Genomic DNA, 55813 nt, shown 5'->3' on the forward strand with positions numbered 1-55813 from the left:
GATGAAGCCGGACCAGGTGTCGAGGATCGTGGGGTCGGCCTTGAGGGCGGCCCGCCAGCCGCGGCCGTCGTCCTTGGCCTTGAAGCCGTTCTCGACGACCCACTCGACGTGCTGCATGGCCAGGTTCATCTGGCCGGGCCAGGTGTTGTCGTAGCTGCCGAGCATCCACTTGACGACACCGGCGTACCGCCCGGCCGTGTGGGTGCTGTCGATCAGGGTGACGACCTCGTTGAGGATCTCGCCGTTGGCGTCGGTGACGTCCTTGCTGCGGGGAGAGGCGAAGTACGCGTCCAGCGCGCCGCGCGCCGCGGTGTCCAGCGCCGTGCCGTAGTCGCCGACGGCGTCCGCGTTGTTGTCCTGCACGTAGTAGCCGGCGCGCAGGAACAGCACCAGCTGACCGACCGCGGCGGCGTTGTTGCCCGAGTACGTGGCCGATGCGTCGCGCAGCGCGTCGGCGACGGTCACCATCTGGGCCTCGTGGAAGGCCTTGCGGGCGTTCTCCCCGGTGAGGCCGAACAGCGGGTAGGTGCAGTTGATCCGGGGGAGGGACTTGAGCTGCTGGACCAACAGGCTGCCGGTGGCGTTGATGACGCCGGAGAGGTCGCCACACTCGTCCGCCGCGGCGGCCGGGGACTGCTTGCCGACCTTGACGGACGTGACGGTCGGGGCGGGTGCCTGGGCGGATTCCTCGGTGCTGTCCTGTGAGGAGATCCGGAAGCGGGGCCTGTCGTTCATCGCGTCGGGCGACTTGGGCACCGGGATCGACCGCGGCGGCGAGGCCGCGGGTCCCTGCGCGGTCGCACGGGCCGGCGTGGTGGCGTCGGCGGAGGCGGCTCGGCTCTGCGGGGCGAACAGGCCGAGCGCGATGAAGACGGCTGCGCCGAGTGCGGGAAGTCTGCGCGCGTTGGCTCTCGATATCCGGAACGGATGCATCTGTGGGGGCCTCCGGGGCCGTTGAAGCCACGGGTTGGGAAGCGTGGCAATGATGTGTGACATGTAAAATTGCATAGACCTCCATGCACTGGAAGGGTTTCGGCCAGATTCATCGGCCTGGGCAACGGAAACGTCGTCAACTTCGGGCGGGGGACTCGGCCGACCACCCGCGCGGCCCACGGGCCGGGGGTGCCTCGATGCCTGGATGCGCGCCGGTGCGAGCGGCCCGCAAGAGCCGCGGTGAACGGTCCCCGGAGTGCGATGACAGGCACGGCTCCGAGGGGGCCGGGACCCGCCCGACCCTCACTGGGCGGGCGCCCGGATCTCCTGCCCCCGCTGTGCTTCAGTCCGTCTCCGCCACGGGGTCCGGCGTCAAGCGGGGCCCTGAACGCCTGGCCTGCAGTGCGGCTCTCGCCGCAGCGGCCCCCTGTGCCACCCGGTCAGCAGACGTACCTTCCTGGGCCTGCAGCTCTCCTACATCAATGCCGTGGCCGACATGTGCACCGCCGCCGACGCAGACGTCGCCCAGCTCGTCGAGGCCCTGGGCATCGACCCGCGGATCGGCCACGGCGGCATGCGCCCCGGCATCGGCTACGGCGGCGGCTGCCTGCCCAAGGACGTCCTGGCCTTCACCGCGAGCGCCGGACAACTCGGCGTTGACCACGCCGAGACGCTGCTCCTGGCGGCCGAGGCCGTGACCGACCGCCGCCCCGACTACGCGGTGCAGCTCATCGACGCCGCCCTCGACCGGGATCTGTCCGGCGCCCGCGTCGCAATGCTTGGCGCCGCCTTCAGCGTCGTACCTTGCCAGAGTCAAATCACATCGAGTTGGCGACGTTCGGCTGGTGGTGGACCAGAATGCGGGAACGCTGACGGGCCTGGGACGTGTGCACCTCCCTTCCAGCCGAACGAAGACGTCACCCTCCGCAACGACTCCCCAAGATCTCGGCCAGAACCGAGAAGCGACAGCAGATGTCGGCGATGGGGAACAGCACCCTGAGCGTGGCAGTCGATGCCGATGCGAAACGGCAGCGCCGCCGTCGAAATCGTTGAGTAGCGGCGTGCGGCCGAGGGTGGGGCCGGACGGCTGATGCCGTCCGGCCCCACTCAGGACAGCCTCCACCTCGCGTTCTCGGCCTCCTGCCGAGACCCGCATACAGCGAGACAGATTTCGGTGAACGCGGCAGCCGAGGGGGCCGGTGTTGTGCCCTGCCCAACGGGCGGCAGCAACTGTGGTCACGGGAACCGTGTGAGCACGGGTCCGCTTCGCCGCCCCGTCGGCAGGCCGCGGCACGTAGGTTGCCGAAGATCCGGGCCGACTCGGTGGTGCCTGGGGTGTCGCCGTTCTGGTGGACGTACTTGATGCGGGTGCAAGTGGGCACGAGGAGACCGGCGCCGTACGGGAGAGGAACCTCCGGCGCGCTGCTCGGTAGCTGCTGGGTCTCCCCTCTGGCGTTCGTACTGCTGGGCAGCGACAGGAGAGCATGATCAAGTTAAGGTTCACCTGAATATGTCTCGAGCCGGGAGCACCGGCCTCGTCTTAGGGGGATCTCCATGAGGAACGGCATCATCCGTAGGGGACGCAGAGCTGTTGGGGTAGCGGTGGCGGGCGTTGCCATGGCCCTGTGTCTGCCGTCCTCACCCGCATCCGCAGCGATGGTGTGGACCTTCCACAACGGTTACAGCGGCAAGTGTCTTGAGGTCGCGGACTGGCGGAAGGACGACGGCGCCCCGGTCCGGCAGTGGGACTGCACCGACCAGCCCAATCAAGGCTGGTACTGGATCGACTGGAATTCCAACGACGACGCGATGCTCCAGAATCAGCACAGCGGCAAGTGTCTTGAGGTCGCGGACTGGCGGACGGACAACGGCGCCCCGGTCCGACAGTGGGACTGCACCGGCCAGCCCAATCAGGAATGGGCGTTCGTGCTCTCGGGCTACAGGCATGCGCTTATCAACAGGCACAGCGGCAAGTGTCTTGAGGTCGCGGACTGGCGGACGGACAACGGCGCCCCGGTCCGACAGTGGGACTGCACCGGCCAGCCCAATCAGCAGTGGTAGCGCGGGCACTGTTCGACATCCACCGCCACTGCCTTCGCGGCTGACAGATTCGTGAAGTTGCGTCCGTGGCCAGGAGACATAGCGCCCCTGGCCACGGACTGATCTGAGCTACGCCCAGGCCGTGTCCGATGGGTCGTGGAATCGCTTGGAAGTCAACGTGCCCGGCCGGCGTACGTCGCTCGGCCCGGGAACGGCGTCCGTGGCCCCAGCCGCCGAAGCGGCGGCTAGCTCGTCGGGCGCTGCTCGGTCATCGGCGGCTGGCCGTATGTCATCGCGCGCAACGTGCTCGTGGCGCCGCTTCCTGACTGGACGGGACCGCCTGCTGAACTCCTCCGCCGCCGCGGGCGTGATGTCCCACTCGCCGCCGTAGACGGTGTTGTTGGTGATCTCGACCCACTCGGCGGGCGGTCGAAGAAGCAGACATGGGAGATGTCTCCTCAAAAACAGTGCCCCACCAGCCGATAACAGCTGGTGAAGCGGTGCGGGTCCCGGCCCGGTGCTGGGCCGAGGATCCGAACTCTGCCGCCCCGCCGAGCCTGTTGGGACGTCGGCTGAGGCCCGTTGCCGGGTACGGACATTTCCGTCACAGTCACCTGCACTCGGCACGCATATGCCGCAGTGGCCCTGACATTCACTGACAGCTACACCCACCCGCCCAGTGATCACCGGCAAGCCCTTCCACGCTCCGGCGCACGGCCCGCAGCACCAACCGGCGCACTCCTCCAGTCGTATGACCCGGGCAGGTAACAGGTGCCCTGCACGTTCCTTCGCACAGACCAGTCCTCTTTCCGGCCTTGCGCTGCCGGTCGGGCGGTCGCCCGGCGCGTGGCGATGTCAGTGATGGCTCGTACCGTCGTGAGCACGAGGGCCGGACCTCCCGGCCCGCCGGAAGAACGGGAGCGGGTCATGGGTGAGATCACCGTCAGCGCCAAGGACATGCACCACCTCCTGGCCGACAGCACCAGCACGCACGGCGCCCCCTACCAGCAGGCCTACTCCGACCTCGCCGCCACGCACCGCAGCCGGCCGGTCGCCGAGATCGTGCCGCTCCTGCGCGCGGCCGCCGACCGCGCGCTGCTGGGATTCACCGGCACCGACCTGGCCGAGCAAGCGCAGGCGATCAGCAGCGGCGCACCGTACGAGCTCCGCGTCCGCGTCACCGGCCCCTGACACCGGAATGCCGGTGCGCCGCTTCACTCCCGCCCCGTAGGATGCCGGACATCCCTCGTCGTCCAGCGGCCAAGGACACCGGTCTCCGGTTCACCCGGAATCGGAAACCCGGGTTCGAATCCCGGCGAGGCAATCCGCCCGCGCTGCCCGCGCCGCCAGCGATCACGGGCCAGGTCTGCGTAGCCTGGGAGCTGTAGGGCCTCGCTGCTCGTGGCACAGGTGGTGCCCGTTGACCAGCGGTTCGTCCGCTGTCTCAGGTCTCTGGCACAGCCGCTCAGTCTCAGAAACGTGGCATTTCCTCGCGGTCTCGACCCCTTGGCTCTGTCCACCAGATGAGGTTCTGGCTCAACCTCTGGGGCGGCTTGTACGGGCACGCCCCCGACCCTTTGGAAGGACATCCAGAGCCGCGCACGGACGGCTCCGTATCCACCGGCGTATCCGCGGACGCGGTACGCCCTTCCTCGAGTCAGCTGCGAGGACGGAGAATTGTCCGTCCGGCCCGCCGCTGCGTCACGTCAGGCAGTGACGTCGTCGTGGCCGAGGTTGCCGCCCAGCTCGCGGGAGGCTTCGGCCTGGGCGAGGAGTTCCTTGGCCTTGCCCTTGACGCCCTCGATGGCGTCGGCGCCGGCGACGAAGCGCAGCAGCGGCTTCTCCTGGGCGGCGATGGCCAGCAGGGCTTGGGCGAGCTTGGCGGGGTCGCCGGTCTGCCGGCCGTTCATGCTCTTCCAGGCCGCGATGGTGGTGGTGGTGCGCTCGGCGTAGTCGTCGATGGTCGGCTCGGGCCAGATGGTGGAGCCGTCGACGAGCAGCTCGGTGCGGAAGAAGCCGGGCTCCACGACCGTGGTGTGGATGTTGTACGGCTCGACGTCGAAGCGCAGCGATTCCATCCAGCCCTCGACGGCGAACTTGGAGGCGGCGTAGGCGACGCAGAACTCCTGGCCGATGATGCCGGCGGAGGAAGAGAGGGTGATGATGTGGCCGGCGCGCCGCTTTCGCATGAGGGGCAGGATGGCGCGGGTGACGTTCATCGGGCCGAAGAGGTTGGTCTCGATCTGCTGGCGCATCTGGTCGGGCGTGATCTCTTCGAAGTAGCCGGCGAAGAAGTTTCCGGCGTTGTTGATCAGGACATCGATGCGGCCGAAGCGGTCGACGGCGGCCTGCGCGGCTGCCTGGGCGTCGTCCAGGCTGGTGATGTCCAGCTTGGTGACCAGGAGGTTGTCCTGCGGTCCGCCGAGGGTCTTCTCGACCTGTTCGGGGCGGCGTCCGGTGGCGACGACCTGGTGGCCGACTGCGAGGGCCTGGCGGGCGATGTCCGTGCCCAGACCGCGTCCGGCGCCGGTGACAAAGATGACCTTGCTCATGGGGGATCCGTTTCTTTCGGGCGCCGTGGGGTGGCGCCTGGGGGTGGTTGCGCGGGAGATGAGATCAGGCTTGGTCGGTGGGCATGATCCACAGTTCGCCGATGGAGGCGTGCCGGGGGCGGGTGACCATGTAGGCGACGCCGTCGGCGATGTCCTCGGGGGCCAGGACCTCGGTCTGCTCGTAGAAGGCGGCGGTCGCTTCGCGGACTTCGGGCTTGTGGTCGTTGTGCGAGGCGAGCTCGGTGTCCACGCCGCCCGGCTCCAGGACGCCGACACGTACGTGGCGCTGGGTGATCTCCTGGCGCAGGGACTCGGTGAAGCCGTTCACGCCGAACTTGGTGAGGTTGTAGACGCCGTAGCCGTTCCGGGCCACGCGTCCGGCGATCGAGCTGATGTTGACGATGTCGGCGACCTGGCGCGGCCCGTCCTCGGCGGCCTTGAGCAGGTGCGGGAGGGCGGCGTGGGTGGTGTGGAGCAGGCCCTGGACGTTGACGGCGATCATGCGTTCCCACTCCGTGGGGTCCGCGCCGACGACGGGGCCCAGGAGCATCAGGCCGGCGTTGTTGACCAGGATGTCGAGTCGTCCGAAGTGGTCGACGGTCTGCTGCACGGCCGCCTCGGCCTGGGCGCGGTCGGCGATGTCCGCCGATACCGCCAGGGCCGCCCCTCCGGCCTCGGTGATCTCAGCGGCGAGGTCGTCGAGGCGGTCCTTGCGGCGGGCCACCAGCGCCACCGAGGCGCCCTGCTCGGCGAGCAGGCGGGCGGTGGCGGCGCCGATACCGCTGCTCGCGCCCGTGACGAGCGCGACGGTGCCGGTGAGCTTCGAGGTCATGGGAGATCCGTTCTGCCAGTGTGCCGCACGTTCATCGATGCGGATACTTCGTTCATTCTTCGCTTAAGGGCTTGAAGCGGCCCGATATCCAGGCAACCACCCACGGGCCCCGCGTGGGGCGCCGTACGGGGTACCCCTCTTCCGGGGGTCTGCCGGTACCCCTTTACAGGTGACCGGCCCTGAGGTGGCCGCCGTACCGTGGACTCATGGACCACAGCACCGAGATCCGCGAGTTCCTGCGCACCCGCCGGGCCCGGATCACCCCGGAGGAGGTGGGCCTCACCCCGCACCCGGGCGCCCGCCGGGTGCCGGGGCTACGGCGCGAGGAAGTAGCCCAGCTCGCCGGGGTCAGCGTCGACTACTACGTGCGCTTGGAGCGCGGCCGCACCCAGGGCGTCTCCCGGACCGTCCTGGAAGCCGTCGCCCGCGCCCTGCGACTGGACGACGCCGAACGCTCCCACCTCTTCGACCTCGCCCACCCCACCCCCGACCGCCCCCGGCGCAAGCGAGCCCTCAGTCCCCAGCGCGTCCACCCCACCCTTTATCAGGCCCTGGACGCCATCGGCGCCCCGGCGATGGTCCTGGGGCGCCGCATGGACATCCTGGCCACCAACCGCCTCGGCGCCGCCCTCTACACCGATTTCCAGGCCCGCCCCCACGCCGAGCGCAACTTCCTGCGCTACCTCTTCCTCGACGAGGCCGCCCACGCCCTGTACGGCGACCAGTGGGACAAGGCCGCCGCCGAAACTGTCGCCACGCTGCACCTGTACGCCGGAAGCCACCCCGACGACCCTCAACTCACCGAACTCGTAGGAGAGTTGTCGCTGCGCGACCAGGACTTCCGGCGGATGTGGGCGGATCACGACGTCCGCACGCACGCCACCGGCACCAAGCACCTCCACCACCCACTCGTCGGTGACCTCGCTCTCGACTACGTGACCCTGAACGTCGCCGGCGCCCCCGACCAATCCCTCGTCATCCTCACCCCCGAGCCCACCTCCCCCTCCGCCGAGGCCCTCTCCATCCTCGCCAGCTGGACCGGCACCGCCGCCCCCGCACCGGCCACCGCCGAAGAAGCACGCGACACGGCCACCGGCTGACACCAGCCACAGGGCTCGACGCCGAGCGAGGCCGACGGGCCGGGCGCGCCTACCTGGATGTCGTTGAAGGAGCGCACGGGCGACAGTGACAAGTCATCCACCGGGCCTGGTGGACGGCTCGCCCTGCGCCACGATCCTGGGACCACTCCTGTTCCGTCTCCCGCCGCCGCAAAGCTGCGGCCTTCCACCACGTGGGCTCAGCTGTACGACTGGGGGATGGTGACCAGGGTGCGGCCGCGGCCTCCGGCGTCGACACGCTCGTGCGCCTTGGCGATCTCCGCCAGAGGGAAACGGTCGCCGATATCCACCGAGAGGGCGCCGACGGCGGCTGCGGCTGTGAGGTCGCGGGCGGCCTGCCGTCTGGCTTCGACGGGGAAGTCGTCGCTGCCGAGCAGGCGGAGGGTGACGTTGTTGAACAACAGTGGCCAGAAGGGAAGTTCAGTGCGATCAGCGCGGGTGGCGTAGGCGGCGATGACCGCGCCGTTTGCGGCGACGGCGCAGTCCAGGTCGGCGTTGTCGGACAGGGCCACCTCGACGATGCGGTCGACTCCATCGGGTGCATACGTGCGGATCCCCTCTGCCGGGTCACCGGAGTCGAGAGCGACGGCATGCGACACCACGGCAGGGTCGACGTGGTCCAGGTCCTCCTCGCGCCGGACAGTGGCGAGCACGGTGGCCCCGGCCCAGTGGGCGAGCTGGGCGGACAGGGAGCCGACCCCGCCGAGCACACCGTGCACCAGGACCAACTTTCCGTCGACCGGGCCGTCGGCGAACACGGTGCGGTGGGCGGTGATCCCGGGGATGCCCAGGCTCGCCCCGAGCTCGTCGCCAAGGTGGTCGGGCAGCACAGCGGCCAGGTCGGTGGGGACGACGGTGTACTGGGCGGCGGTGCCAGAGTGCCGGTAGGACTGGGCGCCGTACACCCACACCCGCTGCCCGATACGACGCGCGTCAACGCCCTCCCCGACGGCGTCGAGGACCCCTGCGGCGTCGCTGTGCGGGATCACGCGAGGAAAGGGCATCGTCGAGCCGAGCCAGCCGCGCCGTTTCTTGGTGTCGCCGGGGTTGACGCCCGAGACGGTGACGCGGACACGGACCTCGCCGGGACCGGGGATGGGGTCAGGGAGTTCCCCGACGTGCAGGACGTCGGCGGCCGGGCCCTGTTCGTCGTACCAGGACGCAAGCATGGGCGCTGCACCTCCGGGGCCGGTCAGCTCGCGGGTGCCTCGAGCCTACGGGGATCGCCCTCGGCGCGCGCGTCGGGCACCGGTGCGGCTCCTCCGAGGACCTCGTCACCCACGCGCCGTGCGGAGACACCCGGATGCGGGCGACCTGCGGATCTCAGATAGATGGCACAAATGCCGCCTTGGTGCCGTTGCAGATGAGACTGTGCCGCGAAATCCTGGACCCTACAACAACACACCTCCAGGGGACTTGTGAGGAGTGCGCATGCCCCGCCCTCTGTGGTCCGGAGCGATCTCGTTTGGCCTGGTCAATTCTCTGAACCAGGCCCCGTACGGAGCGATTCGGGTCTAGGTTCCGGAGGCGGGGAACAGGCGCTGGACTGGGTTCACGATGGCTTCGCGACGGGCGGCCAGGAAAGACGTGCGCTGGCCCTCGTCGCTGGGCAGCAGATCCGCCTGGCCAGCCCAGGACATGGCGAGCTGGTTGACGAACATCAGGATGTCGACGGGGCGAGGGCGAGAAGCTCTCGGCCACGCGCTGGCACCGATCCGTGACGAGGTGACGATCGCGACCAAGTTCGGCTTCGCCCCCGCTTTCGGCCCCAGCTCTCAGCCGGACCACATCCGCGAGGTGGTCGACAACAGCCTGCGCAACCTGAACACCGATGTAATTGACGTGCTCTACCAGCACGTGCCCGACCCCGGTGTCCCCATCGAAGACGTCGTCGGCGTGATGAAGGAGTTCGTCGACGCGGGAAAGGCCCAGTACCTCGGTCTGTCCAACGCCGGCAAGGACGCCATCCGCCGCGCCCACGCCGTGCACCCGATCTCGGTCCTCCAGAACGAGTACTCGCCCTTCGCACCCCACCACGCCCCCGCTCTTCCCGGTCCTTGAGGAACTCGGCATCGGCTTCGTCGCCTACTCTCCGCTCGCCCGAGGTGTCCTCAGCGGCGCGGTCAAGTCCCGCGACCACTACACCGCCGACGACTTCCGCCAGCGCCTGGCCTGGTGGAGTCCGGAGAACTTCGATGCCAACCTCGCCATCGTCGGCAAGCTAACCGAAGTCGCCGAGAGCAAGGGCACCACCCTCGCCCAGCTGGCGCTCGCGTGGCTGCTGGCCGAGAAGAACTACCTCGTTCCCATCCCCGGCTCGCGCAACCCCGACCGCGTCGCCCAGAACACCGCCGCGGCCGACCTGACCCTCACCGTCGCCGACCTCGCCCGCATCTCCGAGATTGCTCCCGACGGCGACTTCGGCGGACGTCTGAACTGACACTCGCGCCCCGCGCCCGCCCCGCATCAGAGGAGGCGGGCACCGCTGCTTCACCGGCCCGGGGATTGGTAGGCGTAGTTGATCGCGTAGTCGGTGTTCGGCTTCCCCTGCTGTGGAGGGGGAGCGGGTGTCACGGTGCGTGGTCGCGTCCGTCCCGTGGGGCGAAGGCTGCGAGGGCGTCGGCGTCGGTCGCGCGAGCGTTCAGGAAGTAGTCGGCCCACTCGGTGATGTCGGGGTAGGACGAGTCCTGGCTGAGCTGGGTGGCTGCGGCTTGGAGGTCGAAGTGCGTGGTGCGGAGTTCGATGCCCGGGCCCAGGAGGGCCCAGTGTGCTCCGGTTCGTCCATAGGGCATGCCAACGCTGCCGGGGTTGATCACGAGTCGGCCGTGGGCGAGGCGGACGAACGGCATGTGGGTGTGGCCACAGACCACGGTGCGGATGCCGGCATCGAGTCCGTTGAAGACTTCCTGCCAGCGGTCGAGGCGGGAGTCGACGAGGACGACCTCCTCGTCGTCGCGAGGGGTGGCATGGCAGAACAGCACCTTTCCCAGCCCGTTCAAGGACAGGGTGAGTGATCGTGGCAAAGATTCGAGAAGGTCGAGATGGTCCTCACGGAGCTGTGCGGCTGCCCAGGGGGCGATCGGGTCGGGGATCGTGTCGCGCTGCCCCCGGCGGTATTCGAGGAGTTCGCGGTCGGCGTTGCCGCTGATCCAGATGACGCGGTCGCCGAGGCTGGTCAGCAGGTCGAGAACTTGGGTCGGTTGCGGGCCGGCGGTGATGTCGCCGGTGAGCACGATGTGGTCGGCGGTGCTGACGTCGGGTTCGGCGAGTACTGCCTCCAGGGCCGGCAGGACTCCGTGAATGTCGGACAGGACAGCTACTCGGTTCAGCATGGTCACCACTGTGGGGTGAAGACAGCCGAGCGGGGTGATCTTTCGCCCGACGCGTAGCTCCAGGTGGCCGTTCAGCGTGTGTGGTCGCCGGGTGCGTAGTTCTTCCAGGGGGCTCCGGCCTTGGTAGCGATGCGGGTGGTGCTCTTGTCGTGGTAGCCCAGTGCCTGGGCTACCACGGGCGCCGGGGCCTGGAGGACGAGCTGGCGGATGGCCACGGGTCGGCCCTTTTCGGCCGGGACGCCGAGTTTCCGCAGCGCGTCGCGCAGGGTGCCGGGGTTCATCGGTTGGCTCGGCCGGCGGCCGGGGAAGAGCCAGGGCGAGTTCTGGTTGATGGCGGGGGTGTTGGCGGGCAGGGCCTGGAGGCAGTCGAGCAGGAGGGCGGCCACCGGTTCGGGGGCTGGGGTGGGCGGGTCGCCGAGCCGGAGTGCGACATGCTGGCCGTCGTGGACAACCTCGGCGGTGACCATGCGGACGATCCGGCTGACGGGCTGGGTTCTGTCTCTTTGGTCAGTGACGGGTCCAGATGAGGATGCCAGCGAGGTGGAGTGCGGCCTGGTAGGCGATGGCGAGTTTGTCGGTTCGTGTGGCCAGGCCGCGCCACTGCTTGAGGCGGTTGATGCAGTGTTCGACGGTGTTCCGTTGTTTGTAGGCCTCCCGGTCGAATCCGGGCGGGCGGCCTCCGTGCCGGCCTCGCCGTTGACGGTGGCCGATCTGGTCGGACGGCTGCGGGATGACCGCGCGGATTCCCCGGCGTCGCAGATGGGCCCGGATGGCGCGTGAGGAGTAGGCGCGGTCGGCCAGAACAGCGTTGGGCCTGGTCCGGGGCCTGCGCGGACCGGTGCGGGGCACGCGGATACGGTCCATCACCGTCTCGAAGGCAGGCGCGTCACCGGCCTGGCCTGCGGTGATGGTGAAGGCCAGGGGCCTGGCCCGGCCGTCGGCCGCAAGGTGGACCTTGGTGCTCAGTCCTCCGCGGGAGCGTCCGAGTGCGTGGTCGACTGGCTCCCGGCGCCCGCCGCCCCTTTTTGAGCGCTCCGGCGGCGTGCTGGTGGGCCCGAACGACGGTCGAATCGACGGAGACGGTCCAGTCGATGTCGTCGGCGGCGTCCGCTGCGGCCAGGACCGAGGCAAGGATCCGTTCCCAGGTGCCGTCGACAGCCCATCTGACCAGCCGTTTGTGAGCGGTCTGGAACGGACCGAGCTCGCCTGGCAGGTCACGCCAGGGCGAGTTGGTGCGGTACTTCCAGGCAATGGCCTCAAGGGTGCGGCGGTGGTCGGCCCACCGTCTTCCACGGACCGGATCGGCTGGCATCAGCGGCTAGATCCGGTCCCACATCGCATCAGTGATCACTAATCGGTCAGACACATCCGATCAACTGACCAACCCATCAAAGAGACACGCGCTAGTCGGAGGAAGAGGCAGTAGTTCATTCCAAGTCGGCTGGGCCAGAGTTCGGCCCAGCTCGCCAGGGTCCGTCCCATCCGGACGGACCCTGCGGCGGCATTGCTCCCGCCTCCGGGGAGGTGACCCGATGGATCGCTCCCGCACCGACAACGGATCGTCTCGAGCTCATTCAACATCTCGACGATCGCCGTCCGGCCCGGCGCGCTCCGCACCGACCTGGGGACGGGCCGTGTGTCGTACCGGCTCGTACACGCGCAGTCCCTCGGGCGCAGTTCCGTCATGTTCGGAAGCGACGCGCTGTGTCGGTCATCTGTCGGCGGTTGCCGGTTCGTTGTCGGTGGGTTGTCGGTGACGTCCGGAAACGTTCCAGGGACGGCCGGCCGGAGCTCACCGGGCGGCCCCGATTCCCAGGAGCCACCATGCACATGCCCGTTACGATCATCGGCGCCGGACTCGGCGGACTCACTCTGGCCCGCGTCCTGCACGTCCACGGAATCCCGGTCACGGTCTACGAGGCGGAGTCCTCCCCGACGATGCGCACGCAGGGCGGTTTGCTCGACATCCACGACTACAACGGACAGCTCGCACTCAAGGCGGCCGGCCTGATGGACGAGTTCCACGCCATCGTTCTCGAGGGCCGCCAGGCGATGAGGGTCCTCGACCGGGACGGGACCGTCCTGTTTGACAAGGCCGACGACGGCACGGGCGGACGCCCCGAGGTGCAGCGCGGCGAGTTACGACAGATCTTGCTCGACTCGCTCCCGGCCGGCACCGTCCGGTGGGGGCACAAGGTCGACGGCACTCGCGCCCTCGGCTCAGGACGCCACGAGGTGACGTTCGCGGCAGGCGGCACCGTCGTCACCAGCCTGCTGGTCGGCGCGGACGGCGCCTGGTCACGGGTACGGCCACTGCTCTCCACCGCCACACCCGAGTACGCCGGCACGTCGTTCGTCGAGACTTACCTGTTCCACGCCGACACCCGCCACCGGGCCGCTGCGAAGGCGGTCGGTGGCGGGATGCTGATCGCGCCCGCGCCGGGCAGGGAGATCTTCGCTCACCGGGAGAGCGGCGACACTCTGCACACCTACGTGGCGCTGACCAGGCCGCAGGACTGGTTCGCCGCCATCGACTTCACCGATGCCGCCGCGGCCACCGCGCGGATCGCGCGCGAGTTCGACGGCTGGGCCCCGGAACTCACCGCGCTGATCACCGACGGCGACACAGCGCCGGTCCTGCGCCCCCAGTACACTCTGCCGACCGGACACCGGTGGGACCGGGCGCCGGGGGTCACCCTGCTCGGCGACGCCGCCCATCTCACGCCCCCGAACGGCGAAGGCGCCAACCTGGCCATGTACGACGGCGCCGAACTCGGCAACGCCCTCGCCGCGCACCCCGACGATGTCGAGGCCGCGCTCACCGAGTACGAGCAGGCCATGTTCCCCCGCAGCGCCGAGATCGCCACTTTTGAAGGTGGAGAGGTTCCGGGGATCGACTCCGAGCACAACACGGCCCAGGGCCTGATCAACATGATCACCGAGAAGGGCCGATGAGCCGTCGGTTGGATGCCGTTCGAGGGCAGCAGCAAGGTCTTCGCGATCCACGACGTGCAGTATGGGGCGACGCAGGGATCCTCGGCGGGCCGGTCCAGGCGGGCACTTGACACCACGTCCACACAGGGCGTGATCGTCGCGAAATGTGGGCTACAGCCTTGAATCTCCCCACCCTGTGGTCGGGGAGGGGACAGACCTGCTCACCCCGATTCCCGCCCAAGTGCAGTGACCTGCGAACTGGTGTCGCAACGGAGGGGCCGGCCTGGGCCGGCGTCAGGTGGTGCGCAGGCCCTCCAGGATGCGGGTCAACGCGGCTTGGGCCTCGGTGAGATCGGTCGGATCGGCGGAGGAAGCGAGCCAGAGGGCGGCCTCGTTCATGGCGCCTGACAGAAGTCGGGTGAGGGGCTCGACGGGTTGCGGTGCGAGGATGCCGCGGTCGACGAGGACGGTGAGGGCGTTGGCGAGGTGGTGGGCGGAGGAGGCTTCGTCGAGGGCGCGCCATTCGTTCCAGCCGAGGACGGCAGGTCCGTCGAGGAGCATGATCTGCTGGATGTCGGGGTCGGCACCGGCGGCGAGGAAGGTGCGGCAGCCGGCGAGGAGCTGACCCCAGGGGTCGTCCTCGGCGTCGGCGGCGGCCGCGACGGCCCGGCCCACATCCTGCTGGACCTGTTCGAGGACGGCACGGAAGAGGGCGGCCTTGCCGTCGAAGTGGTGGTAGAGCGCACCCTTGGTCACCCCGGCGGCGCGGACGATCTCGGCGAGACCGACGGCCGCGTACCCCTGGGTCGCAAACAGGCGTCTGCTCTCACGCAGCAGTGTCCGACGGGTGTGTTCGCGCTGTTCTGCCCGGGTCACCTGCACCCCTTTGACGTACCGACGGTATGTGAATAGCCTGAGTTTGACATACTGATGGTACGCGAAATGAGGTTCGGCCATGAAACTCACCAGCCTGTATCCGGTGATCTGCACGTCGAAGCTCCAGGAGTCGCTGCTCTTCTACACCGAGCTCCTCGGCTTCAAGACGACCTTCGAGGCCGACTGGTATGTGAGCATGCGGCGACCCGGCACCCCCGCGTACGAGCTCGCTCTGCTGGACCACACCCACCCCACCCTGCCCGAGGCGTACCGCGAACCGGTCCAGGGACTGCTGCTCAACTTCGAGGTCGAGGACGTCGACGCGGAGTGGGACCGGATGGTCGTGCGGGGCGGTCTGCCGGCCGAGCTGGAGCTGCGCAGCGAGGACTTCGGGCAGCGGCACTTCATGGTGGCCGACCCGAACGGCGTCCTGATCGATGTCATCACCCCCATCCCTCCCACGGGGGAGTTCGCGGAGCAGTACACCGCCACCCCGGCCTGACAGGGGCAGCCCCGGCCGTCCAGGGTGGGTGAAACCCGGTGCGCAGCGCCGCCGAAGGCGCCGGTGACTGATCGTCGCGACGCCCGCACACCCCACCAGCGGGTGATCCCCACTCGGTTGCTCACAGCAACCGAGTGGGAACCGAGACCAGCCCCAGCCGATTTCACGGCTCTGGCCGGAGTTTCCGTGAAATCCCAGGCCAGGAGCCGTGTGAGGGAACGTTCCGGCAGGGCATGTCTCGCTGGCGGGGGTCTGCTCGCTGGATGATGTGCTGTTCCCGGACGTCGATGTGCGGTGAGAGGCCGTGGAGTTCACGGCCGAGGCGTTGGTGGTGGTAGCGGCCGCGTGCGGTCCGCCGCCCAGGTGCCCGGGGTGCCGTGCCCGGGCACGGCGGGTGCATTCCTGCTATGAGCGATCTCTTGCCGAACGGCCGTTGTCTGGGAAGAACCAGGTGGCCGCGACCCCGGAGAGACCGGACTGCCCTGCCGAACGGTTCACGGAATTCCGGGGCAGAGCCGATGCCATAGATCCACATCATCGGTAGGGACGCATCATGCAGCTCCCGGGTGAACTGGGAGTATGCCAAGCCGTGAGTGCCGGGGGCGCGAAAGCGACCCCGGCAGGCGTGACCTCGGGGGCACGCGAGGGCGGGTGGGGCTTCGGCCTCAGTGGCCAGGGGCGGCTGCGATCAGGTCTCGTCCACGGTCGGCCAAGCGGTACTCCAGCAAGGGGGATTGAGCCGCGGGATCCGGTGTGCGGCCGGCGGCCGCGGAGGTTCGCCCGGCGAGGCCGGCCGACGGGGGCGGGAGCGGGACCGAAACGCATCCGGACCGGTCCGATTCCAGCGCGCCGTTGAACGCGGAGACGCAGAATTCGAAGTTCCAGTTGCCCGGGAACAGGAAGGCGATCTCGTGCGAGGTGGTGTCGGTGGTGGATTGGTCCGCCGTGAACGAGCCGCCCGCGGTGGCGTTGCGTACCCACACCCGGTATCCGGCCGCCTGGGCCGAGCCCTGCCAGGTGAGGCGGACGGTCGTGGCATCCAGGGACTGGATCTTCACGTCTGCCGGGGTGGGGGGCACGCCCGCGCCGACTGTCACGGACCTGGCCACGGTGGGCATGCCGCCGCCCGCCTGGTTCCAGGTCGCCACCGCTACGAGATAGTGGTGGCCCGGTACGAGGCCGTCGATATCCGCGGACGTGCCCTTAACCGCCGTGCTGTTGATATAGGAGCCAGGCACGTCCTTGTCCCAGGTGATGATCTCGTATCGGTCGATGCTGTCCGTGTGCGGGCCGGTCGGCGCATCCCAGTACACGTGGAGCCCGTTGGAGGAAGGACGGGTGGAGACGTTCGTGGGCGGGGCGGCGGTCGCCGGGTGTGCGGTCGCGGAGACCGTCTCGGACCATACGGACACGCCGTCGGTGCCGTTGTCGGTGTTGACCTGGTATTCCCAGGTCCAGCCGTCCTCCGTCCAGGTGGTGTCGTAGCGGTTGGTCGAGACATGGGTCTGGTTCCAGTTCGCAGCGCCGGCGAGCCGGTAGCGGACCGTGTAGCCACGCGCACCGAACACTGGTGACCAGGTCACCTTCACACCGCTCGGGACGGACTCGGCCACGACGCTGTTCACCGGGAAGATCGGCCGCCGGGGGATCGTGGTGGGGATGCCGGGCACGAACTGACCTATGCCGTACCCCTCGTGGAGGGTGCGTTCGAACGCGGACGCGATCTGGAACTCACCGAGGGCGTTGGGATGCAGGTTGTCGTATCCGCCCGGGCAGGTGTTCGTGTCACAGCCGTACGCAGTCTCCCAGTCGACCAGCTTCACCGGCGAGAGAGGCGTGCTCCAGGACGGGATCGCATCCCGGAGCATGTTGTTGAACTGCCGGGTCTTGACGATGAGGTCCTGGCGGCCGTCGATGAGCGGCCGCATGGGGACGTTCGCCACGGCGAAGCGGACGTCCGGTTTGGCCGCGCGCGACCGGTCGACGAGGGTCTTCACGCTGTCCAGCGTGCCGGGCCCGTCACTGACCAGCCAGCCCATGTCGTTGAACCCGATACCGAACAGCACCAGGTCGGGCTTGTACTGGGCCACCATGGGCCCGATCAGATCCTTGTCCTGGGCGGCCTGCCGCCCCCAGACAGCGAAGTGGTCACTGTCGAAGCCGGCCCGCACGCCCTGGGCGTACGCCCCCGTGACGGGCGGATTTTCGACCGATGGGTTGTCCAGCACCTCCCCCTGGAGACGAGGCGGGGCGGGGGGCCCGGTCGGGGTCGCCTGCTGCTTGGTGCCCTGGTAGGGACCGACGAAGTCGACGTCGACATGCTGGTCGCGGAACCATTCCCACAGCCGGTACCGCCAGGTCCAGTCGCCCTCCATGCCCTGCGTCATGGAGTCGCCCACCACCATCACCCGCAGAGGGGCGTCGGTGCTGCCGACACCCCGCTCGAGCCGTTGCAGCGACGCCAGCAGCTTCGGCGCCAGGTCCTTCATCACGTCGGCCATGTAGGTGGTGACCGAACCGAAGTACTTGATCTTCGTCCCGAAGTTGCGCAGGGCCTGCTGCACCTGAGCGATGGCTGTGGCGCCGCGCTCAGAAGTCCACGCCAGCAACGCTCCTTGGAAGGCACCCTTCACGGCCGGCCAGAACGACGCGGCCAGCGCCCCCGCCCAGACGTCCGCGTCGCCGAGCGACCTGTCGTCGTAGTAGGCGTTGAGCAACTCGCCGACGAGCGTGCCCAATCCCTCGGAGACGGCGCCGCACACCGGAGCGGCGGCGGGCGCGCCGACGTTGAAGAAGGCCATGCACGAGGCCCAGACCAGGCCGGTGACCGCCCAGGCGACACCGCTGGCGATGAACTTCTGCATCGGGGTCGCGCCGAAGCCGCCAGCATCGGTCGAAGCGACGATCACGAGGCTGTCCTCCACGGCGTGCACCGTGCCCTCGAAGTCGCCGCCGCTCCCCTCCTGCGGCGGGTAGATCCCGACACTGTGCTCCCGGGCCCGCTTGGTGAACGAGGCCCCCAGCGTCATGCCCGCGGCCTGATCGGCACGGGTCTGGTCGACCAGCGCCTTCATGAAGTCGCGCACATGCTGGCGACCCTCGGCAGTGGGCAGGAAGTCGATGGCCATGACCAGGTCGTCGTCGTTCACAGCGAGCGAGCGGAAACCACCCGAGTCCTTGGCGCACCCCAGCCGCACCGTCATTGGCGCCGCCTCATCGCCCTCAGTCGCGAAGGACGTGGCGTGAGTGGCGCACAGGGGGGAGGATTCGACCGCAAAGCCCGGGGCCGCTGGTGGCCCAGCGACGGCGCCGAGGACCAAGGCCAGTGAAACCATCAAGGTCACCGCGCGGCGGCGCGTCGTGGACACCCTCACCCCGCGTCGCTTGCGGACCGTTCCTAACGTACGTTGCCATAGACGCATGCCGTTCCGTGTTCCCTTCGAGATTTCCGTGGCGCCGTGTTCGCGGGCTGTGTGGGGGGTGATAGCCGCCTGAACGTCCTGAACGGCCAAGTCCGGTAATGAACGGCTGGCCGACGGCGCGCCCGCCCGGGACCCGGTACGGGGTCAGCCGCCGAACTTCGCGGTCTGTTCCGGATCTACACGACCCCTTCGTCGGGTAGTTCCCCATCGCACTGCCGCATGGGCAGCCTCAGCATCCCAGCACTGTCCGAGACGGAGTCATGCCGGTGAGTGGGCCGGGTGCGGACCTCGATCCCCAACTCGTAGCCACCCTAGACACCTTGCTGGCAGGGCAGAGCGTTGCCCCGTGCCACTGCCCGACCGCACACCCTCAGAGGGCGGGCGGCGCTCAGGAGTGATCGGCGGACCAACTCGGTGAAACCCGGCAGGATGCCGAGGGCGTGCAGAAAACGTTGCCAATTACCCACGTCAGCCAGAGCTGCGCGGCGATGCTCGTCGACCTCTGCCCGAACACGCGATCGGGACGGGGCGGTGATCAGCCCTCATACACGGCCGCTGGCTGGCGTCGATGAACTCCTTGCCCTTGCAGCTGACATGCGGTGACCTCGGTCGGGTCGTCCGTGACTCCCTGCGGACCACGTCCAGCCTTTGCGGTCCAGGACGTTGCGCCGGGCTCCAACACGGCGATGAGCGAGTACGCCCAGCCCGGAATGGACTGCGGCCGCGGTGCGGCAGGCGGTTCTGGACCACCGGCCCTGTGACGTGGGGCTTTCCGGGCAGCTGTGGACGCGGCGGTTGGTGGGCGAGCTGATCGCGAAGCTGTACCGGGTACGGCTGACCGAGGTGGGGGTGGGCAAGTACCTGAGGCGGTGGGGGCTGCCTTCCAGCGCCCGGACAAGCGGGCCGTCGAGCAGGACCCCCAGGCCGTCCGGCGCTGGCATGAAGAGACCTGGCCGGAGATCCGCGCGAAGGCGAGGAAGGACGGCGGTGAGATCCTCTTCGCCGATCAGGTCGGTGTCCGTTCCGACCAGGTCACCGGCCGCACCTGGGGTGAGAAAGGCAAGACCCCTGTGGTGCGGCGGAGCGGGAACCGGTTCTCCGTCAACGCGATGTCCGCGATCAGCACCAAGGGCCGGATGCACTTCATGGTCTTCACCGAGAGCTTCACCGCCGAGGTGATGTGCCGCTTCCTGGACCGGCTCGCCGGCCACTTCGACCACAAGGTCCATCTCGTGGTCGACGGGCACTCCGCCCACCGTTCCAAGAAGGTCCGCGACTGGCTCGCCGCCCACCCCGATGACGTCGAGCTGCACTTCCTGCCCCCGTACTCGCCCGAGCTGAACCCCGACGAGCTGGTCAACGCGGACCTCAAGCACAGCCTGCCCACACAGCACCGGGCCCGGAACCAGGCCGAACTCGCCGCCGAGACCCGCCGCTTCTTCCACAGACGTCAACGTCAGCCGCACATCGTCCGCGGCTATTTCGGCGGCCCGCACGTCCGCTACGTCCTGGACGAGAACCCCATGAGTTTCTGATCAATAGGTGGTGAGGCGGATGAGCCGTTTGTAGCAGCAGAGGGCTGCCGCGAGGCCGAGGAAGGCCAGGTAGTTGCGGGAGTGGCGATCGTAGCGGGGGCTGAGTCTGCGGTAGCCGGAGAGCCAGGAGATGTTCGCTCGATCACCCAGCGGTGGCGGCCCAGTCGTTCGCCGGACTCGATTCCCTTGCGGGCGATGCTGACGCCGATGCGTTTCCCACGGAGCCATTTCCGCAGTTCAGGGATGTCGTATGCCTTGTCCGCATGGAGCTTGCGGGGCTTGAAGTGGTGGCCGCGATGGGGGTCGTGTCTCGTTTGGTGACCGAGGATCATGGGCTTCAGGGCTTGACTGTCATGGGTGTTGCCTGCGGTGATGCCGACAAGGACGGGCAGTCCGTTCGCGTCCGACAGGATGTGCATCCTGGAGCCCGGCTTGCCCCGGTCCACGGGGCTCGGACCTGTGAGTTCGCCCCCTTTTCAGCCCGGACGTGGGCCGAGTCGAGGACCGCGCGGGACAGATCGAGGAGGCCGGCGTCGTCGAGCCGGTGCAGGATCTCCTCGTGCAACCGGCCCTTGGCGGTGAGCTGGTTGTAGGCGCCCCCAGCTGCCGCCGATCCGGGTGCATGGGGCGAAGGGCGCCTTGTAGCTGCCCTTGCCATGGCACAGCCACAGAACGCTGGCCTTGTCGCGGGCGACGAGGTCGCTGTCGCGGGTGCCGCCGAGGTTGCCTGCGGCGAGGATCCGGTCGTAGGCGTTCCAGCCGCCGCCGACCGGGAGCGGGTTCGAATCCCCGCCGGCACTGGAACCGTCCCGGCTTCGGCCAAGCGCAAAAGCCACGCCGGAAAGCCACGCCCGAAAGCCGGGGCTGCGCGGCGGTCGTCGTCCCCCTCGGCCTACTCGGCGCACCCGGGACGGCTCACCTTCGGCGGACACGTTCTCCAGAGCAGACCCGAGTCCTACCATCGCACCCGTACGCTCACCTCCCCGCGTTCAAATGCCGACCGGCGACACCCCCACAGGCAGCAACTCCGGGCGCCGGGCGGTGCGGCCGTCGCCGGAGGAACGGTTACGCAGGCGTCGGAGCAGCCAGGGGCCGAGGAACCCGGCGGCCCAGCGCAGTTCGGCGGCTGCCGTGCGTACCGCGGTGGCGGCTGCCGTGTGTACCGCGGTGGCGGTCGTGGGCGTGGGCGCGGCAGGCGCCACGGCCCCGGCACACGAGTCGTCACTACCCGGCAGACCGAGCGCGTGAGCGAGCGCGGCGGAGATCCGGGCGTGGCCCAACGGGCTCGCGTGCAGCCGGTCCGCGGCCCAGAGACGTGGATCGGTGGCGGCGACGTGCGGCGACGTCTCGGCGAGGGCGACGCCGTCCCGGGCCGCCGCCGACCGGATGCGGTCGTTGAGGGCGGCGATCCGGGGCGTGACCGGGCGCGACCGCGCGGGCGATGGGCGCGACACGGGTGATGTCCGGGAACGTGACGGTCGCGACGCGAGCGCCCGCGCCCGTGAGCGCGGCGAACATCCACGCGGTCCAGGCCGTTGCCTCTATGCACAACCCCGCCCTCGCCCACGTGATCAGATCAGTACGAGAACCGGCCTTGGCCTGCCCGAACACAACCTTCTGCAACACGCTTTAGGCGAAGGTGAACCAGTTGAGGTTAACGAAGTCGGAGGGCTGACCACTGGCGAAGGTCAGGTAGACGTCGTGGGTGCCTGTGGTGCGGCTGATGTCGGCGGGGACGGTGCGCCAGGTCTGCCAGCCCCCGGTGCCGGCGATGGCGAAGCTGCCGATAGGGGTGGCGGTAGGGCTGCCGAGGCGGACCTGGACCAGGCCGCTGACACCCGTGGCAGCGCCGGATGCGACGCGGGCGGTGAATCGGGTGGCGCCGCGGGTGCCGAAGGCGACGGAGGGGTACTTGAGCCAGTCGCCGTTGGACAGCCAGCCGACGTCGGAACCGCCGTCGGCGTCGGAGCAGGCCTCCACCTGGGTTCCCGACTGGGAGGCGAACGCCTCGGCCTGGATGGTGGCGAAGGCGCTGACCCCGCCGCCTGTGGCAGTGGCGGTCGGCGTCGGCGTAGGGCCTGCGCCGCCGGTGGTTCCACCGACGGTGATGGTCCAGCGGCCGGGGCTGCCGGACTGGACCTTGCCCTCGAAGTCCACCCCGGCCGGGTGGACGTCGTCGTAGGGGAAGGCGTACCCGAGGTGGTCGGGGGTGGTGTCGTGCAGGATGCGGGCGTAGTGGTTGGTCCGCGGCCGGGTGTAGAAGGAGGCCGGGTTCTCGGCGGTCGGCTGGTGAGGGTTGTCCAGCAGGGTGGTGCGGTTGAAGGCGGCGGCGAGCCGTGCGCTGAGGTTGCCCATCAGGTCGTTGCCCGTGGTGAAGGGGGCGTCGCTGCAGGAGAAGATGGAGAGGGTGGACGGCTTGGCGAGCCTGCCCACTCCCGGGAAGGTGAGCGTGTCGCCGTTCACGCGGCCGGTGACGGTGCCCCAAGTGAACTGGGTGTCGATGCGCAGGTCGGTGGAGCGGTACTTGTTCCACACCTCGTCGACGTAGCTGTCGAAGTAACCGCGGAACAGGGCGTTGTTGCCCCGGATGGCCAGGTTGGGGCTGACTACGCGCAGGTCGGCGCCGCCCTTGGTGACGATCAGCTTGCTCCAGTCGCTGCCGTCGGCGGCGGACTGGGCCCGTAGTGCTGCGGCGACCCGGGACAGCCCGTCGGCGGGCAGTCCACGCACCGTCTGGGGACCCTGTCCGGTCTCCAGCTGGAAGGCGATCGGCAGCGAGACCATGTCGACGAACGTGATGTTGGCGTACAACTGGTCGTTGTTGAAGGTGAATTCGCAGAAGTCGTGGTGGACGTTCGCGTTGGGGTCGGTCGGGTTGCTCACCGACGGCAGGGCCAGGCCGCCGCCGCGGTTCATCAGGAAGGTCAGCTTCGCTCCGACGGAGAAGTAGATGCGTCCGCTGTACAGCGGCGGCAGTGTCACCCTCCGCGCCCCGGCGCTGGACGCGTTGAGCGCGATGGCACAGTCGACGCCGAGCGGGGTCTGGTCATCGGCCGGGGACGGCGGGTGGTGCAGGCTGGAGCCGTCCGCCTGGATGAAGGCCCAGTTGCCACCGGCCGCCGGGTCGCGGCCGAGCACGTAGGCGTACACCGTGTTGCCGCCTGTGGTGTTGACCAGGTCCAGGGGGAGTGTCGGGGTGGTCGAAGCGTCGGCGTCGACCTCGAGCCAGGTCGCCACGGCGGGCACCGCCAGGGCCAGGCCCGCGGTCGCGGTGAGGAGTTTTCTGCGGGACATCGTTCGCTGGTGGCGAGCCGTCACGGTGGGGGGTCCGTTCTGCGAGAGGTCGGGGGGAGCCAGGTACGGGGACGGAGCGGGAGGCGGGGAAGGAGCCGCGGCAGGGCTCTGCCGGCTCCGTGGTTCGGTCAGCCGACCGTCCACTTCTGGTTGGCGCCGCCGTTGCAGGCCCAGGTCTGCAGCCGGGTACCGTCGGCCGAGGAGTTGCCCTTGGCGTCCAGGCACTTGCCGGCGCCGATGTTGGTGAGGTCGTGGGCGCCGGTGTACGTCCATTTCTGGGCGTTGGTGCCGTTGCAGGTGTAGAGCTGGACCACGGCGCCATCCGCGGTGGAACCGCCCGCCAGATCAAGGCACTTGCCGAGAGCGCGAACGGTGCCGTCGCCGCCGATGGTCCACTGCTGGGCCGCGTTCCCGGTGCAGTTGTGCAGCTGGATCGGCGTACGGTCGGCGTTCGAGCCGCCCGTGACGTCGACGCACATACCGCCGATGCCGCGGATCGGGCGTGCGGCGGTGGCGCTGCCGGAGGCGCGTACGTAGTCGACGACCATCGTCTGCGGGAAGGCTGAGGAGGCGTCGGGACTACCGGGCCAGTCGCCGCCGACCGCTACGTTGAGGATGAGGAAGAACGGGTGGTCGAAGACCCACTTGTTGCCGTTGGTGCCGGCCGGGGTGAGCGTCTTGTACGTCGTGCCGTCCACCGACCAGACGATCGAGTCCGGGGTCCAGTCCACGGCGAACACGTGGAAGTCGTCGGCGAAAGCCCGTCCACCGGGCAGGCTGTACGACGCGCCCAGGCCACCCGCTCCGGAGTACCCCGGTCCGTGCACCGTGCCGTGCACCGTATTGGGCTCGCGTCCGATGTTCTCCATGATGTCGATCTCGCCGCTGTTGGGCCACCCCACGGTGCCGAGATCATTGCCCAGCATCCAGAACGCGGGCCAGATCCCCTGTCCCCGCGGGATCTTGATACGCGCCTCGAAACGGCCGTACGTCTGCGTGAACGTCTGGGCGGTGTTCAGCCGCGCCGATGTGTACTGGCACTGCCCGTACCAGCACTGCCGCCCGGCATCGGTGTTCTTCCGCGCGGTGAGGACCAGGTGCCCCTGACCGTCGAGCGCGGCGTTCGAGGTGCTGTTGGTGTAGTACTGCAACTCGTGGTTCCCGAATCCCGAACCACCGGTCTCCAGCGTCCACTTCGCGGAATCGGGCCCGCGACCCGCCGGCCCGTCGAACTCGTCGGACCAGGCCTGCGCGGCAACCGCCGCGGCACCGGCCCGTGAAGCGCCCGAGCCGAAGAAGGACATGAACACCGCCACCACCAGCCCGGCTGTGACGACGACGACCAGTCCGCCGAAGGACCAACGTCTCGCTCGATGAGCAGCAGCCATGGGCAGTCATCCTTTTCCGAGGGAGGGGAGCGAGAAAGCGTTTTCGCAGGCCAATCGTCGGACTGCCCTGTGAGAGCGCTCTCAAGAGTGACGCGGCGTCACCCGCGGCCAGTGAGTCTCGCGGAGATGTAATGCCCATGGCAACACCAGGCCTCGCCCCTTACGCGCCTCTGACCTGCGGTTTTCTACAGGCGCCAGCGGCTTAACGTTCTCTTAAGGCTGGCTTGATCTGCCCAAAGGGCGGCATGCCAGGGTGCGCGCTACTTCTCCACCTCGGTGGACGCGCCCCGGTGAACGAGCGGTCTCACGTCGGCGGGCGGGTAGGCCCCTCGCCGCGGCGCCTGAGATGTCGTGGTCCGCAGGGCCGCGGATCTGGACGACGGCAGCAGCTTGCTGATCCGCGTCTCCCTCCGGTATCGCCCCGCCGATCCCATCGCTGCCGAGGCGCTCTCGACCTGGGGGACCAGGCATTGAAAACCTGCCCCAGGACGAGGAGCGTCAATGTTTTATGGTGCTGCTGGAGGAGCTGGAGGAGCTGGAGGAGCGAGTTCTGCGGCCAGCCGCTCTGCCCCAAGGCGCCGCGGATAGGGTGAGGGAAAGCCTGCACCCTGGGCCGTCGGTGCCTCGTGTCACTCTCCTCCCCTGGTCACGGGGGTACACGTCTCCTGTGGTCTGAAGGGGATGTGTGTGAACAGGGTGGGGTGGGCTGCCGTCTGCGCGGCGGTAGTGATGATCGGCGTGACCGGTTGCGGGGGCGACAGTATCGGCCGGGATGAGAAGGGGAAGCCTGCGGCTTCCTCCGCCCCGGTTACGGCGAGGCCGGAAGACTCAGGTCCGATCACCAAGGGCAAGATGCGCCTGGTGCTCGACGGCATCACCAGGGACATCGGGGCGCCGCCGAACGATCCGAAATGGGCGGCCTCGATGGCGGAGCCATCCAAGTACCCGCTGACCGCGTGCTTCGTCACCTACAGGGGGTTCGACACGGCCACCTCCACGCTGGACGTGGACCGGACCAACGCGCTGACCGGCCGTGGGTGGACAGAGACCAAGAAGCGCAATGAGCGAAAGGCGCCGGACGGCACAGTCGACGTGGTGGGGGCGGTGTTCAAGAAGCGGGGCTGGACCGTAGCCATGGAGTACCGCCTGTTCTCCGACAACCGAACGCTCAGTCTGAACGCCTTCGACGACGCCTGTGTCAAGAAAGTCCGGGCGGCCGAAGACGCCGCACGCCAGACGTCCTTATCGCTTTGACTGGCAACAGAGCCAAGGGATTCCGTGCAGCGGACAAGGCGGCTGGCATTACGGCGGCATACCGGAAGGGTACGTGGACCTGGCATCACCACCAAAACTGTGGACTGATGCAACTCGTTAACATGTCAATTCACTCAAGAATCAACCATACCGGCGGTTTCTCGATATGCCAGAGGGGAGTCTGTGTTCATGATCTTCATAGAATCGGATGGATCAGAGTACGTTGGTCCGCCGCTAGATGCTGGGATGGTGCAGCAGGCCGAGAGTATTCTCCAGGTTCGTCCACCGAAGAGCTATCTTGACCTGCTGTTTGTCCAGAATGGCGGCGTGCTGCGGAATCGTTGTTTCCCCACCAAATTTCCGACATCGTGGGCGCCCGACCACGTTTGCCTCGACGCGATTTGGGGGATCAGCGGCGCATGGGGAGTGGATGTTTCGTCGCCCAACATGATTGCCGAATGGAGTTATCCTGAGGTTGGCGTTGTCTTTGGCATTACCCCCTCCGCCGGGCATGACACGATGATGCTCGACTATTCCGAGTGCGGTCCACTGGGTGAGCCTTCAGTATCGTATATCGATGAAGACAGGGTGCCGAGTCGTATTGTGAATTCGTTCTCGGAGTTTCTGCATGGTCTCGTTTCGTGTCGAATTTACGGCGATGATGCGGACTGATTTCTGATCCAGCGGCCCCGTTGGAATCGCGGCGGGGTCAGTGAGCCTTTTTCAACCTGGCTGCATGATCGGTGTGTTGGTGGGTGAGGGCTGTACGGAACAGCGAAGCTCCTGGTAGACGGGTTCTCGACCAAGATCACCCATGTCCGCCAGGAGCTTCGTTTGCTTGTCTACCCGTCGTTGATCGATCTGTCCAGCTGCCGCTCTCTCCCTTGCCCTGACACCGCTGCTCCTTCCCTCCATGGCGACCGCGGCCCCGGCCGGCCCTGCTGCCGCGGAGGTGCTGAACCTAGCCGACGCCGCCGAGCAGATCCCGCTCGCCGATGAGTCCCGTGCCGGGTACGAGCGGACGAAGTTCAAGCACTGGAACGCCGGCATCGACCTCGGGGATGGCTGTAACACCCGCGCCGAGGTTCTCCTTGCCGAGGCCTCCGAGTCGCCGACGGTGGCGGCAGGCTGCAAGCTGTCCGGCGGTGAATGGCTGTCGTACGACGACGGGCAGGAGGTCAACGACCCCGCCAAGCTCGACATCGACCACATGGTGCCGCTCGCCGAGGCGTGGGATTCCGGAGCGAGCGCCTGGACGCCGGCGCGGCTGACCTGCCGACCGGCTCGCCCCTTTCATAGGGCAGTCACAGCCGGATGAACCTCAACGGCGATGTATACGTGGTGCCGCCGCCCGTCAGTGGGTGATCGTGTTTCGGGGAGGGGCCTCGCGGCCTGTGGCAACGTCACGTTCCAGGGGCCCCGATTCGTCCTTGTGGTGCACACCCGGCTGTCGTTTCTCGCGCAGGATGAAGGAGTCCCACGTGTTCGCCACTTACCTTGTCGCCACCCTTCTTGCTTCGGTCGTCAATGGCGTGGCAGCCGCAGCCAACCTCATCGGGCACGACTACCCGAAGAGCCAGGCGGACAGGTTGGGCGTGCCTCACTCCTGGATGCGACCGGTCGGGACACTGCTGGGGGCAGGCGCCCTGGGGCTGCTGGCCGGGTTTGTCATGCCGGTGCTGGGTGCGCTTGCCGCTGCCGGTCTCATGCTCTACTTCATCGGTGCCCTTTGGGTCCATCTCCGGATCGGCGACTACGTGTTGGGCCCTTGGTTCGTGTTTTTCTGCCTGCCCACCACCGCCCTGGCCGTGAATCTGGCCTATCACGGCCACTGGTGAACCGGTGGCGTCGCCGGGCGAGCCCCGGCCCCGCGGCGACGCCCCATCGAGAGGGGCCGATGACGAGTAGGCTGACAGCCCCCATGCCGCGGGGCCATGAAGCTGCTCCGTTTCTCCGTGCCGCGTCAGGCAGCCATGAGCCCGCCGGACCGGCCGAAGACGTCCTCGAACGGCATGGACCGGTCGGCGGGGACGAGAAGGTAGGGCGACCCGGAACCGGCAGTCGTTCGGGGACCTTCTTGCCCGCAGCCGAGGGCGTCGTATGGGGTGAGGATGTCGAGGTTGTCGAAGACGTAGTACAGGGGGAGCAAGGTCCAGGCGACGAGCTGGAGGTGGGCGTTGACTGCGGCGCGCTCGACGACGTGCCGTCGGCTTGTGCGACTGGTCATGCGGCTCTTGCAGTCGATGAGGACTACTTGCCGCTCACGGGCGGCGATGAGGTCGGGTGTCCAGCGCAGCGAGCTGGTGGTGTGGTGCAGGGCGAGCCGTACGGGCTCGCCCATGATCCCCTGGCCCCAGGGGCTGACGTGCCAGCCGCGGTGGTTGAGTTCGTGGGTGACGCGCTGCTCGTGGGCGTCACCGATCGCCTTCCTTTGCTGAAAGCTCGGCATACGGGGGAGTGTGGCGCACTCCGGTCCAGGTGAAAAAGCGACCGCTCCCCGGCCCTGTACGGTTCGGCCACACCCCTCCCACGTACGTGGACGTCCGTGGTTGTCTGCAGGTGTCCAACCATGTCCAGCCGTGTCTCACCACGTCCGGCTGTCACCGGCTGGAACTTGGCCGAATCTCCACCCCGGCGCGTCCTGCGCGCACCCGCCCGGGCTCAGACGGTCTTCACCCCGGGATGAGACAAGCCGTCCAGGCGCGTCGCTGAGGTAAGCGTCATCGGCCATCCGGCGCGGCCGCATCGCGAACGCCCGGGTCTGCACGGCGTCCGTATCGGCCGCGAGCCCAGGGTTACAGAACGGACGACCGGTATGCACGACGTACTGTCGCCTCCTCACGATCCAGCTCCGCCCCCAGTCGCGCTTGAGGGCCCTGCTCGTCGAGCGACACCGACAAACCGGCCTCCCTGCAGGGACCGGGGTTCCCAAAGTGGCGTATCCCGAGGTCGGCCGAACTCGATGGAACTGCGGGCTCAGAGGAGCGGCGTTGTCGGTGGGCTCTGCCAGGGTGTGCGTCGTGGATGAATGGGTGGAGCGTGTCGACGATCGAGATCGTGTGCTGGGGATGGTGGTCAGCCGCCGGGAGGCCATTCGGGAGGGTTGGCTGCACCGAGTCGCCGTGACGGTGTGTCGTGATGATCGTGGACGGACCCTCGCCTGCTCCTGCTGCTGTTCGCCCAGCCTGTGGGCCGCATGAGCCGCCTTACCACCGAGCACATCGCCGACCGTGGCAACACGCTCGCCTTGAAGCTCGGTCGCGTCCCCGTCGAGATCCCCGCACCCCTGGACGACCTGATCCGCCAACTCGCCGAGTGGAGGAACGGCCGCGCGGCGACCATCCCGATCGAGGAACCCAAGTGGCTGTTCCACAGCATCTACCCGGGGCAGCCGATCGACCCGCACACTCTCGGGCGGCGCCTGAAGGCGATCGGCGTCCCGCCTCAACTCGCCCGCCACGCATCACTGATGGACGTCGCCTCGGAACTGCCCGCCGTGGTCATCAGCCGACAGCTCGGATTTCACCAGAGCACAGGCGATAACTGGACCCGCGAGAGTTAGGGCTACGGTGCCGAGTACGCCGCAGACATCATCCGGCGGTGAACAGTCGCCGTCTCCCGGGATGCGAAGGCGTCATCGATGAGCATGAGGACTTGACGGAGTGAGTACACGATCAAGCCATTCCCGTTGCGGTGGATCAGGGGAGGGGATGTCCAAAACCAGACCGGGGACCTCGCCTCCGGATGAGAGGCAACCGAGCGTGCTGGCGCCGTAGTCCAGCGCTGTAGATCATTCCGGTTGCCGACTCCCTCTGATGGCTCTTGATCGGATCCGCCTGTTTCACCAGTGCGGACCTTTTCAGGCCAGGGAGGGAATAATCCGTGGTGTTCCTGGCGAGCGCTGCTGGGGATGGCGGTGCGCGAGGGGCTCACGGGATGCACCTGGCCAGGGGAGGCCGGGCGCGGTGTCGGCAGGCGTCGTACGTGGCTCTTGCGTCGTACCGAGCCCCAGCGGGGCTCTCATCCAAGGGGAGGACTACCGAATGCATCGCATAGCGAAGCTGGCTGCCGTCGTCGTTACCGCGGCGGCCTTCAGTACGCCCGCCACAGCCCAGGCCGGGTCGTCTTTCATCTACAACAGCTACAGCTACGACACGCAATACATTTTCGTGTCGTGGGGAAAGGTCGTCGTGTGTGACGGCGACAGGGATGGCAACTCCGTCAAGGCGCACTACACACGTGACGACGGCGTGTCGCGCAGCATCCATGAGGAACGCGGTATCTACAACTGCACCCACAGCGAGGCCAGCACCACGAACCGCGTGACCAAGCACCGCTCGCAGCAGATCCGTGACTGGGCCACCGACCCGTACGGTCCCTGGGTGTACCGGGTCTGATCAACTAGATAAGTCACCGCGCCGAGCCGATGCCTCTCATCAGAGGGCGTCGGCTCCGCGCCGCCCGGCGTAGATAGAGGATATGTGAGTACCGAGTTGCACAGCCGGAAGACGGCCGCGGTGGAAGTCCAGAACCTGCGTTACAGCATCGGCGATCGTCGCCTTCTCGATGGCCTGACCCTCAACGTGCCTGCCGGGTCGTCCGTTGCGGTCACGGGCCCCAGCGGCTCGGGGAAGACGACGCTCCTGTGCTGCCTGAGTGGCTTGATTAGCCCCTCCTCAGGCATGGTGCGCGTCGGGGGTGTCGATATCACGCAGGCATCCGCAGGTGAGCGTGCCGCCTTGCGACTGCGCACTGTGGGGACCGTGTATCAGTTCGGCGAACTGATACCAGAGCTGTCCCCGCTGGAGAACGCGGCCCTGCCCGTCCTCCTCGCCGGCGGCAGCGCAAAGGGCGCGTACGCCGACGCACAGCAGCTGCTGGACGAGCTCGGTGTGCAGGGTGCGTCGTCCAAGACGACGGGAGCGCTGTCGGGCGGGGAGCGCCAGCGTGTCGCTGTCGCGCGGGCGCTGATTGGCAAGCCCTCGGTGGTGCTGGCGGACGAACCCACTGGATCGCTCGACCAGCGGACCGGGGACGTGGTGGCCGACCTGCTGTTCGGGCTCCCTGCTCGCTTCGGGTGCGCTTTGATTGTTGTCACGCACAACCCGCAGATCGCGGACCGCGCCGACCGAGCCCTTGAGCTGGCGGAAGGCCGGCTGATCGCCGACTCGGGGGAGGCCAGGTGAACAGGCATCTGGCGATGCTCCGTCTGGGACACCGTGTGGGGCGGGCGAGTGGTGCGTCCGGACTGGTGCACCGCTTCGGGCTCTTCGCCGCATCCTTCCTTGTCCTGATGGTGACCTGGAGTCTCCTGGCGGTGGATGCCAGCCTGGAGGCCAGACAAGAGAGGCAGGATGCCCGCTCTCCGGTCTCGACCGACCAGCGGCAGGAAGCCGTGGCCCGATGGCTTGAACGTCCGGACTACGCGGATGGCGAAGCGGTGTCCGTGATCTTCACCGAGCCTCTGAGCGCCTCCGCTGCCCCTCCTCCTGGCCTTGACCGGTGGCCTGAGAAGGGCGAGGTGTTCCTCTCCCCGCAGGCTGCCAGGCATGCCGACGGGGTGCTCGTCTCTCGCTACGGCACCATGGCGGGAACCATCGGACGGCAGGGCCTGACCGAGCCCGATGAGCTGCTCGTCTACACCCGCTCCCCCATCGAGGGGATCTTCGACGAGACGACCCTTAACACCTTCATCTCCGGCTTCGGGCGTCCGGGATCTCAGTTCCTCGACTATTTCACGGTCAGTCACCAGTTCGAGCGCTCCCCAATGGACTTGTGGGTGCTGCTGTTGCTGTTCACGGTGCTGCCGGCGACAGCCGCCCTCCTGGTCGTCGTGCGCGGTGGCTCGGAGCTGCGGGACCGCCGTATCTCCATGCTCGAAGCCCTCGGTGCTTCTCGCCTGTCGCGCCTCCTCGTGGTGATCGGTGAGGCCGCTGTCCCCGTGACCGCGGGTTCACTGCTGGCCGCGGCCACGGCCTGGGCGACGACGCTCTGGGACATCCGCCTTCCCTTCACCGGGCATACCGTCGCCGCTGGCGATCTGGCCCGTGTACGCCCCTGGCTCCCTGTCCTGATCGTAGCCACGGCCGCACTCATCGCGGGCGTCAGCGCCCTGCGGTACGCCAGGCCGCCCAAGCGGACCTCCACTCGCCCCCAGCAGACCAAGACGGCGTCGGGCCGAACGACCTGGATCCTGTGCGGGGCGGGATCCGCACTGTGCCTGTACGGGACATGGCGCGCGGACGGTCCCGGCAGGGTCGTCTTCTTCTTGGGCGTCGTACTCGTGCTTGGTGTCCTGCCCAGCCTCGGGGGGCGTCTGTCCGGTGCGCTGGGTTCGGCTATCGCGTCCTTCTCCGTTCGCCGGGGTGGCCCCGCGGGGGTGATCGCCGGACGGTGGCTTGCAGCCCGTCCGGTCGTCCTCGCCGTGCTCAGCGCATCCATGATCGTGGGACTGGGACTGACAACACTGGGGCAGGTCGTCACCAGCCAGCTCGCAGGACCGGAAATCGTCGCCAAGCAACTGGCTGGCGCAACGGACCGAAACGCGATCCTGATCAACGCATCCGGCGACCCCTCCCGGTTCGACCGGCTCCGCAAAGACCTCCCCGGACAGCCCTCGGTCCTCTTGTACTCGGAGAACGACAGGGTCGTGTTCTCCGGCAACTGCACGTCCCTGGCCTTCTTCGGCCCGATGACAACCTGCCCCAAGAAGAGCACTGCACTGACCGATGTCACCAAGAACATCGGACCTGGACCGCAGAGAGCGCTGGCCGTCCTCGGGCTCACCCCGGACAGGGTGAATGTCACGTCCAGCCACCCGGGCATCACGGATCCCGAAAAGGTCTCGCTCGTCGTCTTCAACACGGCGGGCGACGCGGGAGCCGACCGCGTCTGGGAAGCCGCCTATCGCACCCTGGGCCTACCCATGCTCGACGTGCCCGTGGAGGCCGGAATGCTGGGGGCACAGGCACGAGCCGGATACGTCAAATGGGTCCTGGACGCGGCACTCATCGGCCTTGCGGCCCTCGTCCTTGCCGGGGTGGTGGGTGCAGCATCCGTCTTCGACGACCAGGCACGTGGTCTCGGCCCGATCGCCTCGTTCCGCAACGACCGACGCTTCTACGTGCAGGTCGCCTTCTGGAACCTTTCCGTCCCGCTCGCAGTCGTCGGCGTCGGAGCCGGTGCCGCCACCTACCTGCTCGGACAGATGCTCCTATCCATCGGCGACGGCGGCGAACTCTCCGTCGGCCTCGTCGCCACCGGCTCCCTTCTCATCGCCCTCGGCGGCCTCGTCGTCGCCGTCGTCTGCGGTGAGATCGCCGTGCGCCGCGCTCGTACATGGCGTCCCACCGGCGATTGACGCGCCTCGACAAGATGGACTCCGGCGCTGATCACTGACTGCTTGGTCAGTGGTATTCCGCGTCCAGCGATAGCCGGGCTTACCGATAACGGGCATGAACGTTTCTCCTTCGTTGAGGGGTGAGGGCGGTGGGGTGGAGGTGCGGCGGTGCCGGCCGGGTCGGCGGCGGGGCCGAGTACGGGCCGGGAGAGTGCGAAGACGGTGGTGGCGAGGATGGCGCTGGCGGCGGGGAGCGCGGACAGGCTGAGGAGGTGGTCGGCGAGGTGGCCGGCGATGACGGTGCCTGCGGCCTTGCCGGTGCCGACGGCGAGGATCAGCCAGGAGTACGCCTCGGTGGTCCGCGAGGCGGGGGCGAGGGCGTCGATCGTCTCGAAACAGCAGGTGATGACCATGGTGAGGAACAGCCCGGGAATGGCGGCGGAGACGAGCGCCGTGTGCGGGCCCGGCTGGATCAGCAGCCCCAGCCAGCCCGCCGCGAACAGCGCGGAAGTGCTAAAGAGTTGGGTGGCGGGTGCTGCTCGGCGGGCGAGCCGTGCGAAGAGCATGCCGCCGAGGAACGATCCGGTGGAGAACGCTGCCGGTAGTACCCCGGTCAGCCAGCTTGTTTGTGTGTTTCGGCGATGGCCGCGGACCAGACGCCGAGCCCGCCCAGGCAAACACCGACGGCGGCAAGGCCGGTGCACAGCAGCGCCATGCCGCTGCTCGCGAGAGGCTGGCGCTTCGCCGGCAGGGTGGTATCGGCGACGGCCTCGTGGTGGGGGCGCCAGGCGCGTGAGGGCGCGGAGGTGAGGACGGCGGCGGTGCCGCACAGGCCGAGCGCGGAGGCTGCAGCCAGGGAGGTGTTCGCGCCGAATGTAACGGCGAGCGAGGTGGCCAGGAGCGGCCCGGTGACTTACATGAGGCCCTGGGAGCCGGTGTCGAGGGCCTGGATGACTTTCCTCTGACCCGGGTCGGTCACGACGCTCGGCCACAGAGACCGCAGGCCCGACTCCAGTGGCGGGGCGGCGAGGCTGGCGAGCGCGCCGGCGCTGCCGATGGCCCAGGTGCTGCCACCCGGTCCGATGACGGGCAGGGCGAGCAGGCTGCTGCTGGCGATGACGGAGGCGGGCGCGCTCACGCGGGTCTGCCCGTACCGGTCCATGAGCCGGCCCTTCACCGGCTGGGTGACACTGGCGGTCAGCCCGTAGACAGCGGCGAGCGTGCTGGCCGTCGTCAACGACCCGCCGCCGCCGGTGACCCACAGGACCAGGGAGACGGCGACCATGCCGCTGGGCATCCGGCCGGTAAGGGTGCCGGCCAGCAGTCGCAGGACGTGGCGCGTGCCCAGAACGGCCTGGTAGGTCACGGGCGGTGGGGCGATGGGGCGTTCGGCCAGGAGCAAGGAGGGGTGGGGACTTTCCGGGAGGAGGCGGAGGCGCCGCCCGCGGCCCGTGCTGGAGTCAGAGGCGGCGCGGGACGCGGGACGGGGCGGCCTGTGCGGGAGGCAGCGGGGTGGCCCGGACGCCGGGCGGGGTCTTGATGTGCCGGGGCTGCGGAGTGCGGTGCGGGGGCAGGACGGCGATCGTGTCCTCGAAGGCGGCGAGGGCCTGGCGGAGCTGCTGGTCTAGGACGTCGGTCTGGACCATGAGGCCGCGCAGCCGTACGGACAGATCCCGGCCGGCGACCGTCTCGGTGGCGAGCGCGAAGTCGGCGCATTCGGCCAAGAGGTCGGAGAGCTGGGAGAGGTGATGGGGACCGCCGCCGCCGGCGACGTGGTCGAGTACCTCGGCGACCGTCTGGCTCTGCGTGGCGCCGGCGACGTCCTCGATGAGGTCGGCCAGCGCCGGAAGCGTCCGCGCCGAGGGCGCGGCGGGGGAACTGTCCGCGTGAGTGCAGTACGCCGGGCTGGATGGCCGGCGGCAGGTCGGCCAGCGCCTGGTCGTGGGTATCGTACCGGCCCAGGACGCACAGCGTGCTGCTGTCGACGTCCCCGGCGACGATGAGGACGCAGTCCTCGGCGGGCAGGTCGAGGTCGGGCACACCGACGACGGTGAGCTGCCGACCGGCCGCGTCGTACCGGCTCTCGTACAGGTACATCATGTGCTGGCGGCGGGCATCGTGGGCGTGGGCGGTCCACCGTGCTTCTTCGGCAGCGGGCAGCTCGGGCCCGGGATGCGGAGGGGCTTCCTGCACGGCAAGGTCCCGCAGGAACCGTGCCCGCTGGGCCCAGGTGACGTGGCACTGCCGGACGGCCGCCCGGTCGATGCTCGTTTCATCCGAGAGACGGCGGCGGGCAAGGTCTGCGGCGGCTTCGAGGTCGTCCACGAGCAGGCTCCACCCGGGCCCGTGCCGGGTGGGCGGCTGGAACCCGAGGGCGGCACGCGCACGGTGGATCAGGAGTTCCGTGTGGGGAAGGAGGGCGGCGAACCCCGCCTCCTGCCTCAGGTGCTGCTCTGAAACGATCTCCCGCTCCAGGACGACGTGCTCGGGCCAGCCGGTGCTGGCCCGCGACGTGACCGAGCACCTGCCTGGACGGTGCGCCGCCCGGGTCGAGAACTACTCGCTCCGCGTCTGGCCAGTTCAAACGGCTCCGCACCCGCTACGAACGACGCGCCGATCTCCATCACAGGCTACTCGAACTGGCCTGCAGCCTCATATGCCTCCGCCGGCTCCAGCGCGGCCAATCGCCCGGTCAGTAGCGGACGCGAGCCTCGGACCCACTGATACGCACGATGCAGTTCTTGAAGAGCCGCATCGGAGGCTGCTGGCCGTCGACCGGAGCCAGTGTGAGCTCCAAGTCATGCAACGGCTTGACCAGGGCGACAAACCTGGACCCATCCGGGTCAGGGCCTCTGAAGGCCGCCCACGCCTCGAACAATGGCCTCACGCTCTCCCAGCCCGGCCCCGGGATGAAGTGCGCCAGGAAGAACGGCTGATCACAGTCGTACTCACTGAGCTCACCAACCAGGACGTCTCCCCGTAAGAGCTGCCACCGCGTCATCTGCTGTCCCCGTCCCCCACCGTCCAGCCGAGTTCGCATCTTCGCAGCGCATAACTCTCTGGCCAAGCGCTTCATTCTGAAACGATCAGTAAGTGGTCTGCGCTCGAAGTCCTTTGGGGGTTGACCCCGGAGCCAATCTCCTTGACTGACGCCTCGTTGCGCTGTCACAGGATCCACCGCTTGCTCACGTCCGGGCGTTCCCACAGGGCGCGGCCCACAAGTCCCATCGGTACACAGCTCCGTGTACCTCCCCGAAGCGTTCCTCGTAACCGGGGATGTCGCACTGGGTGTGGTTGGCCAACCTCGTCGACCAGGGCCTCGGCGAAGGGCTTGTCGGTCGTTGCAGCCGAGCGTGCGGTTCGATGATGCTCCAGAACGACTCGAGGTCCAGGGCAGGGAGCTCTCCCGCCCGCGTACGACAGTGGCTGTTGGCCGCCGACTGGCAGGCCCGCATGTCAGGGGGACGGCTCTTGTGGCGCTAACCCGTACCGGGTATCGAGGCGCGGCCAGGTGCGCTTCCGGTGTAGTTGAGATCGACGAGCCTGTTACGCGCGCCGGGGTTACGTTGGAAGCGACGGCGAGGGGGCGGCAGAAGTCCCGACGACGGAGGCTGTAATGGCTGCGATGGCCGACGACCCAACCCGCCGCGTGGCCGACACGCCACGAGAATCCTGGCGCCTCACCTTCCACTTCGACGGCGAGTCCGTACAGCTGGCCGAGAGCGAGCGTCTGCCGATGTTGGCTCCTGCGGCTGTCGGTGAGCCGCCGCGAGGTGGCGAGAACTCGGGGGCCTGGGTGGAGGTCCTCGACTCGGGCGGAACAGCCTTGTACCACCAGCTGCTGCATGACCCGTTCCACCTTCGCGCGGAACACCACTCGCCTGACGGACGCATCGAGGTCCACTGGCGTCCGCCGGAGCCGACGGACTTCGAGGTGATCGTGCCGGCCCTGCGGCAGGCGGAGACCGTGAGCGTGTGGGCGACTCCACCCGACGAGTACGAGCGACGAAGCGCGGCACGCATGCAAGGGCAATTCGCCTTGCACGAGCGTAGGGGAGACCCTCATGGGCGCGGGTGACGGCAGCATCGGGTCGGCCACCAAAGTCGTCGACCACGGTTCCCCCTTGGCGCGTTGGGACCTCGTCGTCCTCGGCGACGGCTACCAGGCGAGCGAACTCGGCAAGTTCCACTCCGACGTGCAGGCCTTCATCGACCGCATCCGCACCACCCCGCCATTCGACGAGTTGTGGTGCGGCATCAACGTATGGCGGGTGGACGTAACATCTACGGACAGCGGGGCCGACGACCCCACCGGCTGCGGCGGGACCGGCGCGACACCGAGGACCTTCTTCGACGCCACGTTCTGCAGCCCATGGGGCTCGACGACGCTGGAGCGGCTTCTGACCGTCGACAGCACTCGGGCGGACGCCGCGGCCAAGGCGGCCGTGCCGCTGCGCAACCAGACACTCGTCATCGTCAACTCGGCGAAGTACGGCGGCGCCGGAGGTTCCGTGGCCAGCTGCTCGACCCATGCGTCGTCGGCCGAGATCGCGATCCACGAGATTGGGCACTCGGCTTTCGGTCTGGCCGATGAGTACGAGAACGGCGGCAACGCTTCCGGTCCCGAACCGCCCGAGCCCAACGTCACCTTCGACGCCAACCGCACAACGAACAAATGGCGCGATCTGATCGCAGCCAGCACACCGATGCCGTCCTCGTGCAACAGCGGCTGCACCGGCTGCACACCGCCCGCCTCACCGCCACCGGCCGGGGCGGTCGGGGCGTACGAGGGGGCCGTGTATGTCAGGTGCGGCGCCTACCGACCCCTGCCCAGTTGCTACATGCGCGACTACGGTCCCTTCTGCCCCGTGTGTTCCCGAGTTATCAGGCAGGCACTTCAACAACATCTGCCCCCGGAATCCATCGCGCTGCAAACCCCGGGCGTCGCGTTCGGAAACGTGCCGGAAGGTGTGGGCGGAGTAGGCCAGACCACCTTCCGTGCCGTCGTGTTTGAGGTGCAAACGTGCCGCCGGCTGACCTTCCGCGTGGTCAGCGGCCCCACGGGCGCCTTCACCGCAGTGCCTCCAGCACAGGCCCAGGTGCTCGCCGGACCCTACACTCCCGCGAACTACGCGCGGCTCTGGATCTCGTACACGTCGACCACAGCGGGCGACACCGCAAGCGGCTCCGTCACCGTCCGCCTCGACCAGACCGGGCAAACGTGGACTATCCCGATAAGTGCGGCCACCGTCGCACGCCCGCGCACTGAGGTCGTACTGGTCCTCGACCGGTCAGGCAGCATGAAGGAGGAAGCAGGCGACGGCACGACGAAGGTCCAGAAGCTCCGGGAGGCGGCCGGCGTCTTCATCCAATCCATGCTGCCCGGGGACGGCTTGTCCGTCGTCCGCTTCGACAGTACGGCGCAACGCCTCACCGACGTCACCGATGTCGGGCCCGCTCCCTCGGGTTCCGGCCGCTCCGCCGCACTCAATCAGATCAACAGCCCCGCATTGGATCCCGGTGCGAACACCTCGATCGGCGCCGGCGTACAGGCCGGTCGTACCGCACTCGTCGATGGCCAGGCCGCAGCCTCCACACCGTACGGAACCCAAGCCATGGTCATCCTGACCGACGGCATGGAGAACACCGCACCCACGATCGCCACGGCGAGCGCGGGCCTCTCAGCGAACACGTTCGCCATCGGGCTCGGCCTGCCGCACAACATCAGCGTTGCCGCACTCCAGGCACTCACCCAGGGCAACAAGGGCTACCTGCTGGTGACAGGCGCGCTCGACGAGTCCCAGCGCCACCGCCTTGCGAAGTACTTCCTTCAGGTGCTCGCCGGCGTCAACAACGCCGGCATAGTCCTCGACCCCCACGGCGAACTGCCCCTCGGACGCGAGCACCGCATCCCCTTCACCGTCAGTGAGGCCGACATCGGTCTCGACGCCTTCCTGCTCACCTCCTACCCCTACGCCGTGGACTTCCGACTGGAAACGCCGGACGGCACGGTCTTCGAGGCCGACACAGCAGCTGAACTTGGAACCGGCGACTACGTCGTGGGCGACGACGTGGCCTACCACCGGTTGGCGCTGCCCGCAGTACCCGACCCGGCTGTGTCGGCCCACCAGGGCGTGTGGACTGCGGTACTGAAACGGCTCCGCGAGTCCGAAACGCAGACCGCGCTGCCCTACGACCTGCTGGTCCACTGCCACTCGAACCTGTCCTTCCAGGCAGATGCCCTGCAAGGCGACCTCCGGCCGGGCGCGGACGTGGCGCTCATCGCCCGCCTTCGCGAATACGACGTACCGGTCGAGGACCGCGCGACGGTGTGGGCGGAGGTCACATGGCCGAGCGGCGGCAGCCACACCGTGCTCCTGAAACCGAAGCCCGGCGGCGACTACGCCGGTAGTTTCAGAACCACCGCACCGGGCTTGTACACCATCCGGGTTCGCGCGCACGGCGAGACTCTCCACGGAAGTCCGTTCACCCGCGAACAACTGCTGACGGCCCAGGCCGTCGTCGGTGGCGCCGGAACGCCAGGGCAGGAGCCGGGCGACGACCGGCTCGTGGAGTTGCTGTGCTGCCTGGTCTCCAGCGGCGCGATCGGCCCCGCCTTCTTCGAGCAGTGGGGCATGGATCCGAACCTTGCCCGCCGTTGCCTCGCGCGCCTTTGTCGGGAACGCCCCGACCAGCCAGGCGACGGCTGATCCCGCCTACGTGGAGGCCGAACTTGCCGACGGCGAACAGGTCAAGCTGATGCGGCTGCGCTACACCGGCGCCGTCGGCAGGTGGGGCTTCGCCCTCTACTACGCCGGCAGTGACCGCTACGAAGACTCCATCCTGCCCACCGGCGGCCTTGCCGGCACCCCCGAAGACGCCCTCGACTGCGCCTGCCAGCTCCACCTCGCTGCCCTCGACATCTGACAGGACACCACGCACGACATCGGCTCCGGGGTCAACCCCCGAAGGACTTCGAGCGCAGACCACTAACAGGTCCTAACAGAAGTCGTTGATCATGTGACTTTCGGCTCGGATGGTCGTTGGTGTGGCCGTGGGGAAACGTCAGTCGCGGCCGTGGATCGTGTCGGATGAACTGTGGTCGCTCATCGAGCCGTTGTTGCCTGAGCCGGTGCCGAAGCAGGTGGAGGGTCGCCCTCGGGTGCCGGACCGGCAGGCACTCTGCGGGATCCTGTTCGTGCTGCACACCGGGATCCAGTGGGAGTACCTGCCGCAGGAGCTCGGCTTCGGCTCCGGGATGACCTGCTGGCGGCGTCTGGCCGCGTGGAACGCTGCCGGCGTCTGGGAGCAACCGCACCTGGTGCTGCTGAAGAAGCTGCGGGTCGCGAAGAAGCTGGACTGGTCGCGGGCGGTGATCGACTCCTCCCATGTCAGGGCGGCTCGACGGGGCCCAAAAGCGGTCCCAGCCCGGTCGACCGAGCACGGCCGGGCAGCAAACACCACGTCATCGTCGACGGCCAGGGCATCCCGCTCGCCGTCTCGCTGACCGGCGGCAACCGCAACGACGTCACTCAGCTGATACCTCTGCTGAAGAAGATCCCATCGGTCGTCGGCCTGGTCGGACGTCCACGCAACCGACCCGACAGCCTGCTCGGCGACCGCGGCTACGACCACGACAAATACCGCCGTCTCGTCTGGGCGCTGGGCATCAAACCTGTGATCGCCCGCCGCGGCGTCCCACACGGTTCCGGCCTCGGCGTTTACCGGTGGGTCGTGGAGCGGACCATCGCCTGGTTCCACGGCTTCCGCCGGCTACGGATCCGGTGGGAACGACGCGACGACATCCACGAAGCCTTCCTCGGGCTCGCCACCTGCATCATCACCCACCGACACGTCCAACGCCTTTGTTAGGACCTCTAAGAGGAGGTCCGGACCCGGCTGGCCTGCAACCACCCATTGGCTCCGCCGCACCTGCTCCTGGACGTCTTCGTCACCCGACCGGACCACCGTTCGGACCTGCTGACGCGGCCCGGCTTCCCGCGTACCGGCCGAACCCACCTCGTCGGCCACCCGGATCCCGAGGTACGCGCCCTGGCCGCAGCCGATCCCACCCTGCCCGAACCCCCGGTGGACGACGCCGACGAGACGGTGCGGCGGGCCGCCGCCGCCAACCCGCGCCTGACACCGGAAGCCCTGGAGACCCTCCTCGCCGACCCTCGCACCGCAGAAGGCGCCGCGGCCAACCCGTCTCTCCCCGTAGGCCGTATGCACGCACTTCTCGACCGCTGCCTCAACGGAGCCGCCACCCCACCGACCGCGGCGGGACGCTGAGAGGCGACGCCCGCGTAGCGAGCACAGGCAGGGCAACCTCTGCCCGCCATCGGCCGACGCCGACACGCCCGACAGGCGTTTCCAAGTCTCGGTTCTGGCACAGATCTTGGGGAGCCGTCGCGGAGGGTGATGGCGCTGTTCGATTGAGAGGGTCCAAACCCCGGTTGCTCGACCTGAAGGCTTGCCTCGTACCCTCCGCACATGACTGATGATCCGTTCCGGTGCCGGTGTGTCCTCTGCCATGACTACGGCGACCGGGACGAAGCGGACCGCATGGATCTGACGGTCATCGAGCACGTGCAGCAGCATGGATGGCACGTCGTGATGGTTCCCGAAGACGAGATCGGGCCTGGATTCGCCTACACGATCGGCCTCGCGCACACCCACGGCGGACCTGAACTCGCCATGTTCGGGCTCGATGTCCACGCCATGCACCGCATGCTCAACACTCTCGGAGAGAGGTCCGCCGCGGGCGAAGTGCTGGCGGACGGCCAGAGCCATCCTGATGTTGTCCACGGGTATCGAGTCGCGCTCAGGCAGGTCGATCGCAGCTGGTACCGGACCTTCTTTGTACAGGCCATCGGGTTCTACCGACGGCCGCCTCTCCCCGTACTGCAAGTCGCGTGGCCTGATGCCGAGGGCCGTTTCCACTGGGATGAGCAGGCTGACAAGAGGCATCGCGACTCACAGCCTCAGTTGTGGCTCCCTTCGCGTGACCATCCTGTCGGGATCTGGACGGCCGATCTCTGATCTCAAGGGGCCGGGAATCTGGCGAGTCGGCGCCCGGGCGATGCGCTATTGGAGCAGGATCATCTTGCGTAGGAGTTCGAATCCGGCTCGGCCGTAGAGTTGCCGCTTGATCTTCTTGATGCGGTTGACGGCGCCCTCGATGCTGCCCGAGCTCCAGTGCAGGGTGAGGCCGGCGGTCACGGCGTCGAAGTCTCGGAGCAGGTGGAGTGCGAAGCCGGTGAGGCCGGGTAGCTGGCTGGCGTCGACCGCGTCGACCGCGTCGATCCACGCAGGGAGCGTGCTTCCGAGGCGGTCGCTGAGTATCTCGCCGAAGTCGCGGACGTGTCCGGCGGCCGTGTCCAGTTCGGGGCAGCGGGCCAGGACGTCCTTCAGGCCGGCACAGTCGTCCTCGCTCAGCGCGGTTGGGTGTCGGGTGAGCCAGCCGGTCACCTGCCGCATCGTCGGCGGCCGGGGCGGCGCCCCGGCCGGAGCCACGCGGAGGGTGGCGATATGGGCGCGGACCATCTGGTAGGTGACGGGCGCGTTGTTGGCAACGAGCTCGCTGTGGAGGCGGGTGACACTGGTGCATCCCTCGGCGAATCGGCGCTCCAGGTAGGGCTTGTAGGGCCTTCATTGAGCGTTTTCAGCGTGGCCACTGATCGGGTGACGAGGGCGGGGTGTAGGGAGGTGTCCGCAACACACAGGGCCCCCGCGCCGTTGAGGGAGGTGTTCGAAGTCTCAACCCACCGGCACAGGAGCCCTGTTGGTTCCCTATCCTGGCGCACTCGACCTTCCGCACGCACTGGTCGGGTGGGTCACCATGCTCATCGTCACCCGTGAGGGTGACCGGCGGTGCAAGCTGCCGCCGCACCAGCGTGCGCTGGTCGCCCTGGTGTACCTGCGCAAGCACGACCCCCTCGCACAGATAGCCGCCGGCTTCGGGATCTCCGTCGGCACCGCCCACGCCTACACATCCGCCGTGATCGCTCTCCTCGCCGACCGGGCTCCGGGCCTGCTCAAGGGCCTGCGCGAGAGCGACCCTGACTACGTACTGCTCGACAGCACCCTCGCGGAGTGCGACCGGACCGGCGACGGACGGGCCGCCTACTCCCACAAGCACCGCCGGCACGGCGTGAACGTGCAGGTCGTGACCGACCCGACGGGCCACATGCTGTGGATCTCGCCCGCGCTGCCCGGCCGCACCCACGACCTCACAGCGGCCCGCGCGCACCGCATCATCCGGATCTGCGAACGCCAGGGCGTCCCCGTCCTCGCCGACCGCGCCTACCAGGGAGCCGGACCGTGGGTGACCACCGGACGCAAACGGCCTCCAGGAGGTGAACTGTCCTTGACCCAGCGCACGGTCAATCGGGCACTGGCCCAGGCCCGGGCACCCGTCGAACGCGGGATGGCACGACTGAAGTCCTGGCGCATCTTCCGCCGGTCCCGCGTAAGCCCCAACCGCATGACGTCAATCGCCGCAGCCGTCCTCACCCTGGAGAGGCAACGCTGAAAACGCTCAATGCTTCCTTCAGGCAGAGGGGTGGGGGCGGTTGTGGTCGCGCCAGGCCCGGGGCGAGATGCCATAGGCTTGTTTGAACACTTTGCTGAAGTGGGTCGCGTCGACAAAGCCCCAGCTCCGACCTATCGCTGCGATGGTCCTCCGTCGGCCCTTCGGGGCGGCCAGCTCCCGCTTGCATGCTGCCAGGCGGTGCGTGCGGATCCAGTCTCCGAGGCTGATACCCGACCGGGCCAGCACGGTGTAGAGATGACGGACCGAAATGCCGTGCACGGCGGCGATCCGTGCCGCCGACAGGTCGGGATCTGCGAGGTGTGCCCGCATGTACTGCGTGACGCGCAGACCGAGTGTCTCCTCCAATGGTCCCCGGGCAAGGTCCGCGTTTCCGAGCTGGGACGCCACGACGGCCCGGACGAGTTCGACGCTGGGCTCCACGACCGCTTCGGCGTGCCGGCCCTGGTGCAGCTCCTCGCTGACGGCCAGTTGACCAAAGTATGTGGAGGCCAGGCGAGCAAGAGGATTGTCGGACGCGAGGGCTACCGCGGTGGTCTCACGGAGCGACCGCTCAGGCAGCGCGAGTGCCGCGCGGGGAAAACGGAGGAAATGCTGGTCGACCCCCTCGTCGAAGAGGAGCGTGTAGGGGGCGGATGTGTCGTAGAGGGCGAAATCTCCCGGATTCAGCAGGGCCTCGCGGTCGTTCTGCACCACCACGCTGGTGCCCGTCACTTGAAGGCCAAGGAATACGGCCGGCTCATCGTCCTCTCGCGCCAGCCGCGGGGTCCGTCGAATGGTCAGCGCGGTCGCTCGCGCCGAGCAGACCCCGATGGGCCCTACGGTGTCCAGCCCAATGTGCACCGCGAGGTCATCGGGCGGCAGATGGTGATCGATATCGATCCGTACGACGGACTCCCACACCGCATGCCGGACCACCTCTTCCCGGTCTCGCGGAGGTACCGAGGTGGTGTCCAGGATCGGGCTCACCGGGCAGGCATGGGTCTGGACCCGCCGTCGGCCCTGCTGGGTAACGCCTCGGCTCCTGCCCTCACAAGTCGCCCCCCACGCAGTCAGCCAGGCACCAGAATGCCAGGGGCCAGCCGAACCACGCAATGGAGTCGAGGCGCAGAGGCTGCATTCAACAATGCACAAGTAACAAAGTCCCCTGCACGCATGACACATTGCGCGCGCTGAATCCGTCCTAAGTTCTTCGAGGCCATGCGAGGTGGCTTCAGGATGACTTGGGAGTGCCGATGTCTGGTTCGCTGACCGTGCTGGTGGTCGTCGCGGTGGTCTGGTTGTTGATCTCGCTCATCCCGATGCGCAGCATCCCGGCGGGCAGGGCGTGGGGTGTGATCATTCTCGGTGTCTCGGCTCTCTTCGTTCTGGTAGCCGGCCTCTTCGCCTCGCAGGTGGAGGTCAGTGACTCCTACCAGGGGGAGTCCCCCACCCTCCTCGTGATGCTCGTCGTGGCGATTGCCTTGGCCCCCGGTGCGATCGTCGCTCTCGTCCGCCGAGGCAAGAGCGGCTAAAGCGTGTTGCAGAAGGTTGTGTTCGGGGAGGTCAGGGCATGATCGCGGGCTGGTCTGGTCATGCGGTGAGGTCGAGGTTGTGCATGTGGGCGACGGCTTGGACGGCGTGGTGGAGGCCGGGGCCGTGCTGGCGGCAGTCGCGGAGGATCTTGTAGTGCTTCATGCGGGCGAAGGCATGCTCGACTCGGGCTCTGACCCGTCGGTGCTCGGCGTTGTCTTCCTCTTGGCCGGGCAGGAGGGCCCGTCCTGGGCGTTTGCGGGTGGGGGACGACGAGGCCGGTGTGGATGTAGGCGCCGTCGGTGAGGACAGTCACGCCTTCGCAGGGCTGGGCGGGGCCGGAGTCGCGCCATGCCCTCGCGTCGGCGATGCTGCGGGCACCCGCCGGGCCGCGGCGATTGCCAGCTTGGAGTCGGCATCGGTGATGACCTGCTCGTTCGCCGAGAACCGGTAGTTACGTGAGGAGGCGCCGGCCTTCCGGTCGCGGACCGGGATCAGGGTGCCGTCCACGATCCACAGCCGCTCGACCGTGTCGGCGGGCCGGGTGGCCGGCCCGATGGCGAGGAGCGCCCGCAGCCGCTGGATCACCCGGCAGACCGTCGCTGGCGGGACGCCGAACAGCGGGGCGAGCTGCCGCATGGTGAGGTTCGTCCGGTAGCAGACGGCGACCAGTACCCCGTCCGCAGGCGGAAGGAGGCGCCATGGCCGCCCGCCACCCGGGTCGTTCCCGACCCGTTCCCGCACCACTCTCAACGGCCGCTCAAACTGCCGCATCCGCAGCCCCGTGAACGCTCCACCCTCATCGGATCAGCCTTCAGCACCCCACCCCTGCAAGGGAAATGCCCGGTCCACAGCTTTCTGCAACACGCTCTAGATCACAACAACTGACACATGGTCAACTGCCCTGGCGCAGGCGGCACTGACGCGTACAGACAGCCGCATGGAACGGCTCTCTGGGTCACCCGCATTCTGCCGCACCATGCACCGACGCACCGAGAAGACCACGAAGCGGCGACGTGTCCCCTACGACGCGCCCGCCCCCACCCCCGGAGGCTCCCATGGGCAGCACCCCCTTACTGGTACGCACACCCGTGCGGGCCTTGGCGATTCCGTCTGTCGTCTCCGGTCTGCTCCTGCTCACCGGGTGCGGCGGGACCGACAGCAGCAACGACGCGAACTCGTACCCCGCCTCGACGACCTCGGCGACCGCCACCCCTCGCACCACGGCGCCTCCGCCGCCGATCGCCGCATTCGACCCGCCCCGGACCTTCGACGAGATCACGAGCGGCCCGCCGAGCGGGCTGGGAGTCGCGAACATCCTCCTGGCAGGCCCCTACGCGTACTCCCTCGCGCCGGACTCCCTGAGCGCGGTGAATATCACTGACGGGTCGGACACAGGCCTGGCCAGGCCGGAGGACGAGCAACCCCAGACCGCACAGGGAATCGGGCGGGCCACCGGTGCACCCTCGTCGATCCGCATCGGAACGGTGACCGCCGCCGTCGGGGCCTTCGTCACGCTGCCGCCGGCCACCGGTACCCAGGTCGCCACGATGGCCGTACAGGCCCTCGCGCTCGACGCGTCGACCGCTCGCACCGCCTGGTCGGCCTCCTGGCCGCTTCCCCTGACGGACCTGCCCGACGGATTCCTCGACTCAGGCGCGGGCGCGCCCACCGCCGAAGTGGCCGGGACGGATGCCGGAACCGTGGTGGTCGTCGTGCGGTCCAACGGCGCCCCGATCACCTACGGGGTCGGGATCCAAGACAGCAAGGTCCACTGGAAGCAGAAGAACTTCGCGGCGGAGCACGTGGAGGACGGCCTCGCCGTCGGATTCTCCTCCGAGAGCGGGAGTTGGCGGGGTGGCACGGACCTGGCCGTCACCGCGCGTGACGCCGCCAGCGGCGACCGGCGGTGGGCATGGGACGACTTCGGCGGCGGGGAAGGGGCACGGATGTCCGTCTTCGGGCCGGGCCGTCTGCTGGTGGAGCGGGCGAACGACCGCGACGAGCGGGAACCCGAGTTCCTCGTGACAGTTGCCGCAGGACGGCGTACCGCCGTGCCCGGCTCTGACGCATACTTCACCACAGTCGGACCTTGCAGCTTCGATGAACGCTCGGCCACCGTGTGCAAGGCCTCTGACACCGAGGGCGGGTGGATCGCCGCATACGACACCGCATCGGCCCGGCAACTGTGGAAGATCCCCCGTACCGAAGCATCCGGCGGGCGGGCACTCCTCGAGGCGACCGGCGCCTGGCACGGCGTCGTCTACGGCATGACGCTCCAGGACGCCCCGATCACCCTCGACGCCCGAACCGGCAGAGACCTCACCACGGCCCCCGGCGCCGCCCCTCGCCTCGTCAACCAGTACGGCGCCGTCGCGGGCGGCGCCGATCAGGTCACACTGTTCCGCGCCACCAGCTGAGCAGCCCCGCCCCGCCCCGCCCGCTCGAGGCCATCGAGTGGAACTACCGCCCCAACTCGTTGGCGGGACCTTCCCGACGAGCTCGGCTCATCCCAGACCGCCACCAACGGCTGATCAGATGGGCCGTCGACGGCACCTGGGAAGCGAGCCTCACCGCCGTCACCCGCGACCTTGTCCGCCGCGCCGGGAAGAGCGTGACCGTAACCTCCTGGCTGCTGCACTGGCTGCGAGCCCACCCGACGCGACAGCCGGGCCATCACCCCGATCCGGTACGCACATAGCACCGCGGGCGGCACCACGTTGTCGACCTCGGGGAAGCCGTGACCGGACGTCGCCTTCCCGACGCCCGAGTCGGGGCTGTGGCCAAGGCCCGCAGGGCGGCTGCGGTCTGGATGTGGTGGAGGAGGTCTCGGGCGCGCGGCGGTCTGCTGGCCAGCAGACAGGTGCCGCGACCTGGGGCTCAGGGTGCCCCGCCCCGCACCCCTGGTGGACGCCGTCGACCGATCGAGGGCTCAGCGCCCTCGGTCGTAGACCAGAGCCAACGCGCCGTGCTCGCCTGCGGCCTGGCTGACGAGCGCCCACTGCCCCGGGCGCGCTGACCTTTTCGACTCCTGACACCGTGGCCATGCAGCCCGGCGGGCTGAACCGCCTCAGGGTGACCGTCAGCCGGTGCAGCCCGGGACCGCACCGGCGGGGCTGCAGTTGTTCGGCTGGTTGTTGCGAATGACATCGCCGTTCAGGATCAGGACGCCGGACGCCTTGAAGATGCCGTCGCCCGCCCGGGTTGAGGGTGATGGTGTTCTCCTGCAGCGTGGTGGTGCCCAGCCCGTGGTTCCCCCGGCGTGGTAGAGGCCGTCGCCCTGAGCCGTACCGTTCGGTGCGTCGACGGTGTTACCGGTGATATGGCTGTCGGTCAGGTCGAGCGTGCCGAAGGGGCCCACGCGGACGCCGCCACCGCGCGCGGTGCCGTCCATGGCTACTGCCCGGTTGCCACTGATCTCCACCCTGCTCTCGGTCGTCTCGGCGAAGCCGATGATGTCGGCCGCGAAGTCGGTGCTCTGGGTGTCCTTGGTGACGGTCGCGGTGTTCCCGGTCAGCCGGGAGCGGGTGACCGTCAGTGGACCGTCGTTCGCGATGGCGCCGCCGCCGGTTGCGCTCCGGCTGTAGATGACGTGGTTTCCGATGACTTCGGATCAACGAGGGTCTAGGCGGGGGAGTGGACATGGAGGCCGAGACAGCGCAGCTTCTGAGTAGCCTGCTGCCTGACCGCGATTGCGTGACGTCCGAACGGACGAGCGAAAGTGGGTGTGCCAGAGTGAGGACCATGACCGGTTTTGAGTCTCATGACGAGCTGACCCCACTTCTTCAGGAGGCCCCTTCGGCGTCATGGTCTGTTAGAGCGGCCTCAGGCCGGCGTCTGGCGGCCGTCGCGGAGGTTCCCGAGGTAGCCGAGGTCCTGCACCGGCTGTTGCTGGATGGTCGCGACACGTTCGTCACTCAGGAGACGGCGGAGGCTCTACTCGAACGCTGGGATGTGCTCGGTCTGCGCATGGTGCTGACCGCGCTCGCCAGCGCGGATGACGAAACCGGCGATCACCTTGGGGCTGCGATCCTCAATATCTGCGGTCAGTCAGAGGAGGACGGAGAACGGCTTGCGGTGCTGTGCTCGGCGTTGACATCCGATGAAGACCGAGCCGTGCGCGAGGAGGCCCGAAGGATTCTCGAACCCCTGCGGTGACCTGATCACTACTTACCCTGAGTGAGGATCCGGGTCCGGAGGAGCATGAAGGATGCCCGGCCGTACATGGCTCGCTTGAGTGTTTTCACGCGGTTGACGTGGCCTTCGACGATGCCTGAGCTCCAGTGGAGGGTGAGTCCGGCGGTGACGGCGTCTAAGTCTTGTCGGAGGAAGCCGGCGAAGCCGCTCACCGGCTTCGGGGCGTCCTGTTCGGCCTGGCGGATCTACTCGGTCAGCAGGAACCCGCGCCGGCGTCGGAGGATTTCGGCGAAGGCTCGGGCGAGGTCGCAGGCTCGGGCGATGTCTGGGCAGGCGATCCAAACTTCGAGCAGGCGGCGGGCGAGTTCGGGCGGGAGGGTGTCTTGCGGTCGCATGATCCAGCTGGTGATCTTGCGAGGGCTGGGTACGTCGGCGCGGATGGGTTCGGCGTAGCCTGCGCGGAGGGCGGCGAGGTGTTTGCGGACGACCTGACGGCTGCCGCGGTAGCCGCGCTCGCAGATCTCCAGGTAGAGGCGGCTGCCGCTGACCTGGCCGAGGCTTTCAGTGAAGCGGGTGTTCAGGTACGGCTTGAACGGTTCCAGGACTCCGGCCGGCTGACGTTCGTTCGCTGAGGCCAGGAGCTGGTCGAGGTCGGTGTCCCGGAAGCGCCGGACGGTCTTGCGGTCGAGGTGGAGACGGCGGGCGATGGCACTGATGGTCCAGCCCGCGGCGACGAGCTTCTGGACGTCAGCGTGGCGGTGCCGGGTCCGGTCGATGATCGGCGTTCGCGGTAGTTCGTGGAGAGGTAGCTGCATCAGCGGTGGTGCCTCCGGGATACTGCCGGTCACCTCGTCGACGCGTTTACGCAGGCAGGCAGGCAGGCGCGGTGTTGGTGGCAGGTCTTCTCCACGGCGGAGGCGAGGTTTTGGAGCAGGTGCCAGCGGTCTGCGACTTCCACGGCATCGGGCGCCGCTTCCTTGATGGCGCGGGTGTAGGCCGAGGCCCGGTCACGGCAGATGATCTCGGCGCCTGGATGCTCGCGCAGCCAGGCTGCGAAGGTCTCGGAGGTACGGTCGGGCAGAACATCCACAACGTGGCCGGCCTCCACGTCGACGAGGATGGTTCCGTAGGTGCGGCCCCTGCGGAAGGCGAACTCGTCGACACCGAGAACCCGCGGGGCTCGCTCCGGCACCGGCGGAGGAACCAGCAGCTCCAGCAGTCGCGTTCGTCCGGCGGTGAGGTGCATGCGGCGGCACAGCCGTTCACCGGGCCGCCCACCGAGCTCGACCGCAACCTGGCCGAGCCAGGCCTTCAGCCCGAGACTGGAGCGGCGATAGCGCTCGCTCAGCCCGCTGACCTGCTCGACGAACGTCCGGCGTCGGCACGTGGCCCGGTCACAGAAGAACCGCCGGACCCGCAGCCTGACCAGCAGCTTCTTTCCCGACAATGGCCGCTCGGCGAGAGATCGCTCATAGCAGGAGTGCACCCGCCGAGCCCGGACGCGGCAGCCGGGACATCTGGGCGGCGGACCGCACGCGGCCGCTACCACCACCAACACCTCAGCAGTGAACTCCACTGCCTCCAACCGCACATCCACGTCCGGGAACAGCACATCATCCAGCGAGCAGACCCCCACCACGGAGACATGCCCTGCCGGAACGTTCCCTCACACGGCTGCTGGCCTGCGCTTTCACGGAACTCCGGCCAGAACCCGAATTGGTTCTGGCACACATTCCGTGAACGATTTTGACTCGCGATCCACCAGCGCCTCGTGACGTCCAATCCGCGCAGCTCACGTGCGCGTGCCGCCTGCTGGCGGAGAGCCAGCAAGATCGTTCACGGAATGTGCGCCAGAACCGAGAACTGGCAACACCGGCCGGCGTCGAAAGCGCAGCGACGGCGATAGACGGCTCTCCTACTGTCATGCGGCACTAGCCTTGGTGCGCCGCAGTGATGTTCCAGGGGGGAGCTACCTACCGTGCAGCCCTTGCAAGAGCAGGACCCCGAGCGGGTCGCCGACTACCGGCTTCTTGGCCGACTAGGGGAAGGTGGCATGGGGGTGGTCTACCTGGCCCGGTCCCCGCGAGGGCGGATGGTCGCGGTGAAAACCATCCGCGCCGAACTGGCAGCGGCCCCGGACTTCAGGCGCCGCTTCGCCAAGGAGACCGCCGTGGCACAACAGGTCGGCGGAGACTGGACGGCCGCCGTGCTGGCCGCCGACCCGGACGCGGCACTGCCCTGGGTCGCGACGACCTACGTCGCTGGACCGACCCTGCAGCAGGTGGTGGCGGAGCAGCACGGGCCGCTGCCGGAGCACTCGGTGCGTGGTCTGGCCTCCGGGTTGTGCCGGGCGCTGGGTGACATCCACGCCGCCGGGATGGTCCACCGTGACCTGAAGCCGTCGAACGTCATGGTGACCATCGATGGCCCGAAGGTGATCGACTTCGGCATCGCCCGTGCTCTGGACTCCACCACCAGTGCCCTGACCAGTACCGGGGTGGTGGTCGGCTCGCCCGGCTTCATGTCACCCGAGCAGATCCGGGGCGAGAGTCTGACCGAGGCGAGCGATGTCTTCTCGCTCGGCGCGGTGCTCGCATTCGCCGCCTCCGGGCGGCTCCCGTTCGAGGTGACGGGAGGGCAGGTGCACGCCCTGATGTACAAGGTTGTGCACGAGCCGCCGGACCTCACCAGTGTGCCCGAGACGCTACGGGAACTGATCGACGCATGCCTCGCCAAGGATCCGGCGGACCGGCCCACTCGGGCCGCGCTGCTGGCACGGCAGGACACCCAGTACCACTCCCTGAGCCCCTGGCTGCCGCTGGATGTGCTGACCCGGCTCGGCCAGGACGCCATCCAACTCCTCGACCAGGAGGACCCGCACACCCGGGTGAACACCGGGTGCAGCGGGTTGACCACATACACGGCCAACTCGCTGCACCCGCCCACGGCCCCCGACCAGCCACCCCGCCCAGTCCAGCGCGACCAAGCCGGGCAGACGCAGGAACCGCTGTCCCGTCTGGCCGACGAACGCCTCCGCGCACGCGGCCAGACGGGCCCGGCCGACGGGTCCCGGGCCACTGTCTACGGGTTCTCACCCTCTCCGCCTTGGTCTCCGCGCTCACGGCCATCCACCAGATCATCGCCGCCACCGACCAAGGGCACGTATATGACCACACCTTCAATCCGAACTGGGGAGATCTCTGGTGGGCCTGGGGCAGCCCAGTCGGCGGGCTCTGGACCGCCCAGGTCCTCTTCGGCGCGGGGCTGGTAGTGAGCTGGCTGATCTGGTCCGCCCGCGTGCGCTCCGTCGCCGAGCAGTTTGCTCCCGGCCGGCTGCGATACCGCCCGTCCATGGCGGTGCTGGGATGGCTTATCCCTGTCGGGAATCTCTTCCTCCCCAAACAGATCGCCAACGACGTCTGGCATGCCTCCAGCCCGCCCGGCCAAGGGGACAGCACAGACCCGGCCCGTCTGCTGCACACCTGGTGGGCCGCCTGCCTGGTCCCCCTCATGACCTGGCCGCTCTTGCTGCATCCCTGGACCAGGTTCCGCAAGGAGGTGTTCTACTGGGATGGGAAGGATGGGTGGTTCCGGTATGAGTTCCAGCCGGTAACCTGGTTCGTTCTCGCTCTGCATCTGCTGATAGTGCCGGCAGCGATTGTCACCGCCCGCTATGTCGACCGGGTGACCGCCATGCAAGCGGCCAAGGCCAGGGCTGACCGGTAACAGCGTCGCCATCGCCTCCAACGAGTGCTTCGGCCGCTGGACCAAGACTTTCACCGACCCCCGGCTCTGCGCGGCCATCGTCGACCGCCTCACCTTTAACGGCACCATCATCGAGACCGGCACCGACTCCGACCGCCTCGCCAGCACCCGAGCACGAGCTGAGGAGCCCACAAGGCCGGCTGACCGCTGCCGCTACCTGTCCTGACGGCTCGCCGCCCTGACGGGCGGCGAGCCGTCCCGCACTCGCGGTCACGATCGTGCTGCCCTGTCTCGAGGTTCGCCCGGCTCAGCCTTCGGGGCTGTCGTCATCGATGGGACGCAGGCGACGTCGGGCCTCCTCCAACCGCTCGTCGTAGTCAGGAAAGAACAAGGCGGGAAGCATCTTGTCCAACTGGCCGGCGATCCTATGGATCGGTGCCCAGGCCGCTGGATCGTCAACTGTGTTGCTGAGGTCGGTCATCTGCAACCGCTCCAACCAGTCCGACAGGATCGTCGCTTCGTCACGGGTGAGTTTGATCGTGATCTCTGGGTCTTCCATCCCGGCCCCACCCCTTTGAACAGGCGACTCAGTGTTCGACAGCACAACCTACCGATCACCAGGCCCGTAAGATCGGCCAGCCTTCCTGGGACCGGACACGTGCCGTCATCTCTCGGTTCTGGCACAGATCTTGGGGAGTCGTCACGTCGTTCGCCGGGCCCAGGAGCTGCTGATCTCCCAGGGTGTGCTGGAGGGACGGGCCGGGTCCGGGACCTACGTGGCCGAGCCCTGGAGCGGGTGCGGATGGTTCGGTCTGCTGCGCGCGAGCAGCCCGACGGGTCGCCGTTCCAGGCCGACATGAAGGCCGTCGGGCGGCATGGCGGCTGGGAGAGCCGGACCGATGCGAAGGTGCCCGCGCCGGCAGAGATCGCTTCGCGACTCGGGATCGGTGAGGGTGAACTTTGTGTCCGGACCGCGTTCGAGTTCCTCGCCGACGCACGGCCGGTGCAGCTGTCCACGAGCTGGGAGCCATACGACCTCACCGGCGGGACACTCGTGGTCCTTCCCGAGGGCGGGCCTCACGCCGGTGCCGGCGTCGTTAACCGCATGGCCGAGATCGGCGTCACGGTCAGCCATGCCGTCGAGCAGCCCGAGCCGCGGCAGGCGACCGCTGAGGAAGCGTCGCTCCTTGGGATCCAGAAGGCCGCCCTCGTCACGCACATCCGGCGGACGTACTACAGCGACCAGGGACGGCCCGTGGAGACTGCGGACATCGTCGTGCCCGCAGCGCTGCGCGAGATCGTTTACGAGATCCCCATCAGCTGAGGGACGCTACGACCGACTACTGACAACGACCGAGAGAGGTTGCACGCAATGGCTGACTGGCCCCTCCGCTGCCCTGAGTGCGACCGATCCATGGAGTGGAAGGGATACGTCCTCTGCCTGCGTGAGGAGGACGAGAAGCGAGTCTGTCGTTCCCTGTGGCGTTGCCCGGGCCGAGTTCTCTGGTGGCACTGGGCCGACCGCCAGGACGAACCGCTGGAGCGCTGGCCCATCCCTAACCTGGTCCGCTGACGCCCACTGTCCACGACAGCGGGCCCTGAGGCGGCAGACAATGGTGGGATGACATTAACGATTTGGGTCGATGACTGGCAGGTGCAGTGCTGCGGAGGGAGCTTCGCGCCAGGGGATGTTGTCTCGTGGACACTGCTGGAGGTCGATCCGGAGGACTACGCCGACGTCGTCGGTAGCGAACGTGCGGCTGGGATCGACTTCCGCGAGGAGCATCACGGCCAGGGGGAGGGGCATGCACGCACTTCGGTGCAGGTGGTGTCGATCGTCGAGGTGCACCGTCGCATCCCTCTTCCTCTGGCTCAACCCTCTTTGAAGACACTGCCTAAAGCGTGTTGCAGAAGGTCGTGTCCGGGCAGGTCAGGGCCGGGTTCGTGGCCGCTCTGGTCACGCGGCCATGGCGAGGTTGTGCATGTGGGCGACGGCCTGGACGGCGTGGTGGAGGCCGTTGCCGCGCTGTCGGCAGTCGCGGAGGATCTTGTAGTGCTTCATGCGGGCGAAGGCGTGCTCGACGCGGGCCCGCACGCTGCGGTGCTCGGCGTTGTCCTCCTCCTCGCCGGTCAGCAGGGCCCGGCCGGGGCGTTTGCGGTGCGGGACGACGAGCCCGGTGTTGATGTACGCGCCGTCGGCCAGCACCGTCACGCCCTCGCAGTGCGGGGCCAGGCCGGAGTCCCGCCAGGCCTTCGCATCGGCGGTGTTGCCGGGCACCGGGCGGGCAGCGGCGATCACCAGTTTGGTGTCGGCGTCGATGATGACCTGCACGTTCGCCGAGAACCGGTAGTTGCGCGAGGACGCGCCGGTCTTGCGGTCGCGGACCGGGACGAGGGTGCCGTCCACGATCCACAACCGCTCGACTGCGTCTGCAGGCCGGGAGGCCGGCTCGATCGCGAGCAGCGTCCGCAGCCGCTGGATCACTCGGCAGACCGTCGCAGGCGAGACGCCGAACAGCGGCGCGAGCTGCCGCATCGTGAGGTTCGTCCGGTAGC

53 protein-coding genes, 1 tRNA gene and 10 pseudogenes (2 of these 64 running past the window's edge) are annotated in these 55813 nt (G+C 68.3%); 38 read left to right on the plus strand and 26 right to left on the minus strand.

Going from position 1 to position 55813, the window contains the following annotated elements:
- Window positions 1-933, minus strand: the start of a protein-coding gene (locus OG514_RS32060; protein ID WP_266900653.1) for a M9 family metallopeptidase. Its footprint begins 1401 nt before the window's first position; only the first 933 of its 2334 coding nucleotides appear in the window; its start codon is at window positions 931-933; its stop codon lies off the left edge, out of view.
- Window positions 934-1429: 496 nt separating this feature from the next.
- Between OG514_RS32060 and OG514_RS32065 the strand changes: the two genes are divergently transcribed.
- The 4 genes from OG514_RS32065 to OG514_RS32080 all read left to right on the plus strand — a co-directional run bounded on the left by OG514_RS32065 (window position 1430) and on the right by OG514_RS32080 (window position 4297).
- A complete protein-coding gene (locus OG514_RS32065) occupies window positions 1430-1933 on the plus strand; it encodes a hypothetical protein (protein WP_266901031.1) in 504 nt (167 codons plus the stop codon).
- A 656-nt stretch (window positions 1934-2589) separates the two neighbouring features.
- Entirely contained in the window at window positions 2590-2994 is a 405-nt protein-coding gene (locus OG514_RS32070) for an RICIN domain-containing protein (protein ID WP_266900654.1), read from the plus strand.
- Between the two features lie 906 nt (window positions 2995-3900).
- Window positions 3901-4164, plus strand: a complete 264-nt coding sequence (locus OG514_RS32075) for a hypothetical protein (protein ID WP_266900655.1) — start codon at window positions 3901-3903, stop codon at window positions 4162-4164.
- Window positions 4165-4217: 53 nt separating this feature from the next.
- Window positions 4218-4297 (plus strand) — tRNA-OTHER (locus OG514_RS32080).
- Between the two features lie 382 nt (window positions 4298-4679).
- Here the strand turns inward: OG514_RS32080 and OG514_RS32085 are convergent.
- Both OG514_RS32085 and OG514_RS32090 read right to left on the minus strand, forming a co-directional pair.
- Window positions 4680-5525, minus strand: a complete 846-nt coding sequence (locus OG514_RS32085) for an SDR family oxidoreductase (protein WP_266900656.1) — start codon at window positions 5523-5525, stop codon at window positions 4680-4682.
- Window positions 5526-5589: 64 nt separating this feature from the next.
- Entirely contained in the window at window positions 5590-6357 is a 768-nt protein-coding gene (locus OG514_RS32090; protein WP_266900657.1) for an SDR family NAD(P)-dependent oxidoreductase, read from the minus strand.
- A gap of 206 nt (window positions 6358-6563) precedes the next feature.
- Here OG514_RS32090 and OG514_RS32095 point away from each other — a divergent pair, with 206 nt between their 5' ends.
- Window positions 6564-7457: a helix-turn-helix transcriptional regulator gene (locus OG514_RS32095; RefSeq protein ID WP_266900658.1), complete on the plus strand. Its 894-nt coding sequence runs from the start codon at window positions 6564-6566 to the stop codon at window positions 7455-7457.
- Between the two features lie 197 nt (window positions 7458-7654).
- Here OG514_RS32095 and OG514_RS32100 read toward each other — a convergent pair whose 3' ends face one another.
- Window positions 7655-8644 carry an NADPH:quinone reductase gene (locus OG514_RS32100; RefSeq protein WP_266900659.1) on the minus strand — a complete coding sequence of 330 codons (990 nt, stop codon included), beginning with the start codon at window positions 8642-8644 and terminating at the stop codon, window positions 7655-7657.
- A gap of 556 nt (window positions 8645-9200) precedes the next feature.
- On the opposite strand from OG514_RS32100, the gene OG514_RS32105 reads away from it, so the two are divergent.
- A complete protein-coding gene (locus tag OG514_RS32105) occupies window positions 9201-9536 on the plus strand; it encodes an aldo/keto reductase (protein ID WP_266900660.1) in 336 nt (111 codons plus the stop codon).
- Window positions 9537-9546: 10 nt separating this feature from the next.
- Window positions 9547-9915 (plus strand): aldo/keto reductase, encoded by a 369-nt coding sequence (locus OG514_RS39495; RefSeq protein ID WP_353962711.1) that lies wholly within the window; start codon window positions 9547-9549, stop codon window positions 9913-9915.
- A gap of 130 nt (window positions 9916-10045) precedes the next feature.
- Here the strand turns inward: OG514_RS39495 and OG514_RS32110 are convergent, their stop codons facing one another.
- The 3 genes from OG514_RS32110 to OG514_RS32120 form a co-directional block, all read right to left on the minus strand.
- Window positions 10046-10807, minus strand: a complete 762-nt coding sequence (locus OG514_RS32110; protein ID WP_266900661.1) for a metallophosphoesterase — start codon at window positions 10805-10807, stop codon at window positions 10046-10048.
- A 71-nt stretch (window positions 10808-10878) separates the two neighbouring features.
- A complete protein-coding gene (locus OG514_RS32115) occupies window positions 10879-11274 on the minus strand; it encodes a hypothetical protein (RefSeq protein WP_266900662.1) in 396 nt (131 codons plus the stop codon).
- A gap of 40 nt (window positions 11275-11314) precedes the next feature.
- Window positions 11315-12119 (minus strand): IS5 family transposase gene (locus OG514_RS32120; RefSeq protein WP_266900663.1). Its coding sequence is split into 2 segments (ribosomal slippage): window positions 11315-11822 and window positions 11821-12119, totalling 807 coding nucleotides; the frame shifts between segments, so codons are not numbered across the junction.
- A gap of 512 nt (window positions 12120-12631) precedes the next feature.
- Here OG514_RS32120 and OG514_RS32125 point away from each other — a divergent pair.
- On the plus strand, window positions 12632-13762 hold the full coding sequence (locus tag OG514_RS32125; RefSeq protein ID WP_266900664.1) for an NAD(P)/FAD-dependent oxidoreductase: 1131 nt from the start codon (window positions 12632-12634) through the stop codon (window positions 13760-13762).
- Between the two features lie 273 nt (window positions 13763-14035).
- Here the strand turns inward: OG514_RS32125 and OG514_RS32130 are convergent, their stop codons facing one another.
- The gene (locus tag OG514_RS32130) at window positions 14036-14623 is read right to left on the minus strand and encodes a TetR/AcrR family transcriptional regulator (RefSeq protein WP_266900665.1); all 588 of its coding nucleotides are present in this window, start codon (window positions 14621-14623) and stop codon (window positions 14036-14038) included.
- 73 nt (window positions 14624-14696) lie between these two features.
- On the opposite strand from OG514_RS32130, the gene OG514_RS32135 reads away from it, so the two are divergent.
- Window positions 14697-15119 carry a VOC family protein gene (locus tag OG514_RS32135; protein WP_266900666.1) on the plus strand — a complete coding sequence of 141 codons (423 nt, stop codon included), beginning with the start codon at window positions 14697-14699 and terminating at the stop codon, window positions 15117-15119.
- Between the two features lie 665 nt (window positions 15120-15784).
- On the opposite strand, the gene OG514_RS32140 is transcribed toward OG514_RS32135, so the two are convergent.
- Entirely contained in the window at window positions 15785-18487 is a 2703-nt protein-coding gene (locus OG514_RS32140; protein ID WP_266900667.1) for a fibronectin type III domain-containing protein, read from the minus strand.
- Window positions 18488-19261: 774 nt separating this feature from the next.
- On the opposite strand from OG514_RS32140, the pseudogene OG514_RS32145 reads away from it, so the two are divergent.
- Window positions 19262-20076, plus strand: a pseudogene (locus OG514_RS32145) (IS630 family transposase); the annotation flags it as partial.
- On the opposite strand, the pseudogene OG514_RS32150 reads toward OG514_RS32145, so the two are convergent.
- From OG514_RS32150 to OG514_RS32165, 4 genes and pseudogenes are all read right to left on the minus strand, one after another.
- Window positions 20077-20647: pseudogene (locus OG514_RS32150) on the minus strand (IS5 family transposase); the annotation flags it as partial.
- A gap of 418 nt (window positions 20648-21065) precedes the next feature.
- Window positions 21066-21594, minus strand: a pseudogene (locus OG514_RS32155) (hypothetical protein); the annotation flags it as partial.
- A 111-nt stretch (window positions 21595-21705) separates the two neighbouring features.
- Entirely contained in the window at window positions 21706-23370 is a 1665-nt protein-coding gene (locus OG514_RS32160; RefSeq protein ID WP_266900668.1) for a beta-1,3-glucanase family protein, read from the minus strand.
- A 128-nt stretch (window positions 23371-23498) separates the two neighbouring features.
- Entirely contained in the window at window positions 23499-24758 is a 1260-nt protein-coding gene (locus tag OG514_RS32165) for a family 16 glycosylhydrolase (protein WP_266900669.1), read from the minus strand.
- A 687-nt stretch (window positions 24759-25445) separates the two neighbouring features.
- Here OG514_RS32165 and OG514_RS32170 point away from each other — a divergent pair.
- The 5 genes and pseudogenes from OG514_RS32170 (at window position 25446) to OG514_RS32185 (ending at window position 27850) form a co-directional block, all read left to right on the plus strand.
- Window positions 25446-26012: a hypothetical protein gene (locus OG514_RS32170; protein WP_266900670.1), complete on the plus strand. Its 567-nt coding sequence runs from the start codon at window positions 25446-25448 to the stop codon at window positions 26010-26012.
- Entirely contained in the window at window positions 26009-26314 is a 306-nt protein-coding gene (locus tag OG514_RS39500) for an HNH endonuclease (RefSeq protein WP_353962707.1), read from the plus strand. Before OG514_RS32170 ends, OG514_RS39500 begins: the two co-directional genes overlap by 4 nt.
- Window positions 26202-26684, plus strand: coding sequence for an SMI1/KNR4 family protein (locus OG514_RS32175; protein WP_266900671.1), 483 nt, complete (start codon window positions 26202-26204; stop codon window positions 26682-26684). The genes OG514_RS39500 and OG514_RS32175 overlap by 113 nt, the downstream gene beginning before the upstream one ends.
- A gap of 241 nt (window positions 26685-26925) precedes the next feature.
- Window positions 26926-27279 (plus strand): annotated as a pseudogene (locus OG514_RS32180) (HNH endonuclease); the annotation flags it as partial.
- A gap of 214 nt (window positions 27280-27493) precedes the next feature.
- The gene (locus OG514_RS32185) at window positions 27494-27850 is read left to right on the plus strand and encodes a DoxX family protein (protein ID WP_266900672.1); all 357 of its coding nucleotides are present in this window, start codon (window positions 27494-27496) and stop codon (window positions 27848-27850) included.
- A 125-nt stretch (window positions 27851-27975) separates the two neighbouring features.
- On the opposite strand, the gene OG514_RS32190 is transcribed toward OG514_RS32185, so the two are convergent.
- Complete coding sequence (locus OG514_RS32190; RefSeq protein WP_266900673.1) at window positions 27976-28461, minus strand: hypothetical protein; 486 nt, start codon at window positions 28459-28461, stop codon at window positions 27976-27978.
- Between the two features lie 562 nt (window positions 28462-29023).
- On the opposite strand from OG514_RS32190, the pseudogene OG514_RS32195 reads away from it, so the two are divergent.
- The 5 genes and pseudogenes from OG514_RS32195 to OG514_RS32215 form a co-directional block, all read left to right on the plus strand.
- Window positions 29024-29170: pseudogene (locus OG514_RS32195) on the plus strand (NTP pyrophosphohydrolase); the annotation flags it as partial.
- A 38-nt stretch (window positions 29171-29208) separates the two neighbouring features.
- On the plus strand, window positions 29209-29574 hold the full coding sequence (locus OG514_RS32200; protein WP_266900674.1) for a hypothetical protein: 366 nt from the start codon (window positions 29209-29211) through the stop codon (window positions 29572-29574).
- A 481-nt stretch (window positions 29575-30055) separates the two neighbouring features.
- Window positions 30056-30409 carry a hypothetical protein gene (locus OG514_RS32205; protein WP_266900675.1) on the plus strand — a complete coding sequence of 118 codons (354 nt, stop codon included), beginning with the start codon at window positions 30056-30058 and terminating at the stop codon, window positions 30407-30409.
- An 84-nt stretch (window positions 30410-30493) separates the two neighbouring features.
- Window positions 30494-31198, plus strand: a complete 705-nt coding sequence (locus OG514_RS32210) for an ABC transporter ATP-binding protein (protein WP_266900676.1) — start codon at window positions 30494-30496, stop codon at window positions 31196-31198.
- On the plus strand, window positions 31195-33372 hold the full coding sequence (locus tag OG514_RS32215; protein WP_266900677.1) for a hypothetical protein: 2178 nt from the start codon (window positions 31195-31197) through the stop codon (window positions 33370-33372). The genes OG514_RS32210 and OG514_RS32215 overlap by 4 nt, the downstream gene beginning before the upstream one ends.
- An 892-nt stretch (window positions 33373-34264) precedes the next feature.
- Here OG514_RS32215 and OG514_RS32220 read toward each other — a convergent pair.
- Together OG514_RS32220 and OG514_RS32225 are read right to left on the minus strand one after the other, a co-directional pair.
- Complete coding sequence (locus tag OG514_RS32220) at window positions 34265-34753, minus strand: hypothetical protein (RefSeq protein ID WP_266900678.1); 489 nt, start codon at window positions 34751-34753, stop codon at window positions 34265-34267.
- A 58-nt stretch (window positions 34754-34811) separates the two neighbouring features.
- Window positions 34812-35075 (minus strand): hypothetical protein, encoded by a 264-nt coding sequence (locus tag OG514_RS32225; protein WP_266900679.1) that lies wholly within the window; start codon window positions 35073-35075, stop codon window positions 34812-34814.
- 217 nt (window positions 35076-35292) lie between these two features.
- Between OG514_RS32225 and OG514_RS32230 the strand changes: the two genes are divergently transcribed.
- Together OG514_RS32230 and OG514_RS32235 are read left to right on the plus strand one after the other, a co-directional pair.
- Window positions 35293-35808, plus strand: a complete 516-nt coding sequence (locus OG514_RS32230; RefSeq protein ID WP_266900680.1) for a hypothetical protein — start codon at window positions 35293-35295, stop codon at window positions 35806-35808.
- Between the two features lie 122 nt (window positions 35809-35930).
- Window positions 35931-36050: pseudogene (locus OG514_RS32235) on the plus strand (IS5/IS1182 family transposase); the annotation flags it as partial.
- 486 nt (window positions 36051-36536) lie between these two features.
- Here the strand turns inward: OG514_RS32235 and OG514_RS39505 are convergent.
- Entirely contained in the window at window positions 36537-36806 is a 270-nt protein-coding gene (locus OG514_RS39505; protein ID WP_353962708.1) for a DUF4240 domain-containing protein, read from the minus strand.
- 161 nt (window positions 36807-36967) lie between these two features.
- Between OG514_RS39505 and OG514_RS32240 the strand changes: the two genes are divergently transcribed.
- The 6 genes from OG514_RS32240 (at window position 36968) to OG514_RS32265 (ending at window position 42393) form a co-directional block, all read left to right on the plus strand.
- On the plus strand, window positions 36968-37429 hold the full coding sequence (locus OG514_RS32240; protein ID WP_266900681.1) for a hypothetical protein: 462 nt from the start codon (window positions 36968-36970) through the stop codon (window positions 37427-37429).
- Entirely contained in the window at window positions 37416-40061 is a 2646-nt protein-coding gene (locus OG514_RS32245; RefSeq protein WP_266900682.1) for a M64 family metallopeptidase, read from the plus strand. Before OG514_RS32240 ends, OG514_RS32245 begins: the two co-directional genes overlap by 14 nt.
- A 10-nt stretch (window positions 40062-40071) precedes the next feature.
- Window positions 40072-40278, plus strand: coding sequence for a hypothetical protein (locus tag OG514_RS32250; RefSeq protein ID WP_266900683.1), 207 nt, complete (start codon window positions 40072-40074; stop codon window positions 40276-40278).
- A 109-nt stretch (window positions 40279-40387) separates the two neighbouring features.
- Window positions 40388-41223, plus strand: a protein-coding gene (locus OG514_RS32255; RefSeq protein ID WP_266900684.1) for an IS5 family transposase whose coding sequence is annotated in 2 segments (ribosomal slippage) — window positions 40388-40757 and window positions 40757-41223 — 837 coding nt in all. Because the reading frame shifts where the segments join, the coding sequence is not laid out codon by codon here.
- A 45-nt stretch (window positions 41224-41268) separates the two neighbouring features.
- On the plus strand, window positions 41269-41643 hold the full coding sequence (locus OG514_RS32260; RefSeq protein ID WP_266900685.1) for a hypothetical protein: 375 nt from the start codon (window positions 41269-41271) through the stop codon (window positions 41641-41643).
- A 201-nt stretch (window positions 41644-41844) separates the two neighbouring features.
- Window positions 41845-42393 carry a DUF4262 domain-containing protein gene (locus OG514_RS32265; protein ID WP_266900686.1) on the plus strand — a complete coding sequence of 183 codons (549 nt, stop codon included), beginning with the start codon at window positions 41845-41847 and terminating at the stop codon, window positions 42391-42393.
- Window positions 42394-42438: 45 nt separating this feature from the next.
- Here OG514_RS32265 and OG514_RS32270 read toward each other — a convergent pair whose 3' ends face one another.
- On the minus strand, window positions 42439-42897 hold the full coding sequence (locus OG514_RS32270) for a transposase (RefSeq protein ID WP_266900687.1): 459 nt from the start codon (window positions 42895-42897) through the stop codon (window positions 42439-42441).
- A 238-nt stretch (window positions 42898-43135) separates the two neighbouring features.
- Here OG514_RS32270 and OG514_RS32275 point away from each other — a divergent pair, with 238 nt between their 5' ends.
- Window positions 43136-43885 (plus strand): transposase, encoded by a 750-nt coding sequence (locus tag OG514_RS32275; RefSeq protein WP_266900688.1) that lies wholly within the window; start codon window positions 43136-43138, stop codon window positions 43883-43885.
- Window positions 43886-43903: 18 nt separating this feature from the next.
- Here the strand turns inward: OG514_RS32275 and OG514_RS32280 are convergent, their stop codons facing one another.
- The gene (locus OG514_RS32280) at window positions 43904-44872 is read right to left on the minus strand and encodes a helix-turn-helix domain-containing protein (protein WP_266900689.1); all 969 of its coding nucleotides are present in this window, start codon (window positions 44870-44872) and stop codon (window positions 43904-43906) included.
- A gap of 266 nt (window positions 44873-45138) precedes the next feature.
- Between OG514_RS32280 and OG514_RS32285 the strand changes: the two genes are divergently transcribed.
- A complete protein-coding gene (locus OG514_RS32285) occupies window positions 45139-45417 on the plus strand; it encodes a hypothetical protein (RefSeq protein ID WP_266900690.1) in 279 nt (92 codons plus the stop codon).
- 58 nt (window positions 45418-45475) lie between these two features.
- Here the strand turns inward: OG514_RS32285 and OG514_RS32290 are convergent.
- Window positions 45476-46218, minus strand: a pseudogene (locus OG514_RS32290) (transposase family protein).
- A gap of 297 nt (window positions 46219-46515) precedes the next feature.
- Here OG514_RS32290 and OG514_RS32295 point away from each other — a divergent pair.
- Window positions 46516-47835, plus strand: coding sequence for a hypothetical protein (locus OG514_RS32295; RefSeq protein ID WP_266900691.1), 1320 nt, complete (start codon window positions 46516-46518; stop codon window positions 47833-47835).
- Window positions 47836-48497: 662 nt separating this feature from the next.
- Here OG514_RS32295 and OG514_RS32300 read toward each other — a convergent pair.
- A complete protein-coding gene (locus OG514_RS32300; protein ID WP_266900692.1) occupies window positions 48498-48809 on the minus strand; it encodes a hypothetical protein in 312 nt (103 codons plus the stop codon).
- Here OG514_RS32300 and OG514_RS32305 point away from each other — a divergent pair.
- On the plus strand, window positions 48808-49002 hold the full coding sequence (locus OG514_RS32305; RefSeq protein WP_266900693.1) for a hypothetical protein: 195 nt from the start codon (window positions 48808-48810) through the stop codon (window positions 49000-49002). The genes OG514_RS32300 and OG514_RS32305 overlap by 2 nt on opposite strands.
- A 157-nt stretch (window positions 49003-49159) precedes the next feature.
- The gene (locus OG514_RS32310; protein WP_266900694.1) at window positions 49160-49573 is read left to right on the plus strand and encodes a hypothetical protein; all 414 of its coding nucleotides are present in this window, start codon (window positions 49160-49162) and stop codon (window positions 49571-49573) included.
- A gap of 8 nt (window positions 49574-49581) precedes the next feature.
- Here OG514_RS32310 and OG514_RS39510 read toward each other — a convergent pair whose 3' ends face one another.
- The 3 genes from OG514_RS39510 to OG514_RS32320 are packed head-to-tail and all read right to left on the minus strand — an operon-like array spanning window position 49582 to window position 51164.
- Window positions 49582-49797 carry a transposase gene (locus tag OG514_RS39510; RefSeq protein WP_353962712.1) on the minus strand — a complete coding sequence of 72 codons (216 nt, stop codon included), beginning with the start codon at window positions 49795-49797 and terminating at the stop codon, window positions 49582-49584.
- Entirely contained in the window at window positions 49798-50367 is a 570-nt protein-coding gene (locus OG514_RS32315; protein ID WP_266900695.1) for a helix-turn-helix domain-containing protein, read from the minus strand.
- Between the two features lie 29 nt (window positions 50368-50396).
- Window positions 50397-51164: an ISL3 family transposase gene (locus tag OG514_RS32320; RefSeq protein ID WP_266900696.1), complete on the minus strand. Its 768-nt coding sequence runs from the start codon at window positions 51162-51164 to the stop codon at window positions 50397-50399.
- A 366-nt stretch (window positions 51165-51530) separates the two neighbouring features.
- Between OG514_RS32320 and OG514_RS32325 the strand changes: the two genes are divergently transcribed.
- The 3 genes and pseudogenes from OG514_RS32325 to OG514_RS32335 form a co-directional block, all read left to right on the plus strand.
- Window positions 51531-52823, plus strand: a complete 1293-nt coding sequence (locus OG514_RS32325; protein ID WP_323181652.1) for a serine/threonine-protein kinase — start codon at window positions 51531-51533, stop codon at window positions 52821-52823.
- A 26-nt stretch (window positions 52824-52849) separates the two neighbouring features.
- The gene (locus OG514_RS32330) at window positions 52850-53278 is read left to right on the plus strand and encodes a DUF4328 domain-containing protein (protein WP_323181667.1); all 429 of its coding nucleotides are present in this window, start codon (window positions 52850-52852) and stop codon (window positions 53276-53278) included.
- A pseudogene (locus OG514_RS32335) lies at window positions 53277-53483 on the plus strand (ATP-binding protein); the annotation flags it as partial. The gene OG514_RS32330 and the pseudogene OG514_RS32335, both read left to right, overlap by 2 nt.
- A gap of 81 nt (window positions 53484-53564) precedes the next feature.
- Here the strand turns inward: OG514_RS32335 and OG514_RS32340 are convergent.
- A complete protein-coding gene (locus OG514_RS32340; protein WP_266900697.1) occupies window positions 53565-53816 on the minus strand; it encodes a hypothetical protein in 252 nt (83 codons plus the stop codon).
- Between the two features lie 85 nt (window positions 53817-53901).
- Between OG514_RS32340 and OG514_RS32345 the strand changes: the two are divergent.
- Both OG514_RS32345 and OG514_RS32350 read left to right on the plus strand, forming a co-directional pair.
- Window positions 53902-54581: pseudogene (locus OG514_RS32345) on the plus strand (GntR family transcriptional regulator).
- Window positions 54582-54878: 297 nt separating this feature from the next.
- Window positions 54879-55103 (plus strand): annotated as a pseudogene (locus OG514_RS32350) (DUF6578 domain-containing protein); the annotation flags it as partial.
- A 111-nt stretch (window positions 55104-55214) separates the two neighbouring features.
- On the opposite strand, the gene OG514_RS32355 reads toward OG514_RS32350, so the two are convergent.
- Window positions 55215-55813, minus strand: partial view of a transposase gene (locus tag OG514_RS32355; RefSeq protein ID WP_266900698.1) — the 3' portion only. It continues 172 nt past the right edge of the window; only the last 599 of its 771 coding nucleotides appear in the window; the start codon falls outside the window, past its right edge; it ends in the stop codon at window positions 55215-55217.

It is taken from the genome of Streptomyces sp. NBC_00572 (genome assembly GCF_026341815.1).
Lineage (GTDB): Bacteria > Actinomycetota > Actinomycetes > Streptomycetales > Streptomycetaceae > Streptomyces.

Excerpts from the sequence above, each read along its gene's own strand:
- OG514_RS32135 (WP_266900666.1), top strand. The coding sequence starts at position 14,697 with ATGAAACTCACCAGCCTGTATCCGGTGATCTGCACGTCGAAGCTCCAG.
- OG514_RS32085 (WP_266900656.1), bottom strand. The coding sequence starts at position 5,525 with ATGAGCAAGGTCATCTTTGTCACCGGCGCCGGACGCGGTCTGGGCACG.
- OG514_RS32300 (WP_266900692.1), bottom strand. The coding sequence starts at position 48,809 with ATGGACGGCACCGCGCGCGGTGGCGGCGTCCGCGTGGGCCCCTTCGGC.
- OG514_RS32160 (WP_266900668.1), bottom strand. The coding sequence starts at position 23,370 with ATGTCCCGCAGAAAACTCCTCACCGCGACCGCGGGCCTGGCCCTGGCG.
- OG514_RS32095 (WP_266900658.1), top strand. The coding sequence starts at position 6,564 with ATGGACCACAGCACCGAGATCCGCGAGTTCCTGCGCACCCGCCGGGCC.
- OG514_RS32305 (WP_266900693.1), top strand. The coding sequence starts at position 48,808 with ATGGCTACTGCCCGGTTGCCACTGATCTCCACCCTGCTCTCGGTCGTC.
- OG514_RS32265 (WP_266900686.1), top strand. The coding sequence starts at position 41,845 with ATGACTGATGATCCGTTCCGGTGCCGGTGTGTCCTCTGCCATGACTAC.
- OG514_RS32285 (WP_266900690.1), top strand. The coding sequence starts at position 45,139 with ATGTCTGGTTCGCTGACCGTGCTGGTGGTCGTCGCGGTGGTCTGGTTG.
- OG514_RS32240 (WP_266900681.1), top strand. The coding sequence starts at position 36,968 with ATGGCTGCGATGGCCGACGACCCAACCCGCCGCGTGGCCGACACGCCA.
- OG514_RS32175 (WP_266900671.1), top strand. The coding sequence starts at position 26,202 with ATGATCTTCATAGAATCGGATGGATCAGAGTACGTTGGTCCGCCGCTA.
- OG514_RS32090 (WP_266900657.1), bottom strand. The coding sequence starts at position 6,357 with ATGACCTCGAAGCTCACCGGCACCGTCGCGCTCGTCACGGGCGCGAGC.
- OG514_RS32310 (WP_266900694.1), top strand. The coding sequence starts at position 49,160 with ATGACCGGTTTTGAGTCTCATGACGAGCTGACCCCACTTCTTCAGGAG.
- OG514_RS32075 (WP_266900655.1), top strand. The coding sequence starts at position 3,901 with ATGGGTGAGATCACCGTCAGCGCCAAGGACATGCACCACCTCCTGGCC.
- OG514_RS32190 (WP_266900673.1), bottom strand. The coding sequence starts at position 28,461 with ATGCCGAGCTTTCAGCAAAGGAAGGCGATCGGTGACGCCCACGAGCAG.
- OG514_RS32245 (WP_266900682.1), top strand. The coding sequence starts at position 37,416 with ATGGGCGCGGGTGACGGCAGCATCGGGTCGGCCACCAAAGTCGTCGAC.
- OG514_RS32110 (WP_266900661.1), bottom strand. The coding sequence starts at position 10,807 with ATGCTGAACCGAGTAGCTGTCCTGTCCGACATTCACGGAGTCCTGCCG.
- OG514_RS32270 (WP_266900687.1), bottom strand. The coding sequence starts at position 42,897 with ATGGTCCGCGCCCATATCGCCACCCTCCGCGTGGCTCCGGCCGGGGCG.
- OG514_RS32200 (WP_266900674.1), top strand. The coding sequence starts at position 29,209 with ATGAGCCGCCTTACCACCGAGCACATCGCCGACCGTGGCAACACGCTC.
- OG514_RS32315 (WP_266900695.1), bottom strand. The coding sequence starts at position 50,367 with ATGCAGCTACCTCTCCACGAACTACCGCGAACGCCGATCATCGACCGG.
- OG514_RS39505 (WP_353962708.1), bottom strand. The coding sequence starts at position 36,806 with ATGCGGGCCTGCCAGTCGGCGGCCAACAGCCACTGTCGTACGCGGGCG.
- OG514_RS32205 (WP_266900675.1), top strand. The coding sequence starts at position 30,056 with ATGCATCGCATAGCGAAGCTGGCTGCCGTCGTCGTTACCGCGGCGGCC.
- OG514_RS32340 (WP_266900697.1), bottom strand. The coding sequence starts at position 53,816 with ATGGAAGACCCAGAGATCACGATCAAACTCACCCGTGACGAAGCGACG.
- OG514_RS32115 (WP_266900662.1), bottom strand. The coding sequence starts at position 11,274 with ATGGTCACCGCCGAGGTTGTCCACGACGGCCAGCATGTCGCACTCCGG.
- OG514_RS32065 (WP_266901031.1), top strand. The coding sequence starts at position 1,430 with ATGTGCACCGCCGCCGACGCAGACGTCGCCCAGCTCGTCGAGGCCCTG.
- OG514_RS32125 (WP_266900664.1), top strand. The coding sequence starts at position 12,632 with ATGCACATGCCCGTTACGATCATCGGCGCCGGACTCGGCGGACTCACT.
- OG514_RS32100 (WP_266900659.1), bottom strand. The coding sequence starts at position 8,644 with ATGCTTGCGTCCTGGTACGACGAACAGGGCCCGGCCGCCGACGTCCTG.
- OG514_RS32070 (WP_266900654.1), top strand. The coding sequence starts at position 2,590 with ATGGTGTGGACCTTCCACAACGGTTACAGCGGCAAGTGTCTTGAGGTC.
- OG514_RS32165 (WP_266900669.1), bottom strand. The coding sequence starts at position 24,758 with ATGGCTGCTGCTCATCGAGCGAGACGTTGGTCCTTCGGCGGACTGGTC.